The following is a 55979-nucleotide window of genomic DNA, read 5'->3' as shown; positions in this document are numbered from 1 at the left end:
AGCGGTCACAGTCCGGCTGGAAGATCTCAAGTCCCAGGCAGTTAGCGGCATGCGAGGCGGAAGCCTTGACGCGGCCGCCGACAGGGGTGCTGCCGCAAGGAGGGCGGCAGCACCGCCGTCGTAATTTCCCATTGACTTCAGGGGCCCGAGGGATACCTTTAGAGATACACCAGCAGGGTCTGCTGGCTGAGTATGCGTCGGGGCTAGAAAGCGCATGCGAATACTAGGTCTCCGCAACTTCACCGCACATCGGTATCCGAACCCATCGCCTGGTTCGCCGCCAGGCCTCACCATCTGATCTCTAGGCAGTGTCCTCATGACCGCAAATTTCATCAGAGCTTTGGCAGTAAAGTCCTTTGATATTCCAGACAGGAAGCGGTGCCCGGACAAGGCGGAGTTCGACCTTGTCACCGTTGATGACTACTCCGTGGCCCGGCTGATCCTAGCGCCAGGCTGGCGCTGGTCCGAGTCCGCCAAGCCCGCGGAGATGACTGAATTCTGCGAGCACAACCACCTCGGCTACTGCGTCTCCGGCTCGCTCCAGATTGAAACGGCCGACGGCGTGCGCTCCACAATCCATGCGAACGACACCTATGCGCTCCCGCCCGGGCACGATGAGTGGGTGGTGGGCGATGAGCCGTTCGTTGCCATCGAATTCCTGGGCGCCGCGTCCTTCGGGCGGCCCCGCAGCCACGGGATGCACGCGCTGATCTAAGGCTGCTCCCTAATCCAGGCACCGGGACCTGCAGCATGCCTGCGGGGCGGTTGCGCTGCCAGCGCCATCACACTTAGGCTCATAGGTGCACATACGTGCACCTATGCACAGAAGGTGACGATGCTCTCGGTCCTCAGCAACGCAACCTACCGGCGGCTCTTTCTAGCCCAGGTCGTGGCCCTTGTGGGCACTGGCCTGTTGACGGTGGCGCTCGGCCTGCTCGCGTTTGACCTTGCGGGCAGCAATGCGGGGGCCGTAATGGGCACCGCCCTGTTGATCAAGATGCTGGCCTACGTGGGGCTTGCCCCGGTGATCAACGCCATGGTGGCGCGGGTGCCCAAGAAGCCTGTGTTGGTCTGCGCGGACCTGGTCCGGGCGGCGATGGCCCTGTGCTTGCCTTTTATCACCGAGGCCTGGCAGATTTACGTGGTTATTTTCCTGCTGCAGTCCGCCTCGGCGGCCTTCACCCCGGCCTTCCAGTCGCTGATTCCGAGCGTGCTGACGGATGAGCGGGACTACACCCGCGCGCTCTCCCTGTCCCGGCTGGCATATGACATGGAAGCCCTGGTCAGTCCTGCCGCGGCCGCGTTGCTGCTGACCCTTGTCAGTTACAACAACCTCTTTCTGGGCACCGTGGCCGGGTTCCTGTTCTCCGCCGCAATGGTGATGATCACCGCCCTGCCCCGGACCGACGTTGTCAATGGGCTCACTATGTCCGTGTGGCACCGGACAACCCTGGGCACCAGGCTGTTTTGGGCCAATCGGCGCCTGCGCTCGCTGCTGGCGCTGAACGTGGTGGTTGCAGCACCAACGGCCCTGGTCCTGGTCAATACCGTGGTCTACGTCCGCGATATGCTGCACCGGCCCGACACGGACCTGGCCTTGGCCCTGGCCTGTTTCGGCATCGGCTCCATGGTGGTGGCACTGTCCGCGCCACGCCTGCTGGAGCGGGCGGGGGACCGGCGTGTCATGCTGACCGGTGCAGCCGTCATTCCTATCGCGCTGGCAGGCGCCACCGTGGCCATCTTCCGGGCGTCTCCCGAAGCGGGATGGTGGTGGCTGTTGGGGCTCTGGTTCCTGCTGGGCGCGGGGAACTCCGCCATCCTCACGCCGTCGTCCCGACTGCTTCGCGAGGCGTCGACCGAGGAGACCCGCCCCTACGTCTTCACGGCGCAGTTCTCCCTCTCGCACGCCTGTTACATCGTCGCCTACCCCCTGTCCGGGTGGGTTGGGGCGGCCGCCGGGCTGGGCTGGGCTGCATTCGCACTGACAATCCTTGCGATACTAGGCAGTGCAGGAGCTTTCCTGTCCTGGCCCCGCCACAGCCTTTACGGGAGAGGCCAGCCCGAGACCGAGGAGCAATCCGTTGAGCAGTCAGCCAAGCAGCGCGCTTCGGGCGCCCGCTGAGGAACCCTCGTTTGTCCACGCGGTCGCGCCCGGGACGGACCTGCTGGAAACTGCCGCAGGGACACTGAGGATGCTCGCCGAACCCACCAGGCTGCACCTGCTCTGGCAACTTGCCCAAGGACCGAAGACAGTCACCGAACTGACAGCGGAGGTAAACGCGCCCCGCACCGTAGTCAGCCAGCACTTGGCCAAACTCCGCCTCAGCGGGCTGGTGGACACGCGTAAGGACGGCCGGCACGTCATCTACTCCCTCCACGACGGGCACCTGATCCGGCTCATCCAGGAAACCATCAACCATGCAGACCATCGGGTCACCGGCGAACCCGTCCATGAATAGCGGGTCCTAACAGCTGACGGCGGCGGTCTCCTTGCCCACAATCCAGGCCAGCCGGGCCACCACTTCGGCCGGCGGGCAGTCCGCGTCGAGCTGGACGAAGCCCGGATATTCGGGCATGGAACGGTAGGCGGCACGTAAGCCTTCCAGATCCTTCAGGGTCTCCGCATCGGTGCCTCGTGCCACGATGCGCTGGTGCGCCAACGCCGGCTCCACGTCCAGGTACACCACTGCATCGGGTGCGGGCAGAACGGACAGGAGCCACGGGAGCAGCCGGCCCCGGGGCAAACCCTTGGCAGTACGCAGGGCCAGTTGGCAGTGGAGGTGGCGATCCATGATCACCAGGCCATCGAACCGGCTTGCCTTGGCGTGGGAGATCAAAACGTTGACCAATCGAAGGGTGGTTTCCGCGGCGTCGGCAAGGCGGTGCGGCCACTGGATGCCCAGCCGCTGAGCCAGTAAGGACATGCTTCGCCGGCCGGCGTGGTTGCTGAGCAGCAGGGCATTCCTGCCCTCGGCCTGGATCGCGGACACCAAGGCGCGGGCGGCCGTGGATTTTCCCGAGCCGTCGATTCCGGTTAAGACAATAAGCACGTGGCCTCCTTTCGCCAATGGTTTAACGGTAGGGACGGCGTGATCATCCCGCCCTGCGGCGGAGGTCACAATAAGCTGAAACCCGACGCTTGCCTGCAGGGGCATGCCAGTGACAACAGGAGTGTGCCTCCAGATGCCCATTGTTCAGCTTGCCGCCATCGCCGCGTGCGTCATTTTGGCTGCCCTGGCCATCTTCCAGGCGGCCCTTATTGCAGGAGCGCCGCTGGGGAGGTTTGCCTGGGGCGGCCAGCACAACGTGCTCCCCACCAAGCTCCGGATCGGCAGCGCCACCTCCATTGTCCTGTACGTCCTTATCGCCTATGTGGCTCTGGCCAAGGCCGGCTTGGCCGCACCGCTGGTCAGCGAAGCCTTCACGGATGTCACCTGCTGGGTCCTGACAGGCTACTTCGCACTGGGCATCGTTCTGAACGGAATCTCCCGCAGCAAACCGGAGCGCCTGGTCATGACACCAACCGTCGTGGCCCTCACGGCCCTTTACTTGATCCTGTCCCTGAACTGAGCAAACGGCCAACTTTTCCATTTTGCGGTTAAACATTTCCGTACTACGGATTTATCCTGCGCGAAACACTGTATCCCTAGCGTTGCGAATGACCGAAGCGGCCTCCCGCCGCTCCTACGTTGATAGGCGACGCCATGATTCCTCCCTCCGCCCCTGCGGCCTCAGCATCCGGCGCTCCGGCGCCTGCAGTTCCGGCCCGGACGAAGAAGCCGTTCTACACTTCCCTCTTTTTCCAGATCCTCATCGCCGTATGCCTGGGAATCGGTATAGGACACTTCTGGCCTGACATAGGGTCAGGCCTGCGTCCGCTGGGCGACGGCTTCATTCAGCTCATCAAAATGATCATCGCCCCCTTGATTTTCCTGGTGATTGTCACCGGCATCTCGGCGGTGGGCGACGTCAAAGCAGTGGGCAGGGTGGGGGTGAAGGCCCTGGTCTACTTCACGGCAGCAACCCTGTTCGCCTTGGTGTTTGGCCTGGTGGTCGGCAACATCGTCCAGCCGGGCGCAGGACTCAACATCGACCCCAGTGCGCTGTCCCAGGATGCCCTTAACGCCAAGACAGGCACCGCGCCGCCCAAGGACGCCGGCCAGTTCCTCCTCGGCGTCATCCCCACCAGCGTCGTGGGAGCCTTCGCCAACAACAGCCTGCTGCAGGTGCTTTGCTTCTCGGTCTTCTTCGGAGCCGCAATCGTGGTGGTTGGCCGTGAGCGGTGCATGCCGGTGATCAGCCTGCTGGAGACGGTCCTGGAACTTTTCTTCAAGATCATGGCCTGGGTCATGCGCGTGGCGCCCATCGGTGCGTTCGGGGCCATGGCCTTCATCATCGGCCAGTACGGCCTGGGTTCGCTGAGCACTTACGCGCTCCTGATCGCCGCCTGCTACGGCGCCGCCATCGTCTTCATTGGACTCCTGTTCGTGGTGGCGTGGGTGTATCCGCGCGTCCCACTCTGGCAGTTCATCAAGTATTCCCGTGAGGAGTTCCTGCTGGCGCTCGGCACCGCCTCCACGGAATCGGTGCTGCCCCGCATCATGACCAAGCTGACCAACGCCGGCTGCTCCCGCGCCACCACGGGCCTGGTGGTTCCCACGGGCTACTCCTTCAACCTCGACGGCGCCGCCCTCTACTTGTCCATCTCCCTGCTTTTCCTTGCCCAGGCCTTCGGGCACAACCTGGACCTTGGCCAGCAGTTGGCCGCACTGGGCATCCTGATGCTCACCTCCAAAGGCATGGCCGGCGTCCCCGGTTCCGCGTTCCTGGCGCTCTCCGCCACCGCCGGTGCCTTGGGAATCTTCCCGGTGGCCGGCGTTGCGCTGCTGCTCGGCGCCGACCGGCTCATGGATTCCATGCGTGTTTCCGTAAACCTCCTGGGCAACTGCGTGGCCACGTTCGTGGTGGCCAAATGGGAGGGCCAGTTCGACCGCGAAGCCATGCTCCGCGCCTTCCGTGGCGAGTTGCCTGATGGGGAGCCTGCCGAAAGTCCAGCACGGGAAAGCACGACGGCGGACGTTCCGACGGCGGGCATGGAACCTGACAGCGAAGCGCCGGCCCTTCCCACCACGGCCGCCGGGGTCCGCTAGGAGCCTGCGTTCAACGGACGCTGTTCAACGGGCCGTGTTCAGCGGGCGCGCGGAGGAAGAACCCGACGGTTGCCGCTGTTGCGAGGCAGAGGCCGGCGTTGATTCCGATTGCCGGCAGCACCGCAGCCAGCACCTGCTCCGGTCCGGCGTCACCGGACTGGAGCAGGGTCGCCGCGATGATGCTGCTCATGACGGGAATTCCCATGGTGATTCCGATTTGCTGGCTCATGGTGGTCAGTCCGGTAGCGAGGCCCTGTTCGGTGTTGGGGAGCCCCGTGGTGGCAGTGACCATGAATCCGACAATCGCTGCGAGGTTCGCGACGCCGCCGACGAACGTTGCGATCAGCACGATGGTCAGGGAGGCCTGGTCTGTGTTGAGGAAGAGCAGCGATCCAGTGGCGGCGGCCTGCACTGTGAGGCCGCTGATGATGGTCTTCTTGGTGCCGAGTTTGCCGATCAGGCGAGGGGCGATGATCCCGCCTCCCACGGTGCCGGCGCCGAGGACGGCGAAGGCGAGTCCAGCCCCGAGCGGCGTGTAGCCAAGGACCTGCTGGAGGTAGAGGGTCAGCACGAACACGAGGGACGTTTCGGTGGCAAAGGCCAGGATCCCGGCGATGTTGCCCCAGGCAATGTTGTTCCGCCCAAGGATGGTCACAGGCACGAGCGCGTGGGCCGTGTTCTTCTCGATAAGGAAGAACACGACGAAAAGGAGCAGGCCCGCTGCCAGCGGCGCCCAGGCGAGCGGTTCGGCCCAGCCCTTTTCACCGGCAGTGGTCAGCCCGAAGACCAGCAAAAGCAGGGCGAGAGTGACCGTGAAAGCGCCCGGGACATCGAGCCTGGTGTTGTTCCCGCGGGAGGACTCGGTGAGGAACTTCGGAGCGAGGACCAGAACGAAGATGGCGATGGGAATGTTGATGAAGAACGCCCAGCGCCAGGACAACAGATCGGTCAGGAGCCCGCCCAGGACGGCACCGGCGGTGAACCCCGCGGCCATCAGCGAGCCGTTCAGGCCGAGTGCTTTGTCCCGCAGCGGACCCTCCGGAAAGGAGGTGGTGAGCAGCGACAACGCAGCCGGGGTTACCGCGGCGGTGGCCAGGCCCTGGGCGGCGCGGGCGGCGAGCAGCAGCCCGGGGTCGGTGGCGAGCCCACCTGCCAGTGAACCGATCCCGAGCAGCGCCATGCCGGTGATGAACAGCCGTTTGCGGCCAAACAGGTCAGCGACCCGGCCGAAGAACAAGGTAAACCCAGCCGCGCACAGGGCGAAGGCCGTCGCTATCCACTGCAGGTGTTCCAGGGAGAACCCCACGTCCGCGCCGATCCGCGGCAGCGCGACGTTCAGGATGGAGAAGTCCACCGCGAGGGTGAAACTTGCCGTCAACAGCAGCACCATGATCAGCCGCTGCCGTCCGGTCATCCGGAGGGAACTTTGCTGAAGTGCCACGGTTGCCGGCTCTGGGGGTGTGGTTTGCGGCAGGGGTGTTCTCTGGTGTGCTGTCATGGCGGAAGGATCCAATCACTAAACTGCAGGGGCGGGTTTTCCTCTCAACCCTGCCGACGCCGGACAGGAACAGCCACGCCGTGTTGTGGGTAGCACTGCCAGTGCTACCCACGTTCGGGAATGTTCGTGAATACTCACAGGTATGAACCAACCGGCAGCCATGGGCAACTTCCTCCGCAAACGACGCGCTGCCCTGACCCCGGCGGACGTCGGGCTGATGGACTACGGCACCCGCCGCGTACCCGGGCTGCGACGGGAGGAAGTGGCTATGCTCGCCGGCATGAGCGTGACCTACTACGCCAGGCTGGAACAGGGCCAGCATCTCAACGCCTCTGACGCCGTCGTCGATTCCCTCGCCCGGGCGCTGGTCCTGACCGAGGTCGAACGAAAACACCTCGCCGACCTCTCCGGTCACAAACGCCGCACACCGAAAGCCTCCCGGAACCGTCCTGACCAGGTCCGGCCAGGAACGAAGCGCCTGGTCGATTCCATGGGGCCGGTTCCGGCTGTTGTGTTGGGCAAACGGACCGAAGTCCTCGCCTGGAACCAGGCCGGACACAGGCTGGTTGCTTCCCATCTGGACTTCTACGCCCCGGGCATACCGTCCGAACGGCCGAACCTGACGCGGATGCTTTGCCTCGACGAGGCCACCCGCAGCCTCTATCCGCAGTGGCGGGCGGAGGCCAGCCGCGCAGTCGCTTCCTTGCGGCTGCTTTCCGGACGGTTCGCTGACGACGCCGGGCTCGCCGCCCTCGTTGGGGAGCTGACCCTCAAGAGCCCGGATTTCGCGACAATGTGGGCCGAACACCCGGTGGAGAACTGCATGTCAGGGCATAAGGCACTGAAACACCCGCAACTCGGCGCCCTGGAGTTGGGATTCGAGGTCCTGACGATGCCGGATGATTCCGGCCACCGCATCCTCACCTACACCGCCGAACCAGGCAGCCAGGCTGCGGCAGCACTCGACAGGCTGCAGCGTCCCTCCCTGACCCTTGCCCGGGAAGGAGGCGAACTTGGCCAGGCCGTCTGAGACAGGCACAAAGGTAAATCGATGCCCAGTCGCCGTCGACACAGGAACCCGGGACGGCGAGGCCCAACGATTGCTCCGGTAACGCCCTTTAGAGGGCTCAAAACGGCGTTATCGGAGCAACCGATGGCTTCGCTAGGCTGGAGTGGCCCACCAGCCCTGCCCAGGAGTCCTTCATGATCACCCGTGCCGACGTGGACCAGGCCGCTGCCCGGATCAAAGGCCTCACCCGACTGACGCCCGTCCTCGAAGCGGACCCTGGCGCCTTCCCGGGCCCGGTCTGGTTCAAATGCGAGTTCATGCAGCACACCGGCACGTTCAAGGCCCGCGGTGCGCTCAACAGGATCCTCGCCAGCAAGGAGCGAGGGGAACTGCACCCGGACGTGGGGGTGGTGGTGGCCTCCGGCGGGAATGCCGGGCTCGCCAACGCGTATGCCGCCGCCCAGCTGGGTGTCCCGGCAACCGTCTTTGTGCCGGAGGCGGCGCCCGCGGTCAAGGTCCGGAAGCTCAAGGCCATCGGCGCCACCGTGATCCAGGGCGGCGCCGAATATGCCGTTGCCTACGAGGCCGCCGTCGCCCATGCCGCACAAACCGGGGCCGTGTACTGCCACGCCTACGACCAGCCCGAGATCGCTGCCGGCGCCGGCACGGTGGGGTCCGAACTGCTGGACCAGCTGGGCAGTGTGGATACCGTGCTGGTGGCAGTGGGCGGCGGCGGGCTGATGGCCGGAATCGCGGCAGCCGTTGAAGGCCGCGCCAAGGTGGTGGCCGTCGAGCCGGAAACCGCCCCCACGCTCCATGCGGCGCTCGCAGCCGGGCATCCCGTGGACGTGGCGGTGTCCGGCGTCGCCGCCGACTCCCTGGGAGCCCGCAGGATCGGCGGGATTGGGTTTGTCGTAGCAGTCAGGACCGGCGTCGAAAGCGTCCTGGTGTCCGACGCCGATATAGTCGCCGCCCGCAGCCGGCTCTGGGATGAGTACCGCCTCGTGGTGGAACACGGTGCGGCGGCAGCATTCGCCGCGCTGCACGCCGGTGCCTATGTGCCCGCCGCGGGGGAGCGCGTTGCGGTGATCCTCTGCGGCGCCAACACCGATCCGGCCACCTTGTAGGCGGACCACCCAGGGTGGCCCGGCGCCGGGCCTAGTGAGGCGGTTCGCGGACGAGCCTAAGCCCGGGCAGCCGCGCCGTCAGGCCACCTGCAGCTCGCTCATTGTCAGCGGACCGGCCAGGACAATCCGCACCGCCTCCGGGCCGGCACCGTCCAACGCACCGCTGGCCAGCACCAGTGCCAGTTCGCCGTCGAACCCGGGATCAACGGTTGCCTCCGCGGAATCCGTCCACGTGCCGCCGCGCCCAGGCAACTGAACGGCCACCCTTCCGGGACCGGAGGCCGTGAGCCGCAGCGCCACGCACTCAGGCGTGTTGCCTTGCCAGCCGCGGTAGACCGCCGTCGTACTTTCCTGCGGTGAGCAAGGCGCGACGGCGGTGCCAGCCAGCGGCGTCTCCGGCACCAGCGCGAGGTTGGAACATTCGTCAAAAAGCTCGGCGCGGATCCAGGCACCGCGCTGGCGCGGACCGCTTCCCTCACCGCTCACGGACAGCTCGACACCCAGAGGCAGGCAGTTGGCCGACGGACCGACCATCAGTTCGTACGTCCCCGGCTCCACCAGCATCCGCCCGGCCGTGACGCTGAACGTGGCCAGCCGCTCCAGTGGCACCGGAATCCGCACGGTCCGGCGCTCGTCGGGTGCCAGCTCGACCCGGCGGTACGCCACCAGGAGTCGCCGCGGGAACTCGAAACGGTGCCCCGGGGAGGCGGCGTAGACCTGCACGAGCTCGTGCGCGGTCCGCGTACCGGTGTTGCGCACCACCACGTCGATACCGCCGTCCGATAGCGAGACCGACAGCCCGTCGCCCGCCAGCGCAGCGGATTCGTAGCTGACTTTGCTATAGCCGAGGCCGTGGCCCAGCGCGTACAGCGGCTCGGCGGTGCTGTACAGGTACGTGCTGTGGGAGGAGATGAGGTCGTAGTCCAGGATGTCTGGCAGGTCCTCGTCACGCTGCCACCAGGTCTGGGCCAGCCGTCCGGCGGGCTCAAAATCGCCGCTGAGGATGTCCGCCAGGCCATTGCCCAGTTCCTGGCCGGCGTGCGAGGTCCACACAACGGCAGGAGTGTCAGCCAGCGGTCCCAGCGCGTACGGGTAGGAGGAGACGATCACCAGGACGGTCCGGGGGTTCGCTTCCCGGACCAGCCGGATGAGTTCCTGCTCGGGCTCTGGCAGTGCCAGCGTGGCCCTGTCGATGGTTTCCCGGCCGCCCAGGTGCGGATCATTCCCTACTACTACGACGGCGACATCGGCCGCGGCGGCAGCCTCCCGGGCGGCCTGTTGGCCGGAGCGGACGGTCCGCAGGGCGAAGCGGTCCGCTGCTTCTTCGGTCCCGGCGGACAGGGCTGCGCTTCCGGTGTGTGCCTCAATCCGGACCCACTTGCCGGTGCCGATGTGCTGGATGGACACCGTCCCGTCCACTCCCGGGTGCAGCCGGAACGTTTCCTGCACCACCCAGCCGCCCACCCTGGCCGCTGACGCGGTCAGGTAGTAGCCGTCGGCGCTTACGAACTTGTCAGTGACGGGGGACTGCAGGGTGCATTCGCCATCGCCCCAGTCCTTGAGCAGGAACGCTTCGTCCGGCCCTGGCGCGGCAGCACCGGCAGTGAGGGAGGTTTTGGGGTTGCCGGCGCCGAGGTAGGTGCCGGTCCGGACGCACCGGAGGGAGACCAGGTCCACGCCCGCCTCCGCCACCACGCCGCCGTACCGCGCGGACAGGCCTTCGAAGATGCTGACCTCATCCTGCAGGGTGCCGCTGTACCAGTCGCTAAGTACCGTGGAACCCAGGGCGCCAATCACGGCAACCTTTCCGGGATTCGGGCCAAGCGGAAGCAGGGGATCCGCCGTGCCGGCAGCGGGTGTGTTCCGGAGCAATACCACCGACTTCCGGGCCGCTTCCCGGGCCAGCGCCACGTGGGCCGGATCACCCACGAGTTCAGGGCCGAGGGAGCCATATGGGCCGCCGTCGGGTTCGAATTCGCCGGTCCGTTCCCGCAGGGTGAGGAGCCGGAGGACGGCGCGATCGATGTCCGCCTCGGTGATCAGCCCGCGGTCCAGGGCTTGGTGCAGGTGCCTGAGGGACGGCTCCGGGTTGTCGCTATCCTCGGTGAAGTTGTCCACCCCGGCGCGGAGGGCGGCCGCGTAGGCGGACGGGCCGTCGTCGAAATACTTCTCCGCGTTGTACAGCGAGGACGGGGCACCTGCGTCGGTGACGATGGCGATGTCCTCGCCGTTCCGCCACATCCGCAGCTCGCCGGCCACCAGGTCCGAGACGTGGGCGGGCCGGCCGTTGACCAGGTTGTACGACAGCATGACGGCCCCGGCCACGCCGTCTTCGATGGGGCTGCGGTAGGCCGGAAGCTCGTATTCGTGCAGCACGCGCGCACGCAGTTGGCTGCTGGAAACGTTCCGGTCCGCCTCGTTGTTGTAGGCCAGGAAATGCTTCAGCGTGGGCACCGTCAGCCAGAAGCGTTCATGGTCGCCTTTCAGCCCAGCACAGTACGCTCCGGCCAGCGATGCGGTGAGCTGAGGATCCTCGGAGAAGCCTTCCTCGTTGCGGCCCCATAGGGGATGCCGCAGCGGGTTCACCACCGGAGCCCACACGTTGGTGCTCACGGTGGCGTCCGTCGCCTTCTTGCCACGGACTTCGCGCCCGACGGCGGTCCCCACCCGGCGGATCAGGTCCTCATCCCAGGTGGCGGCCAGGCCCACAGGCTGCGGAAACACCGTGGCGGCGCCCAGCCACGCCACTCCATGGGCAGCTTCGGCTCCGGTGTGGAACCGGGCCAGGCCCAGGGATTCGACGGCGGGCGCGTGCTGGTGGAGCATGGCGATCTTCTGGTCACGGGAGAGCGAGTCCAGAAGACTTTGCGCCTTGGTGATGGCTGCGGTGGAGGCTGAGGCGGCAGGGGGCACGGTTGGTCCAATCGGCGGTGACTGTTCGGCGGGTTGTTTAAACGCTTCTACAAACGCATCGACATCCAGTGTGGCATCGTGCCCTGTGACACGCAACACGTTTGAGTCTTGCGGGTGAAATTGGGATGCTCTACGCTGATCGTTAATCGAAGCGATTCGACAAAACTTCGAAATCATCGATGCAACATCCACCACAAAGGAGTGCTGATTATGCTTGGTCACCATGCGGATCCGACACGAAGCCGCCGTCCCCAGAAAACAGGTTCCACCCTCCTCGCCGAGGCCGGCTCCACCGGCGTCAACCGCCGTTCCTTCCTGGGCATCCTCAGCGGTGCCGTGTTCCTGGCCGCTGCGCCCGCGGCACTGACGGCGTGCGGAACCGGGGCGGCGGCTCCGCAGGCAACCACTTCCGGCGGCCTCGCCGAAACCGTGGCCAAGCTGGTCCCGTCCTACATCCCGGTGGACCTGGTCAAGCCGGACATCCCGTCGGTCAACGGTTCGACGCCCGGCTTCACGTCCATCCCGAAGTCCTTGGTCAAATCAGTGGCCAGCACGCCCGGCTCCGGCGGGACCTACACCGCCATGGCCCCTGCGTGGTGGGCGGTCCCGCCCGCTTTGCCGGATAACACCTACTACAAGGCCGTCAATGAAAAGCTGGGCGCCACCATCAATTTCCAGGTCAACGACGGCAACGCCTACGCCGACAAGGTCCAGACGGTTCTCGCTTCGCCGAAGGATGTACCGGACTGGATGGTGATCCCCGCCTGGAACATGCCGCCACGCTTCGGCCAGGCCGCCACCAGCATCTTCACCGACCTCTCGCCCTTCCTGGCCGGCGACAAGGTCAAGAAGTACCCCAACCTGGCCAACATCCCCACGGCGGCCTGGAAGATGGGCTGCTTCGAAGGCGGACTGTATGGACTGCCCTACCCGGGCGCCCTGATCTCCGACGCCATCTTCTACCGGGCGGACCTCTTCGAGGAACTCGGCGTCGAACCGCCCACGTCCGCCGACGAATACCGCAGCGTGGCGAAGGAACTCACGGACACTTCCAAGAACCGCTGGGGTTCCGAGGACATCTGGACGGGTGCGCAGATCATGCACGGGGTGGTCCCCAAGTGGAAAAAGGTGGACGGCAAGCTCCAGAACAAGTTCGAAACCGACGAATACCGCGCCGCCCTGGAATGGACCGCCAAGCTGTTCGCCGACGGCTCCGTCCACCCGGACGCAGTTGCCGGCAACTCGCAGCAGGCCAAGCAGCGCTTCGAAGCCGGCGCGTCCCTGATGACCTCGGACGGCATGGGCGGCTGGCACGAGGCTTTGGCGCGCGTCCTTCCGTCCAACCCCGGCTTCAATATGCAGCCCATGGACTACTTCGCCCCGGACGGCGGCAAACCCACCCTGTTCCGGGCCCAGCCCGCGGCGATCTTCAGCTTCATCAAGAAGACGGACCCGGCCAAGATCGAGGAGATCCTGGCGCTGGCCAACTTCATCGCCGCACCGTTCGGCACCGAGGAGAACGTCCTCATCAACAGCGGAGTGGAAGGCGTGCACTACACCCGCGACTCACAGGGTATTCCGCAGGCCACCGCCAAGGGGACCCAGGAAGTGACCAGCACCTACGCCTTCCTGGTCAACGCTCCGATCGTGAACTCCATGGTCCAGTACCCCGGCCTGGTCAAGTCCCAGTCCGAGTGGGAAGCCCGCCAGGCACCGAACGTCCAGGAGGACATCTTCTTCGGTATGCAGATCCAGGAACCGGCCAAGTTCGGCTCCCTCGGCAAGCCGTTCGAGGACCTGGCGAAGGACATCATCCGCGGCCGCAAGGGCATGCCCGACCTGGACAGCGCCATCGCCACCTGGAAGAGCAAGGGCGGCGACGAGCTACGCGACTTCTACGCCGGATTCCTGGCATAGGGGTGGCGGCGAACATGAGCACAGGTACAGAGAGCAGGGCCGCCGCCCTGACGCCGGCACGGCCCGACCCCGGGACCTCCTCCCGGCTCGCGGCACCGGCGACGCGTCCGACGTCGACACCCAGCACCCCGCCGGACGACGGGCAGGGAAGCGGGCCGGGGGACGCGACCCTCCGCCCCCGCGCCAGCTTGAAGGTACGGTTCAACCGGGACCGTTCCCTGGTGTTCATGGCCTTGCCGGCCGTGATCCTGCTGGGCGTCTTCGCCTACCTGCCCATGCTGGGCAACGTGGTGGCCTTCCAGGACTATTCGCCCTTCGTTGGCATCCCGGACAGCCCCTGGGTGGGCATGGAGAACTTCAGCCGGGTGATGGCCGATCCGGAGTTCTGGCTCGCCGTCAAGAACACGCTGGTGATCACCGCATTCCAGCTGGTTTTCTTCTTCCCCATTCCCATCGCCTTGGCCATGCTGCTGAACTCCCTGGTCAACCCCCGGTTGCGGGCGGCCATCCAGGCCGTGGTGTACCTGCCGCACTTCTTTTCCTGGGTGCTGGTGGTCTCCGTCTTCCAGCAGATCTTCGGCGGCGCGGGGCTGCTCAACCAGTCGCTGCGCGCCAACGGCTGGCAGGCCATGGACGTGATGACCAACCCGGACACGTTCCTGTTTCTCATCACCTCCCAGGCGATCTGGAAGGACGCCGGCTGGGGCATCATCGTGTTCCTGGCGGCCCTCAGCGCGATCGATCCCGCCCAGTATGAGGCGGCGGCCGTGGACGGTGCCAACCGCTGGAAGCGTATGTGGCATGTGACCCTCCCGGGGCTGCGGAGCGTCATTGTGCTGCTGCTGATCCTGCGGCTGGGCGACTCACTGACCGTGGGCTTCGAGCAGATGATCCTGCAGCGTGACGCCGTGGGTGCGGACGCCTCCGAGGTCCTGGACACGTTCGTCTACTACACGGGCGTGCAGAACGGTGACTGGAGCTACGCGGCGGCGGCCGGACTGATCAAGGGCCTGGTCAGCCTGGCCCTGATCCTGGCAGCAAACAAGGTGGCCCACATATTCGGCGAAAGCGGAGTGTATTCCAAATGAGCGCAACCACAACCAAACCACTTGCCTCCTCAAAATCGCTGCGGCTCCGGCCGGAACGGCCGGCCTGGGACGAAGAGCCGGGACGCCTGGCGAAAACGGTCAAGGCAGTGGTGCTCGCCGCCGTCGTCCTTGCTGTCCTGGGGCCGCTGTACACCATCGTGCTGACCAGCGTCTCCTCGCAGGCCACCATCACACGCGCCGGCGGCCTGGTCCTGATTCCCGGCGAAATCACCCTCACTGCCTACCAGCAGATCCTCAGCGGCGGCGTGGTCACCCGGGCCGTGCTGGTGTCCGTGGGCGTGACCGCCACCGGCACCCTGCTGAGCATGGTGGTGTCCGTGCTCTGTGCTTATGGCCTGTCCCGGCCGGGTTCCTTCGCCCACACCCCCATACTCTTCACCCTGCTGGTCACCATGTTCTTCAGCGCCGGCATCATCCCGGCCTACCTGCTGGTGTCCAGCCTGGGCCTGATCAACACCTACTGGGCACTGATCCTGCCCAGCTGCATCTCGGTGTTCAACATCATCATCCTGCGCGGGTTCTTCATGGGGATCGACAGGGGCATCCTGGACAGCGCCCGGATCGACGGGGCCAGTGAATGGCGCACGCTGACCCAGATTGTCCTGCCCATGTCCAAGGCCGTCACCGCCGTCATCGCCCTGTTCTACGGCGTGGGCTACTGGAACGCGTTCTTCAACGCCGTCCTCTACATCAACGACAGCGCCATGAACCCGCTCCAGGTGGTGCTGCGCTCCTACGTGCTGCAGGGCGTCTCAGTGCCCGGCCAGATCGACGTCGGCGACGGCGCCGCGGCTTCCCCCGCCCTGCAGATGGCCGTGATCGTCCTGGCCATGGTCCCCATCCTGCTGGTGTACCCGTTTGTGCAGAAGCACTTCACCAAGGGCGTGATGATCGGGGCGGTGAAGGGATGACCGGCGTGTGGCTACCCGGCCTGATGGGAGCCGGTTTGCTGTTAGACGACCGGGGCGGTCGTCTCGCCTTCCGCCAGAGTGGGCGCAATGAGCCGCAGCTCGGCCGGTTTGTCCAGGCTGAGCCGGTCCATCACCATCTCCACGGCCGCCCGGCCGATGTCCATCGCGGGAATGGAAACTGCGGTCCAGGGATGGGCCGCGGCCATGGCCACGTCCGCCGGTGCAATCACCGCGACCGAGATGTCCTCCGGGATGGACAGGCCGCGGACGCCAAGGTTCTCCCGCAGCATGGGGAGCAGGCCCTCGTTATGGACCAGGAGCGCGGTGATGCTTTCAGGCCCGGAGAACACCCGGTCCAACGCCTTGCCAAGGTCACGCGAGTTGGCTTCGCAGGCCTCGGCCACGTGGGCGATTTCCGCGGCACGGCACGCATCCTGGAACCCCTGCAGGGCCCGGTCAGCGTAGGTGGCATGCCGGCGCAAGGATGCTGGCGGGGAACCAATGAACGCGATGCCGCGGTGGCCCAGGTCCGCCAGGTGACGGACAGCGGTGCGGGACGCGGCGGCGAAGTCGAAGTCCACGCAGCTCAGGCCGCGCGGATCATCCGGCATCCCGATCAGCACGGCCGGTTTCTGCAGCTTGGCAAGCACCGGGATGCGCGGATCACGGGCCTCGATGTCCATCATGAGCAGCCCGTCCACCATGGACTGCGACGTCACGCGCTCGATGCTTCCGGCGTCGTCCTGGGTCAGCAGCAGCACATCCTGGTTGAACGTCCGGGCCGTGGTGACCACGGCGGTGACGAACTGCATAACGACGCCGACATTGACGTCCGCACGCAGGGGCACCACCAGGCCCAGCACGTTGGAACGGCTCGAGGCCAGCGCACGGGCGCTGGACCGAGGGCTGTAACGCAGCTTCCGCATGGCCGCTTCGACAGTTTCCCGGGTTTCCTTCGATATGGTCCGCTTCCCGCTCATCACGTAGGACACGGTGCTCGTGGATACACCGGCCTCGCGGGCCACATCATTGATCGTGGCCGCTGTTGAAGCCCTTCGATTGTCCATCCCCCTATTTAACCAAGGATTTCCATGTCTCCCAGCAGCCACAGCCTGAACAGCCTGACGGATCGAACCGGCTTGTTGTTCGGTGCTGACTACAACCCCGAGCAGTGGCCGGCCGACACCTGGCCGGAGGACATCCGGCTGATGCAGGAGGCAGGTATCAACCTGGTCACCGTGGGAGTGTTCAGCTGGGCCCTGCTGGAGCCCCGCGAAGGTGCCCGGAACTTCGGCTGGCTGGACCGGCTCCTGGATCTGCTGCACGAGGGCGGCATCCGCGTCTGCCTGGCAACGCCCACGGCATCGCCGCCGGCCTGGCTGGGCCGCGAGTATCCGGAAACCTTGCCCACGGACGCGGCCGGCAGCACGCTTTGGTATGGCTCGCGCAACCAGTTCAACCCGTCATCCGCCAAGTACCGGCAGGCCGCCGCTGCCATCACGGAGTCCCTGGCCCGGCGCTACGCGGGGCATCCCGCCCTCGCGATGTGGCACGTGGGAAACGAGCTCGGACAGGTGAGCTACGACGACGAAACCGCGCGCGCCTTTCGTGCCTGGCTGACCCGGCGCTACATCACGCTGGACGGACTCAACCGTGCCTGGGGTACTTCCTTTTGGAGCCAGAACTACGGCAGCTGGGAAGAGATCCTGCCTCCGCGCAAAGCGCCGTACCTGATCAACCCCAGCCAAGCACTGGACTTCCAACGGTTCACCTCGGACCAGTTGCTGTCCCTGTTCTGTGCGGAGCGGGACATCATCCGCCGCTACGACACCGCCAGCCCGGTGACCACCAACCTGATGGGGTTCTTCCGCGGGGCGGACTACTTCGCCTTCGCGAAGGAGTCGGACGTCGTGGCCAATGACTGGTACACCGACCCGGCGGATCCGGAGTCGCACCGGTTTGGATCGCTGACCCACGACCTCTGCCGGGGACTCTCAGGTGGCACCCCATGGCTCCTCATCGAGTCCGCCACCTCCGGGGTGAACTGGCGGGAGCACAACGTGCCGAAGCAGCCCGGCGAACTCCGGGTTGATGCCCTCTCGGCCGTCGCCCGGGGCGCCGATGGCGTCTGTTTCTTCCAGTTCCGCCAGTCCCGCTTCGGCGCCGAACGCTTCCACTCCGCGGTGGTGCCGCTCGCGGGCGAGCACACGCGGGTGTTCGGCGAGGCCGCGGCCCTGGGCAAGGACCTCCAAGCTTTGCGCCAGCTGGCCGGGACACCCTGCACGGCCAAGATCGCGGTCCTGTTCGACTGGGACAGCTGGTGGGCCGCCGAATCACCGGACACTCCCACCAACCGGCTCCAGGTGCTGGAGCAGCTCCAGGCGTATTACGCGCCCCTGCACCGGAACGGCCTGGCCGTCGAAGTAGTCCATCCCTCGGCGGACCTGGGCCGGTTTGAGCTGGTCCTGGCTCCCAGCCTGTTCCTGCTCAGCCAGGAGCACGCGGACGGGCTGGGCGCGTACGTCCAGGGCGGCGGCCACCTGGTGGTAGGGCCCTTCAGCGCAGTGGCGGACCGCAACGGCCACCTCGCTTCCGGCCGCTTCCCGGCGATACTCGCAGACCTGCTGGGCGTGGACGGCGAGGAATGGATCCCGCTTGGATCACCGGTGGGGATCCGGTTTGGGGAGGCACCCGCCGGGCAGGCCCGGACCTGGGCGGAAGACCTGGCACTGAACAGCAGCACCGCCGAGGTGGTGGCGCACTTTGCCGAGGGCCGGCTGGAAGGCCGTCCCGTCGTCGTACATCACCAAACCGGTGCCGGGCACTCCTGGTATGTGGGGGCCGACCTTCCCCCCGAGGCACTGGAGCAGGTTGTGGCGGATGCGCTGGAGTCGGCGGGAATCCGGTATCCCCTGGCCGCGCCGTTGCCGGACCAGGTGGAGGCGGCAAGCCGCGGTGGGCACCTGTTCCTGCTGAACCATTCCGGTGAGCCGCAGGACGTCCGGCTCGGATGGGCGTCCGTGGACCTGCTTACCGGCGCAGCCCACGGCGATCAGCTCATCCTGCCGCCCTTCGGCGCGCTGGTGCTCAAGGAACCCGCCTCCAACGAACTTTCCAACTTGAAGAACCCCCGAAACAGAGGAACAGCATGAAATTCACGGACGGCTACTGGCTCCACAAAAAGGGCCTCTCCGCACTCCACCCGCGGGATGTGTCCGATGTGGAGACAACCGACGGCAAGCTCACCGTCTACGCACCCACGCAGAAGATCAGATCGCGCGGCGACGCCCTGAACTGCCCGCAGCTGACCATCAGCTTCGAGTCGCCGTTACCGGACGTCATTGGTGTGACGATCGAACACTTCCAGGGCGGTGTGCAGAAGGGGCCGCACTTCGGGCTCAAGGAAGGCGGCGCGGACGTCAGCATCACCAACGACGGCGGCACCGCCACGTTCACCTCCGGCGGCCTCACCGCACACATCAGCACCTCGGGCGACTGGAACGTGGATTTCGTGGGGGACGGCCGGCTGCTGACCAGTTCGGTGCCCCGCAGCATCGGCGTCATCACCGACGACGACGGCCGGCACTTTGTGCACGAACAGCTGACCCTCGGCGTGGGAACCAATGTCTACGGGCTGGGGGAGCGGTTTGGCCCGCTGGTGAAGAACGGGCAGTCGATCGACATTTGGAACGAAGACGGCGGCACCTCAAGCGACCTCGCCTATAAGAACGTGCCGTTCTTCATCACCAACGCGGGCTACGGCGTGTTCGTAAACCACCCGGAGCGGGTGTCGTACGAGATCGGGTCCGAGGTGGTGTCCCGCACGCAGTTCAGCGTTGAGGGCCAGCGGCTGCAGTACTTCGTGATCCATGGGCCTACCCCCAAGGACATCCTGCGCCGCTACACGGAGCTGACCGGCCGGCCGGCCCGGGTACCGGCCTGGTCCTACGGGCTGTGGCTGTCCACGTCCTTCACCACGGACTACGACGAGAAAACCGTGATGTCCTTCATCGACGGCATGGCCGAACGCAAGCTTCCGCTCTCCGTATTCCACTTTGACTGCCATTGGATGAGGGCGTTCCATTGGAGCGATTTCGTCTGGGACCCGGCCACCTTCCCGGACCCTGAAGGCATGCTGCGGCGCCTGCACGAGCGGGGCCTGAAGGTGTGTGTCTGGATCAACCCGTACATCGCCCAGCGCTCGCACTTGTTCCGCGAGGGTGAAGAGCGGGGCTACCTCGTCAAGCGGGCGGACGGCTCTGTATGGCAGTGGGACATGTGGCAGGCGGGCATGGGCCTGGTGGATTTCACCAACCCGGACGCCGTGACCTGGTACCAGGACAAGCTGCGCACCCTGCTGAACCAGGGCGTGGATTCCTTCAAGACCGATTTCGGCGAGCGGATCCCCACGGACGTGGCCTGGCACGACGGCTCCGATCCGCAGAAAATGCACAACTATTACGCGCAGCTCTACAATCAAACGGTGTTCGACCTGCTCTCCAAGGAGCTCGGCGAAGGCCAGGCCGTGCTCTTTGCCCGCTCCGCTACCGCCGGAGGTCAGCAGCTTCCGGTGCACTGGGGCGGCGACTGCGAGTCCACGTTCTCCGCCATGTCCGAATCCCTCCGCGGCGGACTGTCCCTGGCATCCTCGGGATTCGCGTTCTGGAGCCACGACATCGGCGGGTTCGAGGGCACTCCGGATCCGGAACTGTTCAAGCGGTGGATCGCGTTTGGGCTGCTGTCCTCCCATTCCCGGCTGCACGGCTCCAACTCGTACCGTGTGCCGTGGCTGGTGGACGACGAATCCAGCGACGTGCTCCGCCACTTCACCGGGCTGAAGATGCGGCTCATGCCGTACCTTTTGGCCTCAGCCGAGGACGCGCACCAGACAGGATCACCCCTGATGCGGCCCATGTTCCTCGAGTTCCCCGAAGACCCCGCCTGTGCCTACCTCGACCGGCAATACATGCTCGGATCGGAGCTGCTGGTTGCACCGGTGATGGGGGCCGGCGGGTCGGTGGATTTCTACCTCCCGGCCGGCACCTGGACCCACCTGGAAAGCGGCGAGCAGCTGGCCGGCCCGCAGTGGCACCGCAAGGAATTCTCGGTGCTGGAGGCCGCGGTGTACGTCCGCGAGGGGGCGGTCTTGCCGCTCGGAACCGTGACGGACCGGCCGGAGTACGACTGGGCCACGGACGTGGAGTTCCACGCCTTCGCCGCTGTTGAGGGCCAGCGCAGGACTGTGGTGGTTCCCAAGGCCGACGGCGGTTTTGCCCGGTTTGAGGTGACGGTGGAAGGCGGCCGGCCGGTCGCCGTCGCGCTCTGACAGCCGGTGCCCGGGCGGCCATGTATGGGCGGCCCGGGCACCCTTTTGCCCGGGTTCCGCGTCCCTTCCGCATCCAATGCACAGCCTCTGGTCAGGGTCATCGGCGGTGCCTAAACTGGCAGGACCATCGTGCGGAGCCTGCCGCCTGTTGATGCCGTCTGTTGCCCCGCGCGGATCAGTCCAACCGAGGAAGCATCATGCGCCGAACAGTACAACGCCGTACCGCCATCGCGTTCATCGCCTTAATGGCACTGCTCACGCCGTCCCTGCCCGCCACCGCGGCGCCGCCTTCCGGCGTCATCGTGCTCGACGGCGCCACCTCCGCCGAGGGGATCGCCGCCGGCCGGGGAACCACCTTCTACGCCGGGGAACTGGCCACCGGCGACATCTTCCAGGGCGACATCCGCACCGGAATCGCCACGGAGATCATTGACGGTCCGGATGATCGAATGGCTGTAGGAATGAAGTTTGATGCCGGCAGCAATCTGCTGTTCGTAGCTGGTGGGGCTGGCGGCAATGCCTACGTTTACAACACCGCGACGCTGGAACTCGTAGAGGAGATCCCGCTCGCACCAGGCTTCATCAACGACGTCGCGCTCACCCCGGACGGGGCATGGTTCACGAATTCCGCCGCTGCCGAGCTGTACTTGGTTCCGGTCAGCCACCGCGGTGAACTGGGTGATGTTGTGACGCTTCCGCTGAGCGGTCCTGCGGCCGACGCAGGGGACCAGTTCAACCTCAACGGCATTGCCTCGGCCAAGGGCGGCCGGGTGCTGTTTGTGTCCCACTCGGGTAATGGGGAGATCTACACGGTCAACCCGGACACCGGCACCAGCGCACTTGTTGAAGGGGTAAGCGTTCCAAACGTGGACGGCATCCTGGTTCAGGGCCAGCGTCTCTGGGCTGTCCAGAACTTCTCGGACCAGATCAGCCGGATCGACCTCGCCAATAATTTCTCGTCCGGCGTTGTCGAGGATGTCATCACCAGCACCAGTTTCAACACTCCAGCGACGGCTGCCCTGTTCGGCAACACGCTTGCGGCAGTGAACGCCCAGTTCCTGCTTCCGGACACCGAATATGAGGTGGTCCTGGTCCCCGCACGCCTGTAGGACCATTTAGCCCCAACCGGCTGGCAGCAGGCGTCGTCAAAAATGGATTTCGTGACGTCCGCTGCCAGCCCAGTTTTGGGTGTCCTGCCAGGATTGACCGGCCGCGCTAAATGGTTCGCGGGGCGTTAGCCAGGTTTTCCTTCAATTCAGCCTCGGTCTGCCGGATCACGTAGGCCGGGCGGTCCCGCTCCACGCGCCAGCTCTCGGACAGCAGCCCAATGTTAACGGTGTCGAAGCCGAACTCGTCGTATAGCCGGGTCACCAGTTCGGCGGCCTCGGGGTAGTCGCTGGCCGTGGCAAGGGCGCGGCGGTTTTCTGTTCCGGTGGGCGTGCCGTCCGTGGTGATGTCCTTGGCCATGATGTGGTTGAAGCCCTTGGCGACCTTGGATTCGGGCAAGTGTTCCTGAAGCAGTCCGGAGGTGGTGGCCTCGCCGTTGTCCAGTGCGGGAATGTGCCCGTCCCGCTCCCAGTAGTAGTTGTTGGTGTCGATCACGATCTTGCCGGCCAGCGGCGCCACGGGAATGTCCCGGTAGTTCCTCAGCGGAACTGTGACGACGGCGAAATCGCCTGCCGCCGCTGCCTCCGCCGGGGTCGCGGCCCGGGCTTTAGGGCCCAGTTCCGTTACCAGTTCCGTGAGGGTCTCCGGCCCGCGTGAGTTGCTGATGACCACGTCATAGCCGAGCGCCACCGCCTTCCGGGCAACCTGGCTTCCGATGTGTCCTGCTCCGATGATTCCAATTGTTGTCATGTCCGGGCCAACAGCGGCGCCCACGGAGATATTTCAGGGCTTTCGCGGGAATAATCCGGTGATGCTGTGAAACCTCAGACGAGGTCCGGGGCGCTGGCGACGATGTAGTCCGCGGCAGCGGGTCCGGTCATATTCAGGTTGTTGTGTTCGGCAGTGATCCCATGGTCTTTGAGGGCCTTCCACAGGGAAGGCGGATCCTGGGGTTCAACGTGGTTGATCAGGCACCAGCTCGTATAAAGGCCATAGAGCTCATCGCGGCCCAATCCCGTTCCAGAGTCCCGCTGCGGCGTCACGGATTCAGCCAGGAAACGTTCAAAATGGGTGGCAGGCACAGTTGCTCACTTTCGGCGTTACGCGGGCGCCGTACTGCTTCAGCGCTGGAGCCCGCCGGGCAGGCGGGTCATGCTTCGACGCTAAGACAGTACCGGCCGCCGTGTCCAGTCATGGCGGCCGGGACTGTGGCAGGACTGCGGAATGAATGTGGTCCGCAGTCAGCCGGCCGCAGGCTGCAGCACCCCTGCGGCGGCCAGCCTGGCCGCGAATGCCGGCGCGGCGGCGTCGAGCTTTGACACCGCGAGCAGGCGTGCCTGCTCAGGATCGGAGCCCAGCACCGTGGGGGCGAAGCGGACATGGGTGGCATCCTGAATGCCCACGAAGTCCAGCCAGTCGGCGAAGAAGGTGCTGCTGAAGTCCCGGCCGAACGCCGGGGCAACGCCCGGCGCGTAAACCCCGCTGGTGTGGATGGCCACGGCCTGCCTGCCCGTCATGAGCCCGGTGTAGCCGGCCTGGGGATCGAAGCCGAAGCTCCAGCCCGGCTGGGTAACCACGTCGATCCACTGCTTGAGAACGTAGGGGATGCCGGAATTCCACATGGGGATGTTGAAGACATACGCGTCCGCGGCTGCGAACTGGTCGAACACCGCCCGGGCCGCGTCCCAGGCCCGCGTCTGCTCGCTGGTTTGCTGCTGCCCGGTGAAGATGGCCATCTTGGCGCCGGCGGCCGTGGTGCCAAACTCCGGGAGCGCACCGGAATCGAACAGATTCAGGGTCTCCACGTCGACGTCGCCGCCGGATGACTCCCGGAGGGAGTCGATGAACGTGCGGGCCAGCTTCAGCGAGCTGCTGTGGGAACCGCGGGGAGACGCATTGATATGGAGGAGGGTGGGCATGGGTGTCCTTTCGAAAGTGCCGGGATTGCTTAACTGATCTTCGCGGGCAGGCGGTGCCTTCGTAAGAAGGCACTTTGAAGTGCCTATGGCACCTGAACGTGCCTTGCCAGCGGGTCCGCAGCTAATCTGGTGCTTCATGCCGGAACACGAGGGGGGACGTAGAGATGAGCCTCACGGCCGAACAGAAGCACCTGCAGCATCGGGCCACGTATAACGCCGCGCTGGAGCATTGCCCCGCCCGGCAACTCCTGGAGACCATCAGCAGCAAGTGGGTCACCCTGGTCCTGTTGGAACTCGCCGAAGGCCCGCGCCGGCATAGCGAACTGCGGCGCAGGGTTGCGGGGGCCAGCCAGAAGATGCTGACCTCCACGCTTCGTTCGCTGGAACGGGACGGCCTGGTGCTGCGCCACGTAACAGCCTCGGTCCCGGTCCGCACCGACTATGAACTCAGCCCGCTGGGCCGCTCGCTCCTTGGCGTGGTGTATGGGCTCAAGGACTGGGCCGAAGCGTCCATGCCCGCAGTGGAACTCGCCCGCCTCGAGCACGACCACCTGGCTGGCGAAACCCCCGGGCTACCTGAGGCCGCCCCCGGCAAGATCGAAACGAAACGGAACAATTTCTCCCATATTTGATCGTGAAGGCCTTGACCGACCTTCTCATGCCCTGATAAACCTTAGGGGCGGAAAGCGCTTTCTTTCCACTCCGAAACCTCCAGGGAAATCCGGGAGTGCTCGATCGGCGTCGGAATGAAACGTTACAAAAACGACCGCGCGGCAGACTCAGCTGCCGCCAGCATCAAAGGAGATGTTCTTTGGCATACCCCGCGAAATATTCCCTACCCACGAGACCCAAAAAGATACGGAAAACGGCGCCCTTGGCTGCCGCAGCAACCCTGGCCGCAGCTGCCTTGGCCCTCACCGGTGTACCGCTGGCTCAGGCGGCCCCCACCCTCCCGCCAATGCCTGAACAGTCCGGGCTGAACGTGCAGAAGCGTCAGGTCGAAAGCCTGGATCGCGCCCCCGTAGCGGTCCTCACGGACCAGGGCGTCACCGTCAGCTGGCGGATGCTGGGCCTGGATCCTGACAGCATCGGCTTCCATGTAATCCGCGACGGCGTCCAGCTCACCGCGGACCCGGTCCGCAACAGCACCACCTACGTCGACCCCGCCGGAACGGCAACCTCGAAGTACGTCATCCGGGCAGTGGGAAACGGAGACGGACTGGATCAGGTCGTGACCGGGGAGTTCAGCCCGCTCGCCCAGAACTACCTCGCCATCAAGCTGGACAAGCCGGCGGACGGCGTCACGCCCGCCGGGGCGGCCTACACCTACACCGCCAACGATGCCACCGTGGCTGACCTGGACGGCGACGGCGCCTATGAGATCGTCCAGCTCTGGAACCCGTCCAACGCCAAGGACAACTCGCAGTCCGGCTACACCGGCAACGTTTACGTGGATGCCTACAAGATGGATGGCACCAAGCTCTGGCGCATCGATCTCGGCCGAAACATCCGTGCCGGGGCGCACTACACCCAGTTGCTGGCCTACGACTTTGACGGCGACGGCAAAGCTGAAGTCTCCCTGAAGACCGCCGACGGCACTCGCGACGGCGCCGGAACGGTCATCGGCGATCCGGCCGCGGATTACCGCAACAGCGCCGGTTACGTACTCTCCGGCCCCGAGTTCCTCACCGTTTTCAAGGGCGAAACCGGCACCATCATGGACACCGTCGCCTACGATCCGCCGCGCGGCAACGTCTCCGCCTGGGGGGACGGCTACGGCAACCGGGTGGACCGGTTCCTTGCCGGCGTGGCTTACCTCGACGGCGAACACCCCTCCATGATGTTCAGCCGTGGCTACTACACGCGCACGGTCCTGGTTACCTACGACCTGGTGGACGGCAAGCTGAAGCAGCGCTGGAAGTTCGATTCCGACGTCGCCGGCGCCGAGTACAAGGGCCAGGGCAACCACAACCTGTCCGTGGCCGACGTCGACCAGGATGGCAAGGACGAATTCGTCTTCGGTTCCATGACCATCGACGACAACGGCGCGCCCCTCTACAACACCAAGCTGGGCCACGGCGACGCCATCCACACGTCTGATCTGGACCCGTCGCGGCCCGGACTGGAAACCTTCGCGGTGCACGAGAGCATGAGCCAGAGCGGCAACCGCGGAGCCACCTTCCGTGACGCCGCCACCGGCGAAGTCCTCTGGAGCATCCCGGCCATTAGGGACACGGGGCGTGGAGCCGCCGGCGACATTGATCCGCGGTACGCCGGGGCCGAAGGCTGGGCCGTGGGCGGCGACGCCTCCTGGAACTCCCCGCGGGGGCAGCTGATGTCCGCCAAGGGCGTGCTGATCGCGGAGAAAATCCCGGCCGCGAACTTCCTGGCCTGGTGGGACGGGGACCTGCTGCGCGAGATCGTGGACCATGACTTCGATGCAACTGCCGGCGTCGGCGTGCCCACCATCTCCAAGTGGAACTGGGAAACCGAATCCAGCGACCGGCTGCTGACAGCCACCGGTGCCCGCAGCAACAACCACACCAAGGGCAACCCGTCGCTGCAGGCAGACCTGCTGGGTGACTGGCGCGAGGAACTGGCCTTCCCGTCGTCGGACAGCACTGAACTGCGGATCTACACCACTACGGCTCCCACCGAAGTCCGTCTCCGCACGCTGATGCACGACCCCGTGTACCGTACGGCAGTGGCCCGTGAGAACGTGGCCTACAACCAGCCGCCGCACCCGGGTTTCTTCATCGGCGAAGGCATGAAAACCCCGGCGATGCCGGCCGTCACCTATGTAGGGGGCAGCGAGTAACAGTCGTCAGCCCAAAAGCACCGCCCGCCTCCCTCGGGAAACGGGCGGTGCTTTTTGCGCCTGGAACGCCCGACGGCGAGTGGCGGCTCGGGCCGGCAGGTTCAGAGCGATCCAAGGTTGGGATTGGGCGGGAGGAAGCGGTCGTCGCGGTCATGCCGGTGCTTCCGTTCCGAGGAACTGTAGTTCTCGCCCTCGGCCGTTTCGTCCGACTCGCCCTCAATATCGACCAGTCCATTGGTCTGGTCGAACGGGTGCGCGAACCTGTTGAATTCGGGCCCTGCCGCACCCGTCCCGCCTTCCACGGATTCTGTCGCGGGGATGGACTTCCGCCACGCACCGGTGGCATGGCCCTCGTGTTCGATGAACTCCTTGAACTTTTTCAGGTCATGCTCCGCCTGCCGGGCCACCACGTGAAGCAGGTCGCCCACCTTTTCAACCATGCCCTCGGGCTGGTATTCCAAAGTGAGCGTCAGCTGGGTCTTGTTCCCGCCGGCATCCTGGAACTCCACGGCGCCTGAGTTGGTGGCACCTTCCGTGGACGCCCAGGCCACCCTGTGGTCAGGGATTTGTTCGATGATCCTGGCTTCCCACTGCCTGCGGACTCCGGCGATGTGCGCCACCCATCTCAGCCTGTCATCGCTGAGTTGGGTCACACTTTCCACACCGCCCATAAAATGGGGGAAGTCCTCAAACTGGGTCCACTGGTTGTACGCAGTGCCCACCGGTACGTCGACAACAATCCGTTTCTCCACTTTCGTGCCCACAACGTCTCCTTCGACTGGAACCGAATCTGATGAAGATCCCGGGGGTCATCAGTAGGCTTAACATAGCGCCGTTGGAGGCCGTGAACCAGAGCCACGGATTGCCCCGCGGGGGCGCCAGTCAGTGCTGTCCGAGGCCTCCTCCTACGGGCGGAAGCCCGCCCGGGCGGTTGTCCTCTTCGCGACGTTCGCCTTCGCTGTACCGCTCACCTTCGGCTGTTTCGTCGGACTCGCCCTCGGTGTCCACCAGGCCGTTGGTTTGGTCGAACGCATGCCCGATCCTGTCGTCCCCGAGATCGGCGAGCGAACCCGAGGAGGCGTCTGCCGCCGTCGTGCCCGCAGGTGAGACGGGTGACATCGGTTCTGCCGGGATAGGTGTCACAGTGACTGGCTCTGCCGGAACGGCGTCCGGTGCGGTGACGTCGCGGGCCTCGTGGGCGTCCTTGTTAGTACCCGCGCTCATGGCTGCGGCTGCGCCTGCGGCCGCCGCCACCCCTGCCGCTGCTGCCATTTTGCCGGAGAATCCTGCCTTGCCTGAATCGCCGCGGGAGGCTGCTGCGTCCTCCACGCCCGGGGTGCCCACAGCAGCGCCTTCGCCCACAGACCCCCGCCAGGCGCCGGATGCGTAGCCCTCGTCCTCGATGAATTCCTTGAACCTCTTCAGGTCGGCTTCGGCCTGGCGGTCAACCACGTGGAGCTTGTCGCCCACTTTTTCAACGAAACCCTCGGGATCGTATTCCAGGGTCAGCCGTAGGGATGTTTGGCCGCCGCCGACATCTTCGAATTCCACGGCGCCGGCGTTTGTGGCTCCTTCGGTGGCTGCCCAGGCAACCCTGCGGTCAGGGATCTGCTCCAGGATCTTTGCGGTCCACTGGCGCCGGACGCCCGCGATCTCGGCCACCCACTCCAGCCGGTCATCACTGAGCTGCTTAACGCTCTTGACGCCGCCCATGAAGTGGGGAAATTCCTCGAACTGCGTCCACTGGTTGTAGGCCGTGCTGACCGGTACGTTCACCAGAATGCGCTTTTCCACTTTCGTGCTCACAACGTCTCCTTCGATTGGAACCGGAGCTGATGAAAGAACAAAAAAATTCATCAGCATGCTTACCATACCTTCCGGCGGAGCTCACGGCCAGACCCCAACTAGGTAGCAGCAGATGTCGTTATGAGGCGCCAAAACGACATCTGCTGCTACTTAGTTGGGATGGGACGACGGCGGGAGGCTGGGTTTGGTGCGGCGGGAAGTCGGGCGGAAGTACGACGGCGGGAGGCTGGGTTTGGTTGCTCAGCGGGGGAGGTGGTCCCCGATCAGTGCCAGGTTCTGGATCACCGCCAGGCCAAACTGGGAGGCGTCGTTAGTGGAAACAGTCGGTGCTTCGTCCACCGGGAGCAGCACATACGGCGGTTCGATGGTCTGAAGGGTAAAGGCGTTTTCGTGGTTGAGATGCTCGCCGCCTTCGGCGAAGCTCTCCCACGCCCGGGCCGCCAGATCCGGATCACGGAGCCGGGCGGCTGCGTAGGCGCTGAGCCTGCTGTGGGCCTGCGTCAGGTAGATTCCGGGCAGCGGCTGCCCCACGGCGTCGATCTGTTCCTCCTCGGTGGCCAGGAACAGCCGGCAGTACTGCAACCACGCCCGCTCGAAGGCCTCGTCCGGGACCAGGTCCACCAGTTCGCTGCAGATTTCCACCAGCCCGAACACCGCTGAAAGGTGGGAGACCTGGATCCTTTCCCGGCCGGCGTCGAACCTTCCCTGATCCAGGTCGTACAGCGCCTCGCCCGTGAGGAATCCGTACTTCAGGGCGCCGATGTCGGCCATAGTCCCCAGCAGTCGGTCGCGGGAGCGGGGGTTCCCGGTGCGCTCCCAGTCGGTGAGCCACGTGGCCGCCAGGGAACCCCAATCCGTGCCCAACCCCACGCCCAGGGCATTCCGGTCCGGCCGGTAGGTGTCGGCGTCGGGCCTGACTTTTCGGACCGGGTCCAGCCCAAGGAAGTTCTGGTCGCTGTCCACCAGTTCGGACAGCAGGTCCCCGGTCCGTTCGTCCGCCGTCAGGTAGTAGTAGAACCGGCGGTAGGCGGGCGTGCTGATGCGCAGCTGCTTGGCGCTGCAGCCCCAGTGCTGGACATTGTGGCGGGAGCCAAGGCCCTTCCAGGGGCCGAGGTGGTAGACGTCCACCTCGCCGGTGTGCCTGGTCATGGCTTCGGCGAAGCGGAAGACCTCTGCCCGGCCTGAGCGCAGGTACGAGTACCAGAGCCACAGGTCCGGGGAGAGCTCCGAGTTGTCCCAGGCATAGCCGCCGACGTCGTACCGCCACACGTGCCGGTCGAAGTCGTAGGTGTGCATGACGTCCCCGTAGTTCCAGAAGCCGTACCAGCGGCGCTGCTCCACCTGGCCGGCGTAGAAGTCGAAGAGGAAGTCCAGCCTGTCCTCAAGCTCGGCCCGCGCCGGAGTGCTGCGGTCCACCGGGGCCCAATCGCCGAAGACCCGCGCTGAGTGGAGGTATTCCGGGGTGGCCTGGAGCAGCGCAGGCACGGAGGCGGCCCGTGCATCGGCGGCGAGGGTTTCCGTGGCTGGCGTGGAGCCGTAGGCGAACAGAGTTAACTCATGTGTGCGGGCTATGCCAGCGGGGTTGCCGAAGCCGGGTTCATAGTCCTCGTACGTAATTTCCAGGCCTTCGAGCTGTTCCTCGAAGGTGTCCTGGCCCAGGCCGTCGTGATAGAAACGCAGGTCCATCGGCTGGGCCTCCGGGGAGTACAGCCAGGCCGTCAGCGACGCGCCGTCCGTGGCGGCGTTCCGGATGTCCAGCTGTCCCGGGTGCGACTGCCAGAAGTCACGGATCCCCACGCCCAGTCCGCCTCGCGTATCGCTCAGGGAGCAGAAGCCCGCCGCCCTGGTTCCGCCGGAAATGCCTACCCACGCATGGCCCGCCGCGGTGCGTTTGCGCAGCTCGAAGCCGTCGGCACTTAGCTGGCTGAGCGTGAAGTCGTTCCAGGCCGGAATGAGGTGCAGCCTGCCCGAGACCTCCTCGTTCCATTCGGCCAGGGGAGGGGTGGGACGGCCCGCCAGCTGCGCCCGGCGTACGTCCTCGCCGGGATCGCGACGGAGGCCGGTCAGCCCGCGCACGGCTTCGGACAGGAAGCCGCCGTCCGCGCCGGCGATCCGGATGTGCCGGTCATAGAGTTCGCTCTGGAGCGGCACGGTGAAGCGCACGCCGAGCCCGGCGAGGAAATCCTGCTCGGCGTCGCCGTCCCAGATGAACGAGTGGACCATCCGAACGCTCCGCGCCCCCGCGTAAAAGTAGAACCGAACCACGAACGGCAGCCAGTCCCGTTTGTCGCTCGTGGGCGAATCCGGCCGGTGCGTGCCTTCAAGCCGCACCACTGCGCGGACGGGGCCGCTTTGTTCAAGCACGACGGCGGTGACCTCGCCGGTGAATCCCTCCCGGCTGACTGAGCAGGCGCCGTCCGCGATGCCGTCCTGGAGCAGGCTGACCAGGCGTCCGTCGGAAGCCACTGTGGTTCCGCCGCGGGAGAGTGAGCTGAACAGGGTGGAACCGCTGCGATTGATGACCATTTCCAGCGGGCCAGTGGACACCGTGATGCTGTCATTGCGCTCCGCGACGGTGACCCCCGGTGAGGTGCCCGCGGCCGGTGAGGTGCCGACGTCGTGCGTCACTTCGTACTCCCGGGACGGGGAATCCGTGGCCGGCAGGGCAATGCCCGCCCACTTGAGTGAGCCATCAGGCCATGTGGCCAGCGGCCAGGCCTGGCTGGCTACCGGCTGCCCGAAGGAGTCCCGGACCGCCACAGCATCGGCGCTGGCCACCGTTCCGCGGGCGAACGGCATGCCCCACGTGGTTCCGCCGCTGAGTTCCAGGGGTGCTTCGCCGTCGATCCACCCGACAGTGGTGTTTAGAGTCATCGTGTCCAATTCCGCTGGGAAGCCGCTCCTGGCACGCGCCTCGATGCGACGTGGGAAAGCGGTTTCTTGTATCGATTCAACCTAACTGGAATGAACGCGGTACCGCAAGACCCACTCAGGAGTTGGTCGGGTGAGGGGAGACGACCTTAAGGGGTGGCCTCAGGTTCGATGTCCGCGCCCTCGGCGGGTTCCTGGGAATGCATCCGGAGGTCGGTGGGGTCCGCCAGTTCGTCCCCTTCGGCCGGTGCTTCGCTGTGGATGCGCTGTGCCGATCCCAATTTATCGTTCATGACCGCTGCTCCTGTGCTCCCGGTTCCTGCTGTGGATCCCCTCTTAAAGATCATTCAGCGCCTGCCCGGACGGGGTGTCAAGGACCTTCCCGAGGCTCTGGCCGCCGGGGGTCTTCTGTGCTGGACTGGGGGACGCATTGTGCTTTAAGTCCATGCTGGACCAACCACAACACCGTCGGCCGGCCGGTCCCCGCCGGCTGTTAGGAAGGATGTTTGTTATGGCAACTCACAAGATCGGCTACTTCGTCGGCAGCCTGGCACGCGGCTCCATCAACCGCACCCTCGCCAAGGCCTTGATCAGCCTGGCCCCGGCCGACCTCGAGTTCACCGAAATCCCCATTAAGGACCTGCCGCTCTACAGCTACGATTACGACGCCGATTTCCCACCGGCCGGCCGGGCCCTGAAGGAAGCGGTGGAGGCCTCTGACGGCATCCTGTTTGTGTCCCCCGAGTACAACCGGTCCATTCCCGGTGCCCTGAAGAACGCCATCGACTGGGGATCCCGACCGTGGGGGGCCAACTCGTTCGCACGCAAGCCCACCGGGATCATCGGTGCCTCGCCCGGGAGCATCGGGACCGCAGTGATGCAGTCCTCCATGCGCAGCGTGCTGAGCTTCCTTGACGCTCCCCAGCTCAACGCCCCGGAGGCCTACGTCAAGTTCAACCCGGCGGCATTCGGGGAGGAGGGCGAAGTCAAGGATGAAGCCACGGCCAAGTTCCTGCGCCACTACATGGAGGAGTACTGCGCGTTCGTCCAGCGGGTCACGGCGGCCAATGCGCCAGGCCACATCGGCGATCTCGAACCCGACGCCGAGAAGCTGTCCCGCTAGAGGTACGGAGGCCCGCAGCCCCCAAAGTGCGGCGGGCTTCCGTCCTAGTCCAGTGGAAGGGTAACGGTCACGCAGGTGCCGCGGCCGGGGCTGGAGTAGATGTCCACTGAGCCGCCGGCCTCGTGGACGGCCACGGACATCAGCCTGAGGCCGTAGCCGTGGTGCCGGCCGCTCACGGCGAGCTGGCAGTCGAAGCCCGCACCGTCGTCGGACACCACCAGGCGGATGCCGTGGTCCACGGCCGCGAGCTGGACCGTGAGCTGGGAAGCATCCGAGTATTTGAACGCGTTGCTTAGCGCTTCGCGGGCCGACTGGTAAAGCAGGGACGCGCAGTCCGCCGGGATCTCGATGCCCCAGTGCGGAGTATCCCAGCGGACTGCTGTCCCTTGCTGACGGAGGGGCACGGTAAGCCGGTCGATGCAGCCGGCAAGCCCCAAGGTGTGGAAGTCGACCGGATGCTGGTCTGTGATCACGCCTCCCACGGCGATGACCTCATCCAGAGCTGATTCGTTCCCCATGACTCTTCCTGCTTCCCCGCAGATGGTGGTCTGATGCTTATAGCGTGGACCGCCAACTGCAGGGGATCCGAAGGGATGCCTCAAGATCGGCTCAAATTTCGTAGAAGATTCGGGCGCCTTTGCGAGCCCTGGCGGCGCCGCCGGCCATCCCTTGTTTCGGATCGAGGGAAATGCACGACGGCGGCGCGCACCTCAGTGCGCTCTGCGGTTCCTCAGCCTCCTCAGGCTGCGGCCACGGTGCGTTGAGACGGTCTTTACCAAAGCTTGTGCCTTCGTTGTCAGTTCCCTGCCGATGGATTGAGTTGCCGCTGGAATGCTCGAAGGAAATAAGAATTCGAACTTTCCTGTGGGGGCAATTTACTAAATGCGCAGTGCGTCACAATTTCATACATTCATTCACGCATCCGCCCCGGATTTTTTGGCCGCAGTTACAGCGGCCACCGGGCCGGTGTTCCTGTGATTACGGTCCTCATTCCAGCGCACAATGAGGCAGCGGGCATCGGTGAAACCCTGAAATCCCTCACATCGCAGAGCCGCCGCCCGGACAGGGTGATTGTGGTGGCAGACAATTGCACCGATGCCACCGAGGAAATTGCCCGTGCACGGGGCGCCGAAGTCCTCCGCACCGAGGGGAATTCCGACAAAAAAGCCGGCGCACTGAACTTCGCCCTCAGTGGACTCCTGCCCGCTGCCGAGGCCGAGGACATGATCCTCATCCAGGACGCCGATTCCCAGCTGTCCCACGACTTCATCGAGCGGGCAGTAGCCCACCTGCAGCGCGATTCCCGGCTTGGCGCCGTCGGCGGTGTCTTCCGGGGCGGGCACGGAGGAGGGTTCGTAGGGCACCTGCAGCGCAACGAATACGCACGCTACGCCCGCGACGTGAAACGCCTCAAGGGCAAGTGCCTGGTGGTCACCGGCACCGCGGCCCTGTTCCGGGCCAGGACGCTGCGCGATGTCATCACGGCCAGGCTGGACGGGTCGCTGCCGCCGGGCAATAGCCGTGGCGGGGTATATGACACCTCGGTCCTCACCGAGGACAACGAGCTGTCGTTTGCGCTGCTGAGCCTGCGGTACCGCATCAAATCACCGGCGGACTGCACGCTCGTGACCGAGGTAATGCCCACGTGGCGCGAACTGTGGGCGCAGCGGCTCCGGTGGAAGCGTGGCGCGGTGGAGAACTGCGTGCAGTACGGCTGGACCCGGGTCACGCGCCCGTACTGGGGCCGGCAGGTCCTGGCCATGGTGGGTGTCCTGGTGACGCTGGCCTACTTCGGCACGGTGGCGTTTGCACTGGGCACGGGGGCCGGGCTGGTCATTCAGCCCTTCTGGCTGGCCGTGACCGGTGTCTTCTTGATCGAACGTGTGGTCACGGTGCGGCTGCGGGGATGGAAATACATGCTCGCCGCCGCAACCATGTACGAGCTGGTGATCGACCTGTTCTTGCAGGTGGTCCATGCGAAGGCGTACCTGGATTCAGCCTTCAACAGAAAGAAAGCCTGGTAACAGATTATGTATGACAACCCAGCAGCTCCCGCCGCGGCCGGAATTGGTTCCGGAACCCTCGCCATGACCGGTGCGGGTGACCTGTTCTGGCTGACCCTGGCTGCCTTTGCGCTCCTGGCATTGGGGCTGGCGGTCAAGCGCATCATTCCGGTCCGGGGCGACAAGTCCTAGGCGGTTCCCTTGCAGTAGCTGACGAGGAAACACAAGTGTGGGGCGTCCGGTAATCCGGACGCCCTTCACTTGTATTGGGGAAGAACGGGTCAGGTGACCACGCTCAGGACGTTGGAGCATCCGGCGGAGTCGCACACCTTGTAGGTTGTGGTGGTGCCGCCCTTGAACTTGTGGACGTAGCTGCCCGTGTTGGGCACGGACTTCTGGACGCCGTTAATCCACAGCATGACGCTGGTGCCCGTGGTTCCGGTCCACTTCAGGGTGGTGTTGTTCACGCCGTTCGCTTTAGTGGTGGTGGCGGACAGTTTGATGGCCGACGGCGGCGGAGGAGGCGGTGTGGTGGCTGCAGGGACGAACGAGAAGTTCCGCACCGTCACTGACTCCGGCTTCACATGGGCGGGATCCCCGCCGCCGCCGCCCGTGACCCACAGGTTGAAATGGACCTGCTCCTTGGCCGGCACGGGAACTGTGGTGCCCTGCAGGACGGTGCGCTTGAGGAGGGCGCCGGCGAAGCCCTCGCCTGCGTAAGTTTCGAAGGTCAGCTTGCCTGGCTCCCACACCATGCGGTGCGTGGTCACGGGGCTGGCGGTGACATCAAAGGTCACCGTGTTGTTGCCCTGGCCCGGAGGCTTCGTGGCGTCGAACCAGTATCCGTGGCCTTGGCTGACCGGCCACGATTCGCCATAGGCGGCGCCGCCGCCCCAAGCCGATGCCTCGCAGAGGTCGATCTCGTTGTAGCCCGGCTCTGCGAGAGGATCGTAGGTAAAGAGGCAGCCCCAGACCACTTCCTTTTGCAGGACGCTGAGGTTCTTCTCCACGGTGGTGCTGTAGGTTCCGTAACCGAACCCCTGCCGGGTGGACTGGAATTCAGCGCCCACCGGAGCCTCGCCCGTCGGGTTGGTCAGCTTCAGCGTGACGTACCCGTTTGCGTCGGGGTTGCTGACGTTGGCGGCGTCAAAGGCCTTGTTGTACTGCGGCGCCCCGCCCCAGAACCGCTTTTCCCAGTTGAAGCCCTGCCAGGAAAAACCTCCGGCCGGGCCTGGGTCCGGTGGCGTGGTTTCGGCAGCTTGGGCGGATGGCATGCACGCCAGCATAGCCAGGGCCGACGCCGCCAGCATGGCCAACGGCCTGAGGTGGCGGGTTGATCGTGAGACAGGTAACCGAAAAGGTGCCATGCAGTGCCCCTTACATCGTGCTCCCCAGCGAGCGGCTTTGCGCCCCCATTGAGCACAGGATGATCATCAGTCACATGAGTCACATAGCGCAATAGCCTAAATGCGATTAATTTGAGTGGACCAAACCCTCAAGAAATACGCAATATTGAGCAATTCTCAAGAAAAACGCAATAATCTAACAATTTGAAATATGCTTCGAAAACGGTGTGTAGGCTCACTCCATAGAACTTCCTCTTCCGAGCCCCTGAAAAACCAATCCGCGTGGTTTATGTCTGCGAATAGAACATGAAATAGCTTGGATGGTGGGCTAGCGGGCGCAGGTAGTCAAGACTTATTTGGGGGCATGCATGGTGGAGCGGGGCGTTGCTGTTGTTGTTGAAGACGACGATGACATCAGGACATCTCTGAAGGAGGTTCTCCTGCAGTCCGGTTTTTCCGTTTTTGAAACTTCCTCCGGCCTGGAAGGCGTGGCAGCCGTGCGGGAACATGACCCCGTCATTGTCACCATGGACGTTGGGCTGCCGGATTTTGACGGAATCGAGGCCTCGCGCCGGATCCGGACCTTCAGCGACGCCTACCTCATCATCGTGACCGGGAGGGTGGAAGAAGCGGATGCGCTGATGGGCTTCGAGGCCGGCGCGGACGACTACCTCACCAAGCCGTTCCGTCCGCGGGAACTGCGTGCCAGGATCGCTGCGATGCTTAGGCGTCCGCGGGCCATAATGTCCGCCTCCGGGGAACGGATGCCGGCGTCCCGGCCCCGCGGGGGCCAGCAGGCGGCGGCACCTGCTGTTGCTGCCGCCGTCGTACCTCTGCCCCCGCACGCAGCGCCCGCCGTGCTGTGCGATTTTGAGCATAAGGGCCTGACACTTCACGAGGGATCACGTTCCGCCGCCATCCACGGCGTACCGCTGGACCTGACCCGCACCCAGTTCGACCTTCTCCTGGTGCTGATGGAGAACGGCCGCGTGGTGCAGACCAAGGCCGACCTGGTCCGCAGGCTGCGGAACGAGCCGTATAACACCGGCTCGTTCGTCACGGCCGGCGAGGAACGCGCCGTCGAGGTCCACCTGGGAAACCTGCGCAAGCGCCTGGGCGACAGCTCAAGGGCACCGCTGTGGATCGAAACGGTGCGCGGTGTGGGCTACCGGCTGGCGCCGTAGCGGCAGCGGGTGAGCCAATGGCTGCGGCCGGGCGTTGGCTGCCCGGCAGTACCACTACGCCCTTTCCCAGGAATACTGGATCCACACCTGATACCCCTGGGACCGCTCGAACAGGCAGCGCGGATAGTGGCCGTCCGCTGCGAGCCAAAGCATTTGGCCATCGTCAGTGACTGCGTCCACCTTTCCCGCCCGAACCGTAGTGTTCCAGTGCCTGATCTCCACGGTACGGCCCAGGACGGGAACCCAGTCATGCTGCAGATGAAGTGCCATAATTTTGTTCCGGGCCTAACAGGCTTCGAAGTCCGCCAGCACTTTGAGTTTGCCGGCAGAGGCTGATGTGGGATCGAAGGTGTAGCCAATCCACTCCCGAACCAGTCTCCGGGCAAGTTCCACGCCAACCACACGCTGGCCCATGGTGAGGACCTGGCAGTTGTTGGATAGCACGGAGCGTTCCACGGAGAAGGAGTCGTGCGCTGTGGCGGCGCGTATGCCCTCCACCTTGTTGGCCGCCAGTGCCACTCCAATCCCGGTGCCGCAGAAAAGGATGGCCCTGTCTGCCCGGCCGTCCCGGATCAGCTCACCTGCCGCGATGCCCACATAGGGATAGGGCTTGGTGAAGTCCTCAGGGGAGTCGGAGGCGTTGACGCCGATGTCGAGGACTTCGCTGACGCGCGGATCGGCGCGCAGATCCTCCGCGATACGGTCCTTGTAACCAACGCCGGCTTCATCCGCTCCCACGATGATGCGCAGCCCCATCGGTTGTCCTTCCATTTTCATGCCCTTGCTCCGACCGGTTTCTGGGCAGAGGTGGCAGCGGCACTGGCGGCCTGGTCACCTGTGAGGTGCGGACCCATCACGGTGAAGATCATGGCCAGGGAGGTGGCGCCGGGATCGGCGGTGCCCACGCTCTTCTCCGCAAGGGGCCTGGCACGCCCCTTCAGCGGCCGTAAGAAAGCTGTTCCCTCGGCCGCCTCAACTGCCTTCCGGGCCGCAGCGGTCCAGGCGTCCGTCGCTGGAGCGCCTTCAGCTATGAGCGTCCGCAGGGTCTCGGCGAAAGGCAGCAGGGCATCCACCATGGTCTTGTCACCCAGGTCCGCCTTACCAAGGTCCGTGATCCGCGCCGCAAACGCGGTAACCGCCGCCGCCAGCCTGTCGGCGTCAGGTGAACTGTGGTTCCCCAGCGTTTCACCAAAGGCCCGCAGCCCGGCGCCCCACAGGACGCCCGACGTGCCGCCGGCCCTGTCTGCCCACGCATCTCCGGCGGCGACCAGGACCGATCCGGCGCCTGCCCCCTTGGCAGCTGCGGACGCACCCGCGTCCGCTGCGGCATCAACGCCGCGCACCATGCCACGTCCGTGGTCACCGTCTCCGGCCACCGCATCCATGGCGCCGAGCTCCGCCTCCGCGGCGTGCAGCCAACTGCGGGCGGCTTCGAGCGCGGAGACGCAGCTCACCGCGAAAGCGCGGGAGTCGCCGTCGGACTCGAACAGAACGTCTTCAGCGCCGCCATCGGACGTTTCAGCACTAAATTCGGTGGTAGCCGAAGCTGCGCTGCCGCGTCGGTAGGCAGGAGTTTCCGCGGGGGCCGTCCAGAGCGCTTCGAGCTCATCGTCCAGCCACGTGACCGTGAGCGAAACGCCGGACATGTCCAGGCTGGTGACCAGTTCGCCGACCTCAGGCATCACCAGCGTGTAGCCGGCTTCGCGCAGCAGCGGGGCCACCGTGAGCCAGAGGACAAACAGCTCCTCATGTTTGGTGGAACCAAGGCCGTTGAGCAAGACCGCGATCCGGTTGCCGGCGTCCGCTGGCGCCTCGGCCAGCACTCGTGCAACGAGCTCCTGACCGAGGACCTTCGCGGACGGCAGGTCCGTGTCGAACAGCCCGGGCTCACCGTGGATGCCCAGCCCGAGGCCCATCTGCCCGTCCTTCAGCGTGAACAGGGGCGCATCTGCGCCCGGGAACGTGCAGCCGCCGAAGGCGCTACCCATAGTGCGCGTCCTGCTGTTCGCCTTGCGGCCCAAACGCACGACGTCGGCCAGGCTGGCTCCCGCCTCGGCCGCGGCTCCCATGATCTTGAAGACTGTGAAATCTCCCGCGATGCCCCGGCGCTTCTCCGATTCGATGGCCGGTGCACTGGCGATGTCGTCGGTGACCAGTACGTTGTCAACCTGGATTCCTTCGGCGGCGAGGCGCTCGCTGGCCATGCCGAAATTCAGCACGTCCCCGGCATAGTTGCCGTATGTGAACACCACGCCAGCCCCGGAATCCGCGGCTTTGGCCACCAAATAGGCCTGCTGCGCGGACGGGGAGGTAAAGATATTTCCCACTACGGCGCCGTCGGCGAAGCCGCTCCCGATGAGGCCGGCGAACGCGGGATAGTGGCCCGAGCCGCCTCCTGCAAGTACCGCCACTTTGGGCTGCGCCGGACGACGGCGGCGGACAGCACCGCCGGGTACCTGGCGCACGTACTCCGCATGGAGGTCGCAGAACCCAGCTAGGGCCTCTTCGGCGAATTCTGAGGGGTCGTTGAAAATCCTGGTCATCGTTGACTCTCTGGCTGGACTGGTCTGGTCTGGCTGGACTGGGACGGCGCTTAGTGGATGTGGCTGCCGCCGTTGATGTCGATGGTGGTGCCGGTCAGGTAGGCGGAGTCTTCGGAGGACAGGAAGGTGATGACGGCGGCGATTTCCTCGGTGGTGGCGTTGCGGCCCAGGGGGATGCCGGCGTTGATGGCTGCTTCCTGTTCCTCGGTGCTGCCCACGCGGATGTTGGTGTCCACGGCGCCGGGGGTGATGGCGTTGACCGTGACGCCGGTGGCGCCGATTTCGCGGGCCAGTGCCTTGGTGAAGCCGAGGATGGCGGCCTTGGCTGCGGAGTAGGGGACCTTGCCGAACACGCCGCCGCCGCGCTGGGCGGAGACGGAGGACATGTTCACGATGCGGCCCCAGCCGTTCTCGATCATGTCCGGCAGGAAGGCCTTGGTGACGAGGTACGTGCCGGTGGCGTTCACGGCCATGACCTTGTTCCAGAGGTCCAGGGTGGTTTCCAGGAACGGCACGGGGGAGGTGATGCCCGCGATGTTGGCGAGGGCGCCGACGGCGGGGAGGGTGCCGGCGGTAATTTCGGCCTTCACGGCCTGATAGGCGGTGTTGACGGAGTCTTCGTTGGCGACGTCGACTTCGTAGCCGAAGGCCGGAACGTTGAATTCGTTGCCGATTTCTGCTGCGACCTTTGCGGACTTTTCGCCGTCGAGGTCCAGGATGACTACAGCCCAGCCGTGGGCGGCGTAGCGGCGGGCGGTGGTGATGCCGATGCCGCGCTCGGAGGTGGCTCCGGTGAGGACGGCGGTGCGCTGGATGGTGTTGCTCATGATGCTCCTTGGTTGCTTCTTTGCGGGGGTTTTGTGTCTGGTGATGGAATCGAGTGCTCCATAAGCGCCGTTTTGGGGGTCCAAAAGGGCGTCTATGGAGCAATCGATGGTTAGAGAAGTTCGGTGAAATAGCTGGCGGCCTTGGCGGTGGCCGCGGGGCGTTCGTCGTGGGTGACGTCCCGGGTTTCCAGTTCGAGGGAGAAGTGGCCGGTGTAACCGCTGGCCGCAAGGGCGTTAAGGCCGGCGGCGAAGTCGGCGCCGCCGTTGCCGATGCTGAGGTTGATGTTTCCGGGCACCGCATCGCGAAGGTGGACGTGGGAGATGCGGCCGTGGTGCCGGCGGATGTACTCCAGTGGATGTTCCCCGGAAGCGACGATGTGGCTGAAATCCATAACAATCCCGATTCCGGTACCCGCCAGTCGCTGTGCCAGCAGTTCCGCGCGCTCAAGGTTCCAGCAGAGCCGCAGGAAGTGCAGGGACTCGGTCCACAATTCGACGCCGAACTCCGCCGCGCGCTGTCCGGCCCAGGAGAGTTGGGCGGCCACCAGGTCCAGGTCCTCGTCCAGGCCGCGGACCGGATGGTGATTGAGCGCTCCGCATGGCAGGACCAAGGCCTTCGCGCCGGTGTTGGCCGTGAGGGTGAGCAACGCGTCCAGGTGCCGTTCACGGGCGTCACGGGCACCGGCGTCGAGCACTGCGTTGAGGTCTCCGATGTCCCCGTTGACGGAGCGTACCAGCAGTCCTGAGGCCGCAACTTCGCCTGTAACGGCCTCGACGGCCGCCATATCCAGCTCATAGGGAACGTGGTTGCAGACGCCCGGGAGCGCACCGAGATCGATCTCGTGGAAGCCCAGGTCGCTGATGGTGCGTAGCGCCGTGGGCAGGTCCTGGTGCCGGAAGCTGATGGACGAACAGCCAATCCTGGGGTTGAACATCGTTGTTGATCCTCTGATGAGCGGTGGTGACATGAATCACTGTAGTGTGGGACAGTGTTAACAGTCAACCTCCAACATTGACTGTTGACATCGGGAATGATGCAGGTCACACTGGGCGTATCATGTGTTAACAGTCGACAGTGCCGGGGCGTTGACGCTCCGCTCGCTCTTCGAAAGGGATCCACTCCATGAGCAATGAAGCTCTGAAAATGCGCGGCCACGTCCACGGGACGAAAGACGCCAAGCGCGTCGCCATCGGCTCCGGTGTTGGTGCCGTCATTGAAACGTACGACTTCATCGGCTTCGGTACCGCCGCGGCCCTGTATTTCGGCACGGCATTCTTCCCCACAGGTGACCCGGTCACCGGAACCCTGGCTGCGTTCGCCACCCTGGGCGTTGGCTTCGCGGCCCGCCCGATCGGCGGCATTATCGGCGGGCACTTGGGCGACAAGGTAGGCCGCAAACCCGTTCTGGTGGCCTCATTGATCCTCATGGGCGTGGCCACGTTCCTGATCGGCCTGCTCCCTACCTATGAGCAGGTGGGCCTCCTCGCGCCGGCACTCCTGGTCTTCGTCCGCGTTGTCCAGGGCCTGGCGTTCGGCGCCGAGTGGGGCGGCGCCATCCTGATGAGCTACGAACACGCACCGTGGAAGTCCAAGGGCAAGTACACCGGCATCGTCCAGGCCGGTTTCCCCGTCGGACTGCTCCTGGCGAACCTCGTCTTCCTGGTGAGCGTGAACCTCGGCGGCGAGCTTGCCTGGCGCGTCCCGTTCCTCGCGAGCATCGTGCTGGTCGCAGTTGGCCTGATCATCCGCTCCAAGGTTCCGGAATCCCCGGTTTTCGACGAGGTCAAGGACAGCGGCTCCATCGTAAAGAACCCCATCATGGAAGTCATCAAGACCGACTGGCGCAGCATCGTCCGCGGCATCGGCCTGCGCATCGCCGAGACCGCCGGCTACGCGGTGTCCATCACCTACATGATTTCCTACCTGCACACCCAGCAGCTCGCGGACAAGACCCAGACGCTCGTAGCCCTGTGCATCGCTTCCTTCATCGGCATCTTCGCCACCATGGCCTGGGCCCGGCTCACGGACAGGATCGGCCGCCGGCCGCTGTACGTCTGGTCCACCGCCTTCGCAGCGCTGTTCGGCATCCCCATGTTCCTGCTGGTCAATACCGGACTGTTCATCTTCGTCATCGCCACGATCGTGATCTCCTACGCCGTGTGCCAGAACTCCCTCGCCGGTGCCCAGGGCCCATGGTTCCCTGAGCTGTTCCAGGCCAAGACCCGCTCCTCCGGCGCCTCCCTGGCCTACCAGATCTCCGCCATGGTCTCCGGTTTCACGCCCTTCGTCACCACGCTCCTGTTTGTCACTCTGGGCTGGATGGGCCCCGCGCTCCTCTTCAGCTTCTACGCCGCCGTCGGCCTCTGGGCCGCCCTCGTCACCCGCGAAACCTGGGGCAAGCGCGAGCGCCAGCTCGCGGATGAGGCCACCAAAAGCACCCCGCAGTCGGTGAACGTCTAAATGACCACCACTCACGAAAAACCCGTCACCGAAATGCAGGAAACCATGGGAACCAACCCCACAGAACGTGTCGCGGCCACCGCGGCAGCCGCCTACCGGATCCGGCACCACGCGCTGGACATGGGCGAGGTCCAGGGCCAGGGCTACGTGGGCCAGGCCCTCGGTGCAGCCGACATGCTGGCCACCGTCTATGCCGACCAGCTCCGTTTCCGGGCAGCCGAGCCGGAGTGGGAGGGCCGGGACCGGTTCCTGCTCTCCACCGGGCATTACGCCATCGGCCTGTATGCCGCATTGGCTGAGGCCGGCATCATTCCGGTACAGGAACTGGAGACGTACGGCTCGGACGATTCCCGGCTGCCGATGTCCGGGATGTCCACCTATACCCCGGGCATGGAAATCTCCGGTGGGTCGTTGGGACACGGCCTCACCGTTGCAGTGGGCATGGCCCTGGGCCTGAGGTACCAGGGCTCCGGGGCCAGGATCTACAACTTCCTCTCTGACGGTGAACTGGACGAAGGCTCCACCTGGGAGGCGGCGATGGGCGCCTACCACCACCAGTTGGGAAACCTCACCGCCATGGTGGACATCAACGCACTGCAGGCGGACGGGAAAACGGACACAGTGCTGCGCACCGAGCCGGTCACCGAAAAGTGGGAATCGTTTGGCTGGTACACCCAGCGGGTAGACGGGAACGACGTCGGCGCGCTGCTCACAGCGTTCGACAATGCAGCTGCCCAGGCCGCCGCCGTCGGACGCCCTTCCGTGATCCTGTGCGATACCAAGGTGGGCCGCGGCGTCCCGTTGCTCGAGGAGCGGGAAAAGGCGCACTTCATGCGCATCGAAGAACACGAATGGCAGACCTGCCGCGAGCAGTTGACCGCCGGATACGAAGGAAAGGACGCCCGATGAGTACCCTTACAGCTTCGACAGGCACAGCCGCACCCAAGCTGAAAACCTCGGCCATGATCGCGTCCTTCGCGGACCCGGGCCAGAAGACGGCGTCCGCTCCGTTCGGACACGCCTTGGTCAAGGCCGCGCAGGAAAACGACAAGATCGTTGGGCTCACCGCGGACCTGGGCAAGTACACGGACATGCACATCTTCGCCCAGGCCTTCCCCGAGCGGTTCTTCCAGATGGGCATGGCAGAGCAGTTGCTGTTCGGTGCCGCTGCGGGCATGGCAGAGACCGGGCTGGTGCCATTCGCGTCCACCTATTCTGTGTTCGCCGCCCGCCGGGCGTACGACTTCCTCTGCCTGGACGCCGCCGAGCCCAACCTCAACGTTAATATCGTGGGCGGCCTGCCGGGCCTGACCACCGGGTACGGCCCCAGCCACCAGGCCACCGAGGACATGGCGATTTTCCGCGGCATGCCCAACCTGACCATCGTGGACCCGTGCGATTCGATCGACATCGAGCAGGCCGTGCCTCAGCTCGCCGCCAGCGACGGGCCTACCTACCTGCGGCTCCTCCGCGGCAAAGTGCCCACCGTCCTGGACGAATACGGGTACACGTTTGAACTGGGCAAGGCCAAGGTCCTGCGCCCGGGCAACGATGTCGTCTTCATCTCCTCCGGCCTGATGACCATGCGGGCGCTCCAGGCAGCCAAGGCGCTGGAGGCACACAACGTGGATGTCGCCGTCGTGCATACCCCCACGATCAAGCCGTTCGACGCCGCAACTGTCCTGGCGGAGATCAACACGGACCGCCTCGCTGTCACGCTCGAAAACCACAGCATCATGGGTGGCCTGTTCGAGACCGTGGCATCCGCCGTGGTCACAGCCGGGCTCGGCAAACGCGTGGTGCCTGTGGCGTTGCCGGATGAATTCCTCGACGCCGGCGCCCTTCCCACCCTGCACGAACGCTACGGGCTCTCGGTCCAGAAGATTGTGGCGAAGGTGCTGGCCGAACTGGGCTGACGCACCTGCCGAAGCGCGGAGCAAGTCCAAGCTGCTCCGCGCTTCTGCCGTAGAATCGACTGTTAACACGCCACTGTAAACAGTCGACCCCTAACACTGAGGATCCTCCGATGACTGAACTAGCAGCATCCCTTTTGGGGCTCGAGAAGAAAAGCCTCCGCGAACAGGCGCTTGCCGCGCTGCGCACAGCCATCACCAGCGGCGAACTGGAACCCGGCAGGCACCTGGTGGAGACCGAGCTCTCCGAGATGCTGCGGATCAGCCGCGGCACCCTGCGCGAGGCGCTCCGCCAGCTGGAACAAGAAGGACTCCTCTCAGCCGGGCCGCGGGGACGCCTCTCAGTCAGGCACCTGGATGAGAAGGAAATCCGCGACATCTACGCCGTCCGCGCCGCACTGGAATCGCTCGCCGCCCGAACCCTGTGCGAACTTCCCGACCGGCAGACCGTGATCACCGCCCTGCGCGCGGCAATCGACGCGATGAAGGCCGCCGAAAAGGAAAGCCTGCAGAAGCGGGTGGAATCTGACCTCGAATTCCACCGCACCCTTTGCCGGCTGACCGGGAATGAGACGTTGCTGCACACGTGGGAGTCGCTGGAAGGGTCAATCCGGATGTCCATCATGTTCGCCGGCCTGGAAAAGGGCGTCAGGAACATGAGCGTGGACCGCCACCATGACATCGTGGCTGCGATCGAAACCGGCGACGCCTCGCTGGCCCGCAAGACCATCCGTGAGCACATGGACACCGCCGCCAGCAACCTCGTGGCGTAGGTACCGGCCGGCTCAGCCCAGCTCGCCGGTCCCGGCCGCCGCGAGCGGCAGAATCTGATCCCAGAAATCCTCAGGGATGTCCCACTCCGCAAGCTTGACGGTTTCCTCAACGCGTCCAGGTTCCGACATTCCAACAATCGTGGAGCTGACCCGCGGATCCCGGGTGGAGAACTGCAGGGCGGCGGCAGCCAGCGGCACTCCGTATTCCTTGCAGATCGCCTCCATTTGCTTCACCCGCCCGATGATGGCCTCGCTGGCCGGGCGGTAGCAGTAGTTGGGGGCGGCGTCCGGACCCTTGACCAGCATGCCACCGCCGAACGGTGCCGCGTTAACGTACGCCACCCCGCGGTCCATGGCCTCCTGGATGAGGGGCTCGGCGGTCTGGTCCACGAGCGTGTAGCGGTTGTGGCTGATGACGACGTCGAACACATCGAGTGCGAGGTACTTCAGTTCCAGGTCGATCGGCCCGCCAGCTACGCCCAGATGCCCGATGACGCCCTGGTCGCGCAGCTCGATCAGCGCTTCCAGCGGGCCGCCCGCCGCGATGCCTTCCTCGAAGGTGATCTTCTCCGGATCGTGGAGGTACACCAGCTGGAGCCGGTCCAGGCCGAGCCGTTCAAGGCTTTCCTCCACGGACTGGCGGACCCGGTCGCCGGAGAAGTCATTTATTCCGCGGATGGGGTCCACCTTCGTGGCCACCACAACGCCCTGGGGCAGCCCACCGGCTTCCGCAAGGGCCTGTCCGATGCGGCGCTCACTGTTCGTCTGCCCGTATTCATTGGACGTGTCGATGAAGTTGAAGGGGCCTTCGAGGACCCGGCGGATGGTGGCGACGGCGGTGTCGGTTCCGTGGGGCGCGGGGTGGCTGCCCAGCGAACTGGTGCCGACACAGACGGGAGACACGGACAGGCCGGTGCGGCCAAGGGGGCGGTATTCCACGGATGTTCCTTCGGGTGGGAGGCTCAGAAAGGGCTTTCTCTCCAGCTATTCTGCCTGCTTCACCCACTTGGTAGTGTGATTGACCACACACCCAGGAGGAGCCATGACCATCAACTCACCCGAATCCCTGCCCGACGACGACGCGCAGGAACCGGCAGCCAACGGCGGGGCTGACAAGGAGAAGGACGACGGCGGCGTCCCCGCCGGGCAGGAAGGCGTGGGCCTGGGTGCCACCAACGAGCCCAACACCTTCGAACCCGAGGAAGCCCCGGAAACGGACTAACTCCGCCATCGATTGCTCCGGAAGCGCCCTTTTGGCGGCTCAGAACGGCAGTTACGGAGCAATCGATGAGTGATTGGAATGGTGGCCGCCGGGGTAGATGAACAGATTGAGCTTCAGCTGCCGGGCCACTAGAGCGCCGACCCGATCGAAGCGAGCTCCGGCGCTTCGGCACCCGCAAAGAGGTTTACAGGGCGCTCCAGGCCGTAGTGCTCCCGCAGGGTCCGGCCCGTGTATTCGGTGCGGAACAGGCCGCGCTCCTGCAGGATGGGCACCACCTGGTCCACAAACGTTTCGAGCCCCGAGGGCAGCACGGGCGGCATGATGTTGAAGCCGTCCGCGGCGCCGCCGTCGAACCATTCCTGGATGGCGTCCGCCACCAGGACAGGCGTGCCGGTGAAGGTGCGATGGCCGCGGCCGCCGCCCAGGCGTCCGATCAGTTCCCGGACTGTGAGCTTCTCCCGGCGTGCCAGCTGAACGATCAGGGTGTAGCGGCTCTTGGCGCCCTCGATCTCATCCTCGCTGGGCAGGTTGTCCGGCAGCTGGCGGTCCAGGGGCAGGTCCTCGGGCGCTACGCGGAGAGTCTTGGCCAACTGGATCCGGGCGTACTCGGGCTTGATCAGCCGGTCCAGTTCATGTTCGAGGGCCTGGACTTCCTCCTCCGTGGCCCCAATGACCGGGACGATGCCGGGAAGGATCTTGATGGTCTCCGGATCACGGCCGACGGCGGCGGTCCGCTTCTTGAGGTCCCGATAGAAGTCCTGCGCGTCGGCGAGAGTCTGGTGGGCGGTGAAGACGGCATCGGCGTATCGGGCGGCAAGGTCCTTGCCATCCTCCGAGGAGCCGGCCTGGACAATCAGCGGGTGCCCCTGCGGTGAACGGGGAACGTTGAGCGGGCCGCGGACCTTTAGGTGCTTTCCTTCGTGGTCGATGGTGCGGATCCGTTCGGAATCCGCCCAGACGCCGTCGGCCTTGTCCGCCAAGACCGCGTCGTCCTCCCAGCTGTCCCAAAGCTTCTGCGCCACCTCGATGAACTCGGCGGCACGCTCGTACCGGACGGCGTGGGCGGGCTGGTCGTCCACGCCGAAGTTGCGGGCGGCGTCGGGACCGGCAGTGGTTACCACATTCCATCCGGCGCGGCCACCGCTGACCCAGTCCACGGACGCGAAGCGGCGGGCCAGGTTGAACGGCTCGTTGTAGGTAGTGGAGGCGGTGGCGATCAGGCCGATGTGTTCCGTGGCACCGGCGATCGCGGTCAGGAGCACGGTGGGCTCAAGCTTCCCGGCCGGGCGGCGGCCCACCTCGCCGAACAGGACCGGAGAATCGGCGAAGAAGATGGAGTCCAGCTTGCCGCGTTCCGCGGTGCGGGCCAGCTGCTTGTAGTGCTCCACGTTGGTGCTGGAATGGGGATCGCTTTCGGGAAGGCGCCACGAGGCCTCGTGGTGGCCGGTGCTCATCAGGAAGGCGTTGAGGTGAAGTTTGCGCTGGGTGGAATCAGGACTCTGGGAACTCATGGGGTGCTCCTAAGGGGTGCAGTGATTTAGTGGCTGGCGACGGTGACGTCGACGCCGAGGGCATTGAGCAGGTCGCGGCGCAGGGCTTCGTGCCCGGCGGCGTCTGTAGGGGTTCCGGCAGCGGAGGTGCCAATCTCCGGCGCAACTGTGCGCACAGTTGCCACGCGGCCGCTGTCCAGGACCACGATCCGGTCGGCCAGGGCGATGGCCTCGTCCACGTCGTGGGTGACCAGCAGGACGGCGGGCCGGTGCGCGGCCACGAGGTCGCGGAGCAGGCCGTGCATCTTGATGCGGGTCAGCGCGTCGAGCGCGCCAAAGGGTTCGTCGGCCAGCAGCAGCTGTGGTTCACGGACCAGGGAGCGGGCCAGTGCAACGCGCTGCTGCTCACCGCCGGAGAGCTCATGCGGCCAGGATTTTTCGCGGCCCGCGAGTCCCACTTCGGCGAGGGCCCTGCGGGCCTTCGTGTCGGCGTCGTGATCTCCCAGTCCCAGCGTGACGTTGCCCAGCACCGTGTCCCAGGGCAGCAGGCGGGAGTCCTGGAAGGCCACCGACACCCGGTCCGGAACGTTGATGACACCGCTGCCTTTCACATCGTGGTCCAGTCCGGCCAGCGCTCGCAGGAGCGTGCTTTTGCCGCAGCCGCTGGGACCCAGCAGGGCTACGAACTCGCCCGGTGCGATGTCCAGGTCCACACCGTTCAGGACGCCCTTCGGCCCGAAGCCGCGGACGAGGCCGCGGACGGAAACCAGCGGTGCCTCCGTGGGCGCTTTGGTGCGGGAAGGTGCGACGGCGGTCAGCCCGCCAGCGTGCGCTGCCATGAGAGTGCCTTTCGTTCGATGAAGCGGACAACGCCGTCGGACAGCAGGCCGAGGATGCCGTATACGGCGAGTCCGAGGACGATGATGTTGGTCTGGCCATAGGTGCGGGCGAGTTCCATCATGTAGCCGATGCCGCTGGTGGAATTGATCTGCTCCACCACCACCAGGGACACCCAGGCCCCGGTGACCGCGAAGCGGAGGCCCAGGAAGAAGCCGGGCAGGGCGCCGGGGAGTACCACGCGGCGGATGAAGCCTGCACGGCTTAGTCCCACTGTTTGCGCCAGCTCGACGTAGCGCAGGTCAATGCCGCGGAGGCCAGCGTGGGTCTGGAGGTAGATGGGAACGAAGACGCCGAGGGTGATGGTGAGGACCTTCATGGTCTCGTCGATCCCGAACCACAGGATGAGGAGCGGAATCAGGGCCAGGCCCGGGATGGCGCGCTTGATCTGCACCGGCCCGTCGATGAACGCCTCGCCTGCCCGGCTGAGCCCGGAGACCAGGGCCAGCACGGCGCCCACGACGATGCCGAAGAACAGCCCCAGTCCCGCCCGCTGAGCCGAGATGGCGAGGTTTTCCTGGAGCCGTCCATCGGCAATCAGCTCACCTGCCGTAGCCACCACGGTCCATGGTTCGGAGAGGATGCGGGGGTCCAGCAGCCCTGTTGCCGAGGCGGCTGTCCAGAGCAGCAGCAAAGCCGATGGGCCCAACAGCCCGGCGAGCCGCCGTCGTCGTCCGGGTCCCAGCCTGCGGCCCGTGGGCCGTACATCCTCACGTCCGGCGAGTGCCGGGTCCTGGTGGGGTGCGACGGCGGTTCGTTCCACCACGGCCGCGGCGCTCATGCGGCACCTGCCTTTGCAGCCTCGGCGAAGGCGGTGCCCGCGATGGCTTCGTAGCGGGTGTCGTACAGGTCCGCCGCGACCAGTTCGGGCTTCTTCTGCTCCCGTGCCAGCAGGTCGATGGTCTGCTGGTGCCGTTCGATGGCTTCCGTCCAGGACACGGGCACGTCCCTCTTGCCCGCGGCATCGATCAGGTACTGGCCATCCTCGCGGGAAAGGCCCTGGTCTTTGACGTAGTAGCCTTCGAGCCATTCCGCCGGGTGGTCCTCGATCCACCGTTGGGCCTTGCCCCACACCTTGACGTACGCGGCGAGGGCCGCTGCCTTGGCGGGGTCCTCCAGGACCTTGGCGGGGGAGTACAGATGGCTGGGGTCGTCCCGCAGGCCGTGCCGGAGGGTGGAGGCGCCGTCGGCCTTGTATTTGGAGAGGTAGCGCTTGATCTGCACGCCGCCGATTGGTGCGGCATCCACCTGCTTGCTGGCCAGGGCAGTGGAATAGACGTCGCCGGTGCTGGGCAGTTCCACCAGCTTTACAGCGTCCTGCCCGAGCCCGGCTTTTTCCAGGATCCGCAGCACCAGGGCGCCCTGGGCCTGTCCCGGGCTGTAGGCGATCTTCTTGCCGCGCAAGTCCTGCAGGGAGGAAATTCCCGCTCCGGGAGCGATGCCGAGTTCATAGAGGGGGTGGTTCACGGCGTCCTGACGGAAGGCGCTGGCGATGATGCGCACGTCCAGGCCGGTCCAGGTGGCGTGGATCGGCGGGATGTCAGCCACGGAACCGACGTCCAGGGCGTTTGCCCGGAAGGCTTCGGTGGTCTGCGGGCCTCCGGAGATGTTGGCGAACTCCACCTTGAAGTCCAGTTCCTTGTTCAGGCCGGACAGCTCCAGGGCCACCTTGACCGTGGGGTCGCCCACGGTGATGGTGGTACCGGCGGGCACTTCGGCGGCCAGAGGGGACGTTGCCTGCGTTGGCTGGGTGTTGCCGGCGGTGGCGCTCCCGCCGCAAGCGGTAAGGACGCCGAGCGCGGGCAAGGCCAGGAGGGCGCCCAGGGCACGGCGCCGGGTGAAGGTGGAAAGCCCTTGGGTGGACGGAGGCGCGGACGGTGCAGCGAAGGACATGGTGTGGCCTTTCTTGGAAACGGGGGACGGGGATGAGGGCACAGCAAGGCTGGCCCGGGGGTGCACCCGGGAGCGGGATGAATCGAAATTTAGGAGGGCTGCGCCGGTCAGCGGAGGCGGATCAGGCCCTGCGGATCAGGCCCGGCAGCAACAGCGAGAACCTGCGGCATGGGTGCCATTGGTGCAGCTGGCTATGTGCGGCATGGGGTCCTCCTGTTCGTCATGCGTTTGTTATGCGGTGCGGCCTGGCCTGTGCCGTGACACCACCTAAACACGGCCTCAAGGGTGTTGGCCAGCATCCCGCAATGGAAGCTAAACGGGGCGAAACCGGGCTACTTATGACGCCACGAAAGGCGCAAAATAAGGCCAAACCGGGCAATCCGGCGCCATGTTCCGCAACGCGGCTTCACCGGAGCGTCATCTTGCGGGAGGGCCGCCGAGAGGGTGCGCGTGTTTTGTTATCGCCGCAACGGTTCGGCGCCAAAAGGCCCGACGCCGGATCCCGGCGCGCCCGCGCGCTCCACAATTTAAGCACCTAACTCAAACCCAAAGGAGGGTGTGATGCGCAGTCCAGCCGCGTCAGGCGCGGTTTTTCCTACAGCCATTCTGATGGCCTTGCTTTTCACGGGCTGCGGCCCGCAGGCGGGACCGACGACGACGTCGAGTCCCAGCCCCACCGTCACCTCAGCGACAGGAACCACAACTGCCATGCCGACGGCGACCGCCTCGCCAAGTGCCACGGCTTCGCCGAGTCCCAGCGCGCCGGCGTCGGCCGCCTGGACCAGTTTCACGACGGCGGACGGCCAGTTGACGTTCGACTATCCGGCCGCGTGGAGCGTCAAGGATCCGGCGGGGGAGCTTCCCGAGGGCGGCGGTGCCTTCGCGGAGGTGACCAACGAAGCCGGCAAGCCACTGGCGACGCTTCGGACCAACATGGCCGTCGGGTCCACATGCATGGACCGGTATCCATACTCTGTGCTGGATTCCGAGGAGTTGCCGCAGTTGATGCAGGGTGAGGGGACTCCGCGGTTCATGTACGAGACCCGCGGGAACAGCGCCACACCTGGACCGGCGGACACGCCGGCGGCGGCCTACGGCATCACCTCGGTCCCGGCACCCACCGGCGACTCCGCGTCATGCATCTTCCACTTCTTCAACTGGCCCCCCACTGCCGCCATGTTCGGTGCGAACTTCAACCCGGAGAACAACGTGACGCCGGGGGCTTCGTCCCTGCCGATCCTGGAACAGGCGAAGAAGTACATGGAAACGGACGAGTACCAGGACATCCGGCGGATGATCACGTCGCTGCGGCCTGCTTGAGAGGCGCGGCCTGCTTGAGGGGCGGGCCGTGAGGGGGGCCGTGTGACCTAGGCCGGCCCAGCCAAGCCGGCTGGCTCAAGGTTCCGTCAAGATTTCCCGGATATGGCCCGGACTGGTCAAGGCGGTTCCGCGGGACCAGTACATTGAATTCGGCTTCGGATCGTTCCCCAACCCCGAAGCCTGGGAAGCCCCCGCGCTGGAGTTCAACTCGCGCGGGGGCTTCCGATCAGGCGAAGGTTCGACGCCGGTTGCCCACCCGGATCGGCGGGAGCGAAGTCCGTACAGGGCTGCCGACCCGCCCCACTTGGTCAGCTACCCGAAAAGCGGCCAGTGCCTTTGGAATGGCTTCCATATTTTGCCGCCCCGTGCCTCGATAGCATGGGGGTGACCGGACAGAGCCGTCCGGCGAGATCGACGCGAAAAAGGAAGCCCATGGCAGCGGTTACGGTGGAGGATATCCTTTCAGATCTCCCCTTGGGTTTCGCCAGCCTCATCCTCCGGCCGGCCCCGGCCAGCTCCGCGATCGAACGGTTCCTGATCGTGGATGCGGATGATGATGCGTCCGACGGCGGCGCGGCCTTTGTGCTGTTGATCGGCGTCCGTGGCCGCTCGGCTTTGCCCGCGCTGCGCCGGCTCCTGAAGAACCCTCCGCCGGTGGTCGCCGTCAAGGGAATGCGCGAAGAGCTCGCCGAAGCTGAGGAACTGCTCCGCGACGCCGGTACGGGCCTGCTCCTGGTGGATCCGGGGGCCGATTGGGACCGGCTTCTGTCCATTGCCAAGGACCGCATCCAGCCGCGCAGCTACCAGAGCGAAGTGCTGACGCTGCTGGAGGAGGACCTGTTCGCCATCGCCCAGACCACCGCCAGGCTCACCTCCAGCCACGTCCTCATCGAAGATGCCGCCAACAAGGTGCTGGCCTACTCCACCGTTTCGAACGACATCGACGAGTTGCGCAAGGCCTCCATCCTGGCCCGCCGGGGTCCGCGTAAATACGAGCTGCTGCTCAAGGACCTGGGCGCCTACCGTGAACTGCACAGGACCCGGCTGCCGGTGCGGGTACCCGCCCGGCCCCAGGACGGGCTCCGGGAACGGGTGGCCATCACCCTGTTCGCCGGGGACCGGATCATGGGCTACATCTGGCTGCAGGAAACCGGGGGCGGCTTCGGCACGGACGTAGAGTACGTGCTCAACGGATCTGCCGCCCGGGCTTCCGCCGAGCTGATCCGGTACCGCAACCAGCAGTCTGTGCACATGCGCGAAGACCGCATTGCCCGGATCCTGTCAGGGCCGGCGGAAGCCGCGGCCAGCGCCCACAGCGAGAAAATCCCTGCTGAGCGCCCTGCCGCATTGATCCTGATAGGAATCTCGGATGCCGAAGCCCAGGCTGACGACGCCGCACTGAAGCACGGCGAACTTGCCAACCTTGCGTCCATCCATGCGGCTGCCTTCAAGGCGTCCGCCGTCGTGGGCCAGTTCAAGGGCGACACCGCCGTGATTGTCCCAGGCCTGCAGTCAACCGCCGCGGAGCCAGGGCTGCGTAGCCTGGCCGACGCAATCGTCCGGGATGCAGCCAAGCACCTGGGCATCAGCCCGTTCGCCGCCGTCGGTCCGGTGGTCCCGGACTTGCTGTCCATCCACTCAACCACCCGCATCACCGAGGCGCTGTTGAGTTGCGTCGGTACGTCTCCGGACAGGGCCGTAGCCACCGTGGACGACTTCGAGGCAGAAATCCTCTTCCGGGAAGCAGTCCAGAACTTCACGTCCTCCACCTTCCGCCACCGCGGCCTTTCCGCGCTGCTGCAGCAGGACGGCGAACTCGCGGAAACCCTGCACGCATACTTCGACGCCGCACTCGACGTCGCCGAATGCGCCAGCAGGATGAAGCTGCACAAGAACACCGTCTACTACCGCATCAGCAAAGCTTCCCGGGCCACCGGCCTGGACTTCGGCGACCCCCGGGACGCCCTGGTGGCCCTGCTCCATATCCAGGAATGGGCCGGCACACACAAAGAACATTTAGGCACGAAATGACCACGACCCTTGAGGCCCCACCGTTGGGCCAGATTCTCGACGACATCGTCCGCCGTCACCGGCCGGAGCGCGAAAGCGGCTCGGTTCCGGCCTCCATCCCCTTCCTGGCAGCAGTTCCCTTCAACATGTTTGGCATCGCAGTTGCCACCGCCTCCGGGGAGGTGTTCAGTTCCGGCGACTCCGGCGTCCCCTTTTCCATCCAGAGCATCTCCAAGGTGTTCACCCTGGCGATGGCGCTTCGGGGCGACAGGGCAGGAACACTGTGGTCCCGGGTCCTGCGCGAACCCTCCGGCACCCCCTTCAACTCCCTGGTCCAGCTGGAAGCGGAACAAGGCATCCCGCGGAACCCTTTCATCAACGCCGGCGCCCTGGTGGTCACCGATCACCTGATGAATGAAACGCCCGACGCCGCCACGCGGCTCTTGCGGTTCCTCACCGACCAGGCGGGCAGCGCAGGGCCTTTCATCCATGAGGCCGCCGCTGCCAGCGAGCTTTCCAGCAGCAACCGCAACCTGGCGCTCGCACATTTCCTCAAGGACTTCGGCAACCTGGCCCAGTCAGCGGAATCAGTGGTGGAAAACTACGTCCGCCAATGCTCCATCATGATGACCTGCGTGGAACTCGCCAAGGCCGGGCTCTTCCTTGCCAGGAACGGCCAGGGGACACACGGAACCGTGGTGTCCCCCAGCGAAGCGAAACGCATCGGTTCCATCATGCTCACGTGCGGCATGTACGACGCCGCGGGCGAGTTCGCCTACCGCGTTGGCCTGCCCGGAAAAAGCGGCGTGGGCGGCGGAATCCTGGTGATCGTTCCAGGTGTTTGCGCGATCTGCGTCTGGAGTCCGCGGCTGGACGCCAAGGGGAACTCCCTAGCCGGCACTGCGGCCCTCGCCGACCTTTCCGACCGCACAGGCTGGTCCGTTTTCTAGCTTTTCTTGCCCGTCGGGGAGCACACCCCCACGACTCTTCTTCCCACCCAAGCAGGATCTTCTCCGTATCGAAAGGATCAACCATGCCCATCAACCCCAATGACGAGGTTGTACTGAAACCACTCGACGGCGGGCATGCGCATGCCAGTGAGTCGGCGTTGCATGCGGAGGATAAGGGTTATCACAAGAACCTCAAGCCCCGGCAGATCCAGATGATCGCGATTGGCGGTGCGATCGGGACCGGGTTGTTCCTTGGTGCGGGCGGCCGGTTGAATGCCGCGGGCCCGTCGCTGGTCATCGCTTACGCGGTGTGCGGGTTCTTCGCGTTCCTGATCCTGCGGGCGTTGGGCGAACTGGTCCTGCACCGGCCGTCCTCGGGTTCGTTCGTGTCCTACGCGAGGGAGTTCTTCGGTGAGAAGGCCGCGTTCGTCTCGGGCTGGTTCTACTGGATCAACTGGGCCACGACCACCATCGTGGATATCACCGCCGCGGCCCTGTACATGAACTTCTTCGGCAACTACATCCCCTGGATGGCGGCCGTCC

Annotated in this window: 53 protein-coding genes (1 of these 53 running past the window's edge); 29 read left to right on the top strand and 24 right to left on the bottom strand. The window is 65.4% G+C overall.

Annotated features, from left to right (window positions below; genetic code table 11):
* The 4 genes from ACLKOZ_RS20655 to ACLKOZ_RS20640 form a co-directional block, all read left to right on the top strand.
* On the top strand, window positions 1–124 hold the final stretch of the coding sequence (locus tag ACLKOZ_RS20655) for an ABC transporter ATP-binding protein (protein WP_436477920.1). Its footprint begins 557 nt before the window's first position; 124 of the gene's 681 nt are visible here — the last part of the coding sequence; the start codon falls outside the window, past its left edge; the stop codon is at window positions 122–124.
* Window positions 125–316: 192 nt separating this feature from the next.
* A complete protein-coding gene (locus ACLKOZ_RS20650; protein WP_337349055.1) occupies window positions 317–715 on the top strand; it encodes a cupin domain-containing protein in 399 nt (132 codons plus the stop codon).
* 120 nt (window positions 716–835) lie between these two features.
* Window positions 836–2122 (top strand): MFS transporter, encoded by a 1287-nt coding sequence (locus ACLKOZ_RS20645; RefSeq protein ID WP_436477946.1) that lies wholly within the window; start codon window positions 836–838, stop codon window positions 2120–2122.
* Window positions 2082–2459: an ArsR/SmtB family transcription factor gene (locus tag ACLKOZ_RS20640; protein WP_436477918.1), complete on the top strand. Its 378-nt coding sequence runs from the start codon at window positions 2082–2084 to the stop codon at window positions 2457–2459. Before ACLKOZ_RS20645 ends, ACLKOZ_RS20640 begins: the two co-directional genes overlap by 41 nt.
* 6 nt (window positions 2460–2465) lie before the next feature.
* Here the strand turns inward: ACLKOZ_RS20640 and ACLKOZ_RS20635 are convergent, their stop codons facing one another.
* On the bottom strand, window positions 2466–3050 hold the full coding sequence (locus ACLKOZ_RS20635) for a dTMP kinase (RefSeq protein ID WP_436477916.1): 585 nt from the start codon (window positions 3048–3050) through the stop codon (window positions 2466–2468).
* A 133-nt stretch (window positions 3051–3183) separates the two neighbouring features.
* Between ACLKOZ_RS20635 and ACLKOZ_RS20630 the strand changes: the two genes are divergently transcribed.
* Together ACLKOZ_RS20630 and ACLKOZ_RS20625 are read left to right on the top strand one after the other, a co-directional pair.
* On the top strand, window positions 3184–3570 hold the full coding sequence (locus ACLKOZ_RS20630) for a hypothetical protein (RefSeq protein WP_436477914.1): 387 nt from the start codon (window positions 3184–3186) through the stop codon (window positions 3568–3570).
* A 134-nt stretch (window positions 3571–3704) separates the two neighbouring features.
* Entirely contained in the window at window positions 3705–5150 is a 1446-nt protein-coding gene (locus ACLKOZ_RS20625) for a cation:dicarboxylate symporter family transporter (RefSeq protein ID WP_436477912.1), read from the top strand.
* A gap of 10 nt (window positions 5151–5160) precedes the next feature.
* Here ACLKOZ_RS20625 and ACLKOZ_RS20620 read toward each other — a convergent pair whose 3' ends face one another.
* Window positions 5161–6648 carry an MFS transporter gene (locus ACLKOZ_RS20620; RefSeq protein ID WP_436477910.1) on the bottom strand — a complete coding sequence of 496 codons (1488 nt, stop codon included), beginning with the start codon at window positions 6646–6648 and terminating at the stop codon, window positions 5161–5163.
* A 142-nt stretch (window positions 6649–6790) separates the two neighbouring features.
* Between ACLKOZ_RS20620 and ACLKOZ_RS20615 the strand changes: the two genes are divergently transcribed.
* Both ACLKOZ_RS20615 and ACLKOZ_RS20610 read left to right on the top strand, forming a co-directional pair.
* Window positions 6791–7678 (top strand): helix-turn-helix transcriptional regulator, encoded by an 888-nt coding sequence (locus tag ACLKOZ_RS20615; RefSeq protein WP_436477908.1) that lies wholly within the window; start codon window positions 6791–6793, stop codon window positions 7676–7678.
* Between the two features lie 173 nt (window positions 7679–7851).
* Complete coding sequence (locus tag ACLKOZ_RS20610; protein ID WP_436477906.1) at window positions 7852–8784, top strand: threonine/serine dehydratase; 933 nt, start codon at window positions 7852–7854, stop codon at window positions 8782–8784.
* A gap of 78 nt (window positions 8785–8862) precedes the next feature.
* Here ACLKOZ_RS20610 and ACLKOZ_RS20605 read toward each other — a convergent pair whose 3' ends face one another.
* Window positions 8863–11697 (bottom strand): glycoside hydrolase family 3 C-terminal domain-containing protein, encoded by a 2835-nt coding sequence (locus tag ACLKOZ_RS20605; RefSeq protein WP_436477904.1) that lies wholly within the window; start codon window positions 11695–11697, stop codon window positions 8863–8865.
* A gap of 210 nt (window positions 11698–11907) precedes the next feature.
* Here ACLKOZ_RS20605 and ACLKOZ_RS20600 point away from each other — a divergent pair, with 210 nt between their 5' ends.
* From ACLKOZ_RS20600 to ACLKOZ_RS20590, 3 genes are read left to right on the top strand one after another with little or no spacing between them, the layout of a single operon-like run.
* Window positions 11908–13614, top strand: a complete 1707-nt coding sequence (locus ACLKOZ_RS20600) for an extracellular solute-binding protein (RefSeq protein ID WP_436477902.1) — start codon at window positions 11908–11910, stop codon at window positions 13612–13614.
* A gap of 14 nt (window positions 13615–13628) precedes the next feature.
* Window positions 13629–14702 (top strand): ABC transporter permease, encoded by a 1074-nt coding sequence (locus tag ACLKOZ_RS20595; protein WP_436477900.1) that lies wholly within the window; start codon window positions 13629–13631, stop codon window positions 14700–14702.
* A complete protein-coding gene (locus ACLKOZ_RS20590; protein WP_436477898.1) occupies window positions 14699–15634 on the top strand; it encodes a carbohydrate ABC transporter permease in 936 nt (311 codons plus the stop codon). The genes ACLKOZ_RS20595 and ACLKOZ_RS20590 overlap by 4 nt, the downstream gene beginning before the upstream one ends.
* A 41-nt stretch (window positions 15635–15675) precedes the next feature.
* On the opposite strand, the gene ACLKOZ_RS20585 is transcribed toward ACLKOZ_RS20590, so the two are convergent.
* A complete protein-coding gene (locus ACLKOZ_RS20585) occupies window positions 15676–16701 on the bottom strand; it encodes a LacI family DNA-binding transcriptional regulator (RefSeq protein ID WP_436477896.1) in 1026 nt (341 codons plus the stop codon).
* A gap of 24 nt (window positions 16702–16725) precedes the next feature.
* Between ACLKOZ_RS20585 and ACLKOZ_RS20580 the strand changes: the two genes are divergently transcribed.
* From ACLKOZ_RS20580 to ACLKOZ_RS20570, 3 genes are all read left to right on the top strand, one after another.
* Window positions 16726–18786: a beta-galactosidase gene (locus tag ACLKOZ_RS20580; protein ID WP_436477894.1), complete on the top strand. Its 2061-nt coding sequence runs from the start codon at window positions 16726–16728 to the stop codon at window positions 18784–18786.
* Window positions 18783–20960 carry an alpha-xylosidase gene (yicI, locus tag ACLKOZ_RS20575; RefSeq protein WP_436477892.1) on the top strand — a complete coding sequence of 726 codons (2178 nt, stop codon included), beginning with the start codon at window positions 18783–18785 and terminating at the stop codon, window positions 20958–20960. Before ACLKOZ_RS20580 ends, yicI begins: the two co-directional genes overlap by 4 nt.
* A 197-nt stretch (window positions 20961–21157) precedes the next feature.
* A complete protein-coding gene (locus ACLKOZ_RS20570) occupies window positions 21158–22069 on the top strand; it encodes a hypothetical protein (protein WP_436477890.1) in 912 nt (303 codons plus the stop codon).
* Window positions 22070–22175: 106 nt separating this feature from the next.
* Here ACLKOZ_RS20570 and ACLKOZ_RS20565 read toward each other — a convergent pair whose 3' ends face one another.
* From ACLKOZ_RS20565 to ACLKOZ_RS20555, 3 genes are all read right to left on the bottom strand, one after another.
* Window positions 22176–22817: an NADPH-dependent F420 reductase gene (locus tag ACLKOZ_RS20565; protein WP_436477888.1), complete on the bottom strand. Its 642-nt coding sequence runs from the start codon at window positions 22815–22817 to the stop codon at window positions 22176–22178.
* A 74-nt stretch (window positions 22818–22891) separates the two neighbouring features.
* Entirely contained in the window at window positions 22892–23149 is a 258-nt protein-coding gene (locus tag ACLKOZ_RS20560; protein ID WP_337348947.1) for a hypothetical protein, read from the bottom strand.
* A gap of 159 nt (window positions 23150–23308) precedes the next feature.
* Window positions 23309–23986, bottom strand: a complete 678-nt coding sequence (locus ACLKOZ_RS20555; RefSeq protein WP_436477886.1) for an FMN-dependent NADH-azoreductase — start codon at window positions 23984–23986, stop codon at window positions 23309–23311.
* Between the two features lie 164 nt (window positions 23987–24150).
* Here ACLKOZ_RS20555 and ACLKOZ_RS20550 point away from each other — a divergent pair, with 164 nt between their 5' ends.
* Together ACLKOZ_RS20550 and ACLKOZ_RS20545 are read left to right on the top strand one after the other, a co-directional pair.
* On the top strand, window positions 24151–24618 hold the full coding sequence (locus ACLKOZ_RS20550) for a winged helix-turn-helix transcriptional regulator (RefSeq protein WP_337348949.1): 468 nt from the start codon (window positions 24151–24153) through the stop codon (window positions 24616–24618).
* A gap of 179 nt (window positions 24619–24797) precedes the next feature.
* Window positions 24798–26804, top strand: coding sequence for a rhamnogalacturonan lyase (locus ACLKOZ_RS20545; RefSeq protein WP_436477884.1), 2007 nt, complete (start codon window positions 24798–24800; stop codon window positions 26802–26804).
* Window positions 26805–26905: 101 nt separating this feature from the next.
* Here the strand turns inward: ACLKOZ_RS20545 and ACLKOZ_RS20540 are convergent, their stop codons facing one another.
* The 4 genes from ACLKOZ_RS20540 to ACLKOZ_RS20525 form a co-directional block, all read right to left on the bottom strand.
* Window positions 26906–27568, bottom strand: coding sequence for an SRPBCC family protein (locus ACLKOZ_RS20540; protein WP_337352562.1), 663 nt, complete (start codon window positions 27566–27568; stop codon window positions 26906–26908).
* Between the two features lie 118 nt (window positions 27569–27686).
* Window positions 27687–28610: an SRPBCC family protein gene (locus ACLKOZ_RS20535; protein WP_436477882.1), complete on the bottom strand. Its 924-nt coding sequence runs from the start codon at window positions 28608–28610 to the stop codon at window positions 27687–27689.
* A 240-nt stretch (window positions 28611–28850) separates the two neighbouring features.
* On the bottom strand, window positions 28851–31484 hold the full coding sequence (locus ACLKOZ_RS20530; protein ID WP_436477880.1) for a Tat pathway signal sequence domain protein: 2634 nt from the start codon (window positions 31482–31484) through the stop codon (window positions 28851–28853).
* 146 nt (window positions 31485–31630) lie between these two features.
* Window positions 31631–31774, bottom strand: coding sequence for a hypothetical protein (locus ACLKOZ_RS20525; RefSeq protein WP_436477878.1), 144 nt, complete (start codon window positions 31772–31774; stop codon window positions 31631–31633).
* 218 nt (window positions 31775–31992) lie between these two features.
* Between ACLKOZ_RS20525 and ACLKOZ_RS20520 the strand changes: the two genes are divergently transcribed.
* Window positions 31993–32604 carry an NADPH-dependent FMN reductase gene (locus ACLKOZ_RS20520; RefSeq protein ID WP_436477876.1) on the top strand — a complete coding sequence of 204 codons (612 nt, stop codon included), beginning with the start codon at window positions 31993–31995 and terminating at the stop codon, window positions 32602–32604.
* A 44-nt stretch (window positions 32605–32648) separates the two neighbouring features.
* Here ACLKOZ_RS20520 and ACLKOZ_RS20515 read toward each other — a convergent pair whose 3' ends face one another.
* Window positions 32649–33122 (bottom strand): sensor histidine kinase, encoded by a 474-nt coding sequence (locus ACLKOZ_RS20515; protein WP_337352565.1) that lies wholly within the window; start codon window positions 33120–33122, stop codon window positions 32649–32651.
* A gap of 456 nt (window positions 33123–33578) precedes the next feature.
* Between ACLKOZ_RS20515 and ACLKOZ_RS20510 the strand changes: the two genes are divergently transcribed.
* Together ACLKOZ_RS20510 and ACLKOZ_RS20505 are read left to right on the top strand one after the other, a co-directional pair.
* Window positions 33579–34628 carry a glycosyltransferase gene (locus ACLKOZ_RS20510; RefSeq protein ID WP_436477874.1) on the top strand — a complete coding sequence of 350 codons (1050 nt, stop codon included), beginning with the start codon at window positions 33579–33581 and terminating at the stop codon, window positions 34626–34628.
* Window positions 34629–34634: 6 nt separating this feature from the next.
* Entirely contained in the window at window positions 34635–34799 is a 165-nt protein-coding gene (locus ACLKOZ_RS20505) for a hypothetical protein (protein WP_436477873.1), read from the top strand.
* An 89-nt stretch (window positions 34800–34888) separates the two neighbouring features.
* Here ACLKOZ_RS20505 and ACLKOZ_RS20500 read toward each other — a convergent pair whose 3' ends face one another.
* The gene (locus tag ACLKOZ_RS20500) at window positions 34889–35881 is read right to left on the bottom strand and encodes a hypothetical protein (RefSeq protein ID WP_436477871.1); all 993 of its coding nucleotides are present in this window, start codon (window positions 35879–35881) and stop codon (window positions 34889–34891) included.
* Between the two features lie 440 nt (window positions 35882–36321).
* Here ACLKOZ_RS20500 and ACLKOZ_RS20495 point away from each other — a divergent pair, with 440 nt between their 5' ends.
* A complete protein-coding gene (locus ACLKOZ_RS20495; protein WP_436477869.1) occupies window positions 36322–37137 on the top strand; it encodes a response regulator transcription factor in 816 nt (271 codons plus the stop codon).
* Between the two features lie 54 nt (window positions 37138–37191).
* Here the strand turns inward: ACLKOZ_RS20495 and ACLKOZ_RS20490 are convergent, their stop codons facing one another.
* The 5 genes from ACLKOZ_RS20490 to ACLKOZ_RS20470 form a co-directional block, all read right to left on the bottom strand.
* Window positions 37192–37407, bottom strand: coding sequence for a hypothetical protein (locus ACLKOZ_RS20490; RefSeq protein ID WP_436477867.1), 216 nt, complete (start codon window positions 37405–37407; stop codon window positions 37192–37194).
* Window positions 37408–37422: 15 nt separating this feature from the next.
* A complete protein-coding gene (locus ACLKOZ_RS20485; RefSeq protein ID WP_436477865.1) occupies window positions 37423–37914 on the bottom strand; it encodes an RpiB/LacA/LacB family sugar-phosphate isomerase in 492 nt (163 codons plus the stop codon).
* Window positions 37911–39680: a dihydroxyacetone kinase family protein gene (locus tag ACLKOZ_RS20480; protein WP_436477864.1), complete on the bottom strand. Its 1770-nt coding sequence runs from the start codon at window positions 39678–39680 to the stop codon at window positions 37911–37913. Before ACLKOZ_RS20480 ends, ACLKOZ_RS20485 begins: the two co-directional genes overlap by 4 nt.
* Before the next feature lie 50 nt (window positions 39681–39730).
* Window positions 39731–40507: an SDR family NAD(P)-dependent oxidoreductase gene (locus ACLKOZ_RS20475; RefSeq protein ID WP_436477862.1), complete on the bottom strand. Its 777-nt coding sequence runs from the start codon at window positions 40505–40507 to the stop codon at window positions 39731–39733.
* 110 nt (window positions 40508–40617) lie between these two features.
* Window positions 40618–41442, bottom strand: a complete 825-nt coding sequence (locus tag ACLKOZ_RS20470; protein ID WP_436477860.1) for a sugar phosphate isomerase/epimerase family protein — start codon at window positions 41440–41442, stop codon at window positions 40618–40620.
* Between the two features lie 188 nt (window positions 41443–41630).
* On the opposite strand from ACLKOZ_RS20470, the gene ACLKOZ_RS20465 reads away from it, so the two are divergent.
* The 4 genes from ACLKOZ_RS20465 to ACLKOZ_RS20450 all read left to right on the top strand — a co-directional run bounded on the left by ACLKOZ_RS20465 (window position 41631) and on the right by ACLKOZ_RS20450 (window position 45654).
* Window positions 41631–42968 carry an MFS transporter gene (locus tag ACLKOZ_RS20465; RefSeq protein ID WP_337348965.1) on the top strand — a complete coding sequence of 446 codons (1338 nt, stop codon included), beginning with the start codon at window positions 41631–41633 and terminating at the stop codon, window positions 42966–42968.
* Between the two features lie 33 nt (window positions 42969–43001).
* Window positions 43002–43877 (top strand): transketolase, encoded by an 876-nt coding sequence (locus tag ACLKOZ_RS20460; RefSeq protein ID WP_376048038.1) that lies wholly within the window; start codon window positions 43002–43004, stop codon window positions 43875–43877.
* On the top strand, window positions 43874–44884 hold the full coding sequence (locus ACLKOZ_RS20455) for a transketolase family protein (RefSeq protein ID WP_376047971.1): 1011 nt from the start codon (window positions 43874–43876) through the stop codon (window positions 44882–44884). The genes ACLKOZ_RS20460 and ACLKOZ_RS20455 overlap by 4 nt, the downstream gene beginning before the upstream one ends.
* Before the next feature lie 110 nt (window positions 44885–44994).
* On the top strand, window positions 44995–45654 hold the full coding sequence (locus ACLKOZ_RS20450; RefSeq protein ID WP_337348967.1) for a GntR family transcriptional regulator: 660 nt from the start codon (window positions 44995–44997) through the stop codon (window positions 45652–45654).
* A 12-nt stretch (window positions 45655–45666) separates the two neighbouring features.
* On the opposite strand, the gene ACLKOZ_RS20445 is transcribed toward ACLKOZ_RS20450, so the two are convergent.
* Complete coding sequence (locus ACLKOZ_RS20445; RefSeq protein WP_436477856.1) at window positions 45667–46593, bottom strand: aldo/keto reductase; 927 nt, start codon at window positions 46591–46593, stop codon at window positions 45667–45669.
* A gap of 103 nt (window positions 46594–46696) precedes the next feature.
* On the opposite strand from ACLKOZ_RS20445, the gene ACLKOZ_RS20440 reads away from it, so the two are divergent.
* Complete coding sequence (locus ACLKOZ_RS20440; protein ID WP_337349186.1) at window positions 46697–46876, top strand: hypothetical protein; 180 nt, start codon at window positions 46697–46699, stop codon at window positions 46874–46876.
* A gap of 128 nt (window positions 46877–47004) precedes the next feature.
* Here the strand turns inward: ACLKOZ_RS20440 and ACLKOZ_RS20435 are convergent, their stop codons facing one another.
* The 5 genes from ACLKOZ_RS20435 to ACLKOZ_RS20415 all read right to left on the bottom strand — a co-directional run bounded on the left by ACLKOZ_RS20435 (window position 47005) and on the right by ACLKOZ_RS20415 (window position 51947).
* A complete protein-coding gene (locus ACLKOZ_RS20435) occupies window positions 47005–48387 on the bottom strand; it encodes an LLM class flavin-dependent oxidoreductase (RefSeq protein WP_436477854.1) in 1383 nt (460 codons plus the stop codon).
* A gap of 26 nt (window positions 48388–48413) precedes the next feature.
* Window positions 48414–49205: an ABC transporter ATP-binding protein gene (locus tag ACLKOZ_RS20430; protein ID WP_436477852.1), complete on the bottom strand. Its 792-nt coding sequence runs from the start codon at window positions 49203–49205 to the stop codon at window positions 48414–48416.
* Complete coding sequence (locus tag ACLKOZ_RS20425) at window positions 49181–50044, bottom strand: ABC transporter permease (RefSeq protein WP_436477850.1); 864 nt, start codon at window positions 50042–50044, stop codon at window positions 49181–49183. Before ACLKOZ_RS20425 ends, ACLKOZ_RS20430 begins: the two co-directional genes overlap by 25 nt.
* Window positions 50041–51156, bottom strand: a complete 1116-nt coding sequence (locus tag ACLKOZ_RS20420) for an ABC transporter substrate-binding protein (protein WP_436477848.1) — start codon at window positions 51154–51156, stop codon at window positions 50041–50043. The genes ACLKOZ_RS20425 and ACLKOZ_RS20420 overlap by 4 nt, the downstream gene beginning before the upstream one ends.
* 527 nt (window positions 51157–51683) lie before the next feature.
* Complete coding sequence (locus ACLKOZ_RS20415; protein ID WP_436477846.1) at window positions 51684–51947, bottom strand: hypothetical protein; 264 nt, start codon at window positions 51945–51947, stop codon at window positions 51684–51686.
* A gap of 16 nt (window positions 51948–51963) precedes the next feature.
* Here ACLKOZ_RS20415 and ACLKOZ_RS20410 point away from each other — a divergent pair, with 16 nt between their 5' ends.
* The 4 genes from ACLKOZ_RS20410 to ACLKOZ_RS20395 all read left to right on the top strand — a co-directional run.
* Window positions 51964–52476 carry a hypothetical protein gene (locus ACLKOZ_RS20410; RefSeq protein WP_436477844.1) on the top strand — a complete coding sequence of 171 codons (513 nt, stop codon included), beginning with the start codon at window positions 51964–51966 and terminating at the stop codon, window positions 52474–52476.
* A 432-nt stretch (window positions 52477–52908) separates the two neighbouring features.
* On the top strand, window positions 52909–54507 hold the full coding sequence (locus ACLKOZ_RS20405) for a PucR family transcriptional regulator (protein WP_436477842.1): 1599 nt from the start codon (window positions 52909–52911) through the stop codon (window positions 54505–54507).
* Window positions 54504–55436 (top strand): glutaminase, encoded by a 933-nt coding sequence (locus ACLKOZ_RS20400; RefSeq protein WP_337349176.1) that lies wholly within the window; start codon window positions 54504–54506, stop codon window positions 55434–55436. The genes ACLKOZ_RS20405 and ACLKOZ_RS20400 overlap by 4 nt, the downstream gene beginning before the upstream one ends.
* An 83-nt stretch (window positions 55437–55519) precedes the next feature.
* Window positions 55520–55979: amino acid permease (locus ACLKOZ_RS20395; protein WP_436477840.1), on the top strand; the 460-nt coding region annotated here is incomplete at its 3' end.

It is taken from the genome of Arthrobacter sp. R4 (assembly GCF_051365025.1).
Classification (GTDB): Bacteria; Actinomycetota; Actinomycetes; order Actinomycetales; family Micrococcaceae; genus Arthrobacter.
The sequence above is the reverse complement of the archived record's forward strand: the minus strand, read 5'-3'. Positions and strand labels throughout refer to the sequence as shown.

Bases quoted from the DNA above. Each gene is read 5' to 3' on its own strand.
- ACLKOZ_RS20650 (WP_337349055.1), top strand. From the start codon at position 317: ATGACCGCAAATTTCATCAGAGCTTTGGCAGTAAAGTCCTTTGATATT.
- ACLKOZ_RS20645 (WP_436477946.1), top strand. From the start codon at position 836: ATGCTCTCGGTCCTCAGCAACGCAACCTACCGGCGGCTCTTTCTAGCC.
- ACLKOZ_RS20630 (WP_436477914.1), top strand. From the start codon at position 3,184: ATGCCCATTGTTCAGCTTGCCGCCATCGCCGCGTGCGTCATTTTGGCT.
- ACLKOZ_RS20625 (WP_436477912.1), top strand. From the start codon at position 3,705: ATGATTCCTCCCTCCGCCCCTGCGGCCTCAGCATCCGGCGCTCCGGCG.
- ACLKOZ_RS20620 (WP_436477910.1), bottom strand. From the start codon at position 6,648: ATGACAGCACACCAGAGAACACCCCTGCCGCAAACCACACCCCCAGAG.
- ACLKOZ_RS20615 (WP_436477908.1), top strand. From the start codon at position 6,791: ATGAACCAACCGGCAGCCATGGGCAACTTCCTCCGCAAACGACGCGCT.
- ACLKOZ_RS20610 (WP_436477906.1), top strand. From the start codon at position 7,852: ATGATCACCCGTGCCGACGTGGACCAGGCCGCTGCCCGGATCAAAGGC.
- ACLKOZ_RS20600 (WP_436477902.1), top strand. From the start codon at position 11,908: ATGCTTGGTCACCATGCGGATCCGACACGAAGCCGCCGTCCCCAGAAA.
- ACLKOZ_RS20595 (WP_436477900.1), top strand. From the start codon at position 13,629: ATGAGCACAGGTACAGAGAGCAGGGCCGCCGCCCTGACGCCGGCACGG.
- ACLKOZ_RS20590 (WP_436477898.1), top strand. From the start codon at position 14,699: ATGAGCGCAACCACAACCAAACCACTTGCCTCCTCAAAATCGCTGCGG.
- ACLKOZ_RS20585 (WP_436477896.1), bottom strand. From the start codon at position 16,701: ATGGACAATCGAAGGGCTTCAACAGCGGCCACGATCAATGATGTGGCC.
- ACLKOZ_RS20580 (WP_436477894.1), top strand. From the start codon at position 16,726: ATGTCTCCCAGCAGCCACAGCCTGAACAGCCTGACGGATCGAACCGGC.
- yicI (WP_436477892.1), top strand. From the start codon at position 18,783: ATGAAATTCACGGACGGCTACTGGCTCCACAAAAAGGGCCTCTCCGCA.
- ACLKOZ_RS20570 (WP_436477890.1), top strand. From the start codon at position 21,158: ATGCGCCGAACAGTACAACGCCGTACCGCCATCGCGTTCATCGCCTTA.
- ACLKOZ_RS20565 (WP_436477888.1), bottom strand. From the start codon at position 22,817: ATGACAACAATTGGAATCATCGGAGCAGGACACATCGGAAGCCAGGTT.
- ACLKOZ_RS20555 (WP_436477886.1), bottom strand. From the start codon at position 23,986: ATGCCCACCCTCCTCCATATCAATGCGTCTCCCCGCGGTTCCCACAGC.
- ACLKOZ_RS20550 (WP_337348949.1), top strand. From the start codon at position 24,151: ATGAGCCTCACGGCCGAACAGAAGCACCTGCAGCATCGGGCCACGTAT.
- ACLKOZ_RS20530 (WP_436477880.1), bottom strand. From the start codon at position 31,484: ATGACTCTAAACACCACTGTCGGGTGGATCGACGGCGAAGCACCCCTG.
- ACLKOZ_RS20525 (WP_436477878.1), bottom strand. From the start codon at position 31,774: ATGAACGATAAATTGGGATCGGCACAGCGCATCCACAGCGAAGCACCG.
- ACLKOZ_RS20520 (WP_436477876.1), top strand. From the start codon at position 31,993: ATGGCAACTCACAAGATCGGCTACTTCGTCGGCAGCCTGGCACGCGGC.
- ACLKOZ_RS20515 (WP_337352565.1), bottom strand. From the start codon at position 33,122: ATGGGGAACGAATCAGCTCTGGATGAGGTCATCGCCGTGGGAGGCGTG.
- ACLKOZ_RS20505 (WP_436477873.1), top strand. From the start codon at position 34,635: ATGTATGACAACCCAGCAGCTCCCGCCGCGGCCGGAATTGGTTCCGGA.
- ACLKOZ_RS20500 (WP_436477871.1), bottom strand. From the start codon at position 35,881: ATGCCATCCGCCCAAGCTGCCGAAACCACGCCACCGGACCCAGGCCCG.
- ACLKOZ_RS20495 (WP_436477869.1), top strand. From the start codon at position 36,322: ATGGTGGAGCGGGGCGTTGCTGTTGTTGTTGAAGACGACGATGACATC.
- ACLKOZ_RS20490 (WP_436477867.1), bottom strand. From the start codon at position 37,407: ATGGCACTTCATCTGCAGCATGACTGGGTTCCCGTCCTGGGCCGTACC.
- ACLKOZ_RS20485 (WP_436477865.1), bottom strand. From the start codon at position 37,914: ATGAAAATGGAAGGACAACCGATGGGGCTGCGCATCATCGTGGGAGCG.
- ACLKOZ_RS20480 (WP_436477864.1), bottom strand. From the start codon at position 39,680: ATGACCAGGATTTTCAACGACCCCTCAGAATTCGCCGAAGAGGCCCTA.
- ACLKOZ_RS20475 (WP_436477862.1), bottom strand. From the start codon at position 40,507: ATGAGCAACACCATCCAGCGCACCGCCGTCCTCACCGGAGCCACCTCC.
- ACLKOZ_RS20470 (WP_436477860.1), bottom strand. From the start codon at position 41,442: ATGTTCAACCCCAGGATTGGCTGTTCGTCCATCAGCTTCCGGCACCAG.
- ACLKOZ_RS20465 (WP_337348965.1), top strand. From the start codon at position 41,631: ATGAGCAATGAAGCTCTGAAAATGCGCGGCCACGTCCACGGGACGAAA.
- ACLKOZ_RS20460 (WP_376048038.1), top strand. From the start codon at position 43,002: ATGCAGGAAACCATGGGAACCAACCCCACAGAACGTGTCGCGGCCACC.
- ACLKOZ_RS20455 (WP_376047971.1), top strand. From the start codon at position 43,874: ATGAGTACCCTTACAGCTTCGACAGGCACAGCCGCACCCAAGCTGAAA.
- ACLKOZ_RS20450 (WP_337348967.1), top strand. From the start codon at position 44,995: ATGACTGAACTAGCAGCATCCCTTTTGGGGCTCGAGAAGAAAAGCCTC.
- ACLKOZ_RS20440 (WP_337349186.1), top strand. From the start codon at position 46,697: ATGACCATCAACTCACCCGAATCCCTGCCCGACGACGACGCGCAGGAA.
- ACLKOZ_RS20435 (WP_436477854.1), bottom strand. From the start codon at position 48,387: ATGAGTTCCCAGAGTCCTGATTCCACCCAGCGCAAACTTCACCTCAAC.
- ACLKOZ_RS20430 (WP_436477852.1), bottom strand. From the start codon at position 49,205: ATGGCAGCGCACGCTGGCGGGCTGACCGCCGTCGCACCTTCCCGCACC.
- ACLKOZ_RS20425 (WP_436477850.1), bottom strand. From the start codon at position 50,044: ATGAGCGCCGCGGCCGTGGTGGAACGAACCGCCGTCGCACCCCACCAG.
- ACLKOZ_RS20420 (WP_436477848.1), bottom strand. From the start codon at position 51,156: ATGTCCTTCGCTGCACCGTCCGCGCCTCCGTCCACCCAAGGGCTTTCC.
- ACLKOZ_RS20405 (WP_436477842.1), top strand. From the start codon at position 52,909: ATGGCAGCGGTTACGGTGGAGGATATCCTTTCAGATCTCCCCTTGGGT.
- ACLKOZ_RS20400 (WP_337349176.1), top strand. From the start codon at position 54,504: ATGACCACGACCCTTGAGGCCCCACCGTTGGGCCAGATTCTCGACGAC.